Origin of the sequence: Saonia flava (assembly GCF_011927795.1) — a bacterium.
In the GTDB taxonomy this organism is placed as follows: domain Bacteria; phylum Bacteroidota; class Bacteroidia; order Flavobacteriales; family Flavobacteriaceae; genus Saonia; species Saonia flava.
Genome location: NZ_JAATJJ010000001.1, coordinates 946,009 through 1,003,679 on the forward strand (window position 1 = coordinate 946,009; position 57,671 = coordinate 1,003,679).

At 35.6% G+C, this 57,671-nt stretch carries 54 protein-coding genes and 2 tRNA genes (2 of these 56 only partly in view); 21 read left to right on the forward strand and 35 right to left on the reverse strand.

The window, feature by feature from the left end:
• The 11 genes from GGR42_RS04035 to GGR42_RS04085 all read right to left on the reverse strand — a co-directional run.
• Window positions 1–538: the start of an aminotransferase class V-fold PLP-dependent enzyme gene (locus GGR42_RS04035; RefSeq protein ID WP_167961108.1), read on the reverse strand. It extends 692 nt beyond the left edge of the window; 538 of the gene's 1,230 nt are visible here — the first part of the coding sequence; its start codon is at window positions 536–538; the stop codon falls past the left edge of the window.
• Window positions 539–555: 17 nt separating this feature from the next.
• Window positions 556–1,032 (reverse strand): RidA family protein, encoded by a 477-nt coding sequence (locus GGR42_RS04040; protein WP_167961110.1) that lies wholly within the window; start codon window positions 1,030–1,032, stop codon window positions 556–558.
• A gap of 71 nt (window positions 1,033–1,103) precedes the next feature.
• Window positions 1,104–2,072, reverse strand: a complete 969-nt coding sequence (locus GGR42_RS04045; RefSeq protein ID WP_167961112.1) for an RraA family protein — start codon at window positions 2,070–2,072, stop codon at window positions 1,104–1,106.
• 6 nt (window positions 2,073–2,078) lie between these two features.
• The gene (locus tag GGR42_RS04050; protein WP_167961114.1) at window positions 2,079–3,332 is read right to left on the reverse strand and encodes an amidohydrolase/deacetylase family metallohydrolase; all 1,254 of its coding nucleotides are present in this window, start codon (window positions 3,330–3,332) and stop codon (window positions 2,079–2,081) included.
• 30 nt (window positions 3,333–3,362) lie between these two features.
• Window positions 3,363–5,117 (reverse strand): PQQ-dependent sugar dehydrogenase, encoded by a 1,755-nt coding sequence (locus tag GGR42_RS04055; RefSeq protein WP_167961116.1) that lies wholly within the window; start codon window positions 5,115–5,117, stop codon window positions 3,363–3,365.
• A gap of 368 nt (window positions 5,118–5,485) precedes the next feature.
• Window positions 5,486–5,896, reverse strand: coding sequence for a response regulator (locus tag GGR42_RS04060; protein ID WP_167961118.1), 411 nt, complete (start codon window positions 5,894–5,896; stop codon window positions 5,486–5,488).
• A gap of 12 nt (window positions 5,897–5,908) precedes the next feature.
• A complete protein-coding gene (locus tag GGR42_RS04065; protein ID WP_167961120.1) occupies window positions 5,909–7,396 on the reverse strand; it encodes a PAS domain-containing sensor histidine kinase in 1,488 nt (495 codons plus the stop codon).
• Entirely contained in the window at window positions 7,393–7,794 is a 402-nt protein-coding gene (locus GGR42_RS04070; protein ID WP_167961122.1) for a DUF7793 family protein, read from the reverse strand. The genes GGR42_RS04065 and GGR42_RS04070 overlap by 4 nt, the downstream gene beginning before the upstream one ends.
• A 4-nt stretch (window positions 7,795–7,798) precedes the next feature.
• On the reverse strand, window positions 7,799–8,218 hold the full coding sequence (locus tag GGR42_RS04075; RefSeq protein WP_167961124.1) for a hypothetical protein: 420 nt from the start codon (window positions 8,216–8,218) through the stop codon (window positions 7,799–7,801).
• Between the two features lie 195 nt (window positions 8,219–8,413).
• Window positions 8,414–11,599, reverse strand: a complete 3,186-nt coding sequence (locus GGR42_RS04080) for a sigma 54-interacting transcriptional regulator (protein WP_167961126.1) — start codon at window positions 11,597–11,599, stop codon at window positions 8,414–8,416.
• Window positions 11,600–12,020: 421 nt separating this feature from the next.
• Window positions 12,021–12,653: a hypothetical protein gene (locus GGR42_RS04085; RefSeq protein WP_167961128.1), complete on the reverse strand. Its 633-nt coding sequence runs from the start codon at window positions 12,651–12,653 to the stop codon at window positions 12,021–12,023.
• Between the two features lie 196 nt (window positions 12,654–12,849).
• On the opposite strand from GGR42_RS04085, the gene GGR42_RS04090 reads away from it, so the two are divergent.
• Window positions 12,850–13,611: an SDR family NAD(P)-dependent oxidoreductase gene (locus GGR42_RS04090; protein ID WP_167961130.1), complete on the forward strand. Its 762-nt coding sequence runs from the start codon at window positions 12,850–12,852 to the stop codon at window positions 13,609–13,611.
• A 716-nt stretch (window positions 13,612–14,327) separates the two neighbouring features.
• On the opposite strand, the gene GGR42_RS04100 is transcribed toward GGR42_RS04090, so the two are convergent.
• The 3 genes from GGR42_RS04100 to GGR42_RS04110 are packed head-to-tail and all read right to left on the reverse strand — an operon-like array spanning window position 14,328 to window position 17,212.
• Window positions 14,328–16,031, reverse strand: coding sequence for an adenosylcobalamin-dependent ribonucleoside-diphosphate reductase (locus GGR42_RS04100; RefSeq protein WP_167961134.1), 1,704 nt, complete (start codon window positions 16,029–16,031; stop codon window positions 14,328–14,330).
• 3 nt (window positions 16,032–16,034) lie between these two features.
• Window positions 16,035–16,247: a hypothetical protein gene (locus tag GGR42_RS04105; RefSeq protein WP_167961136.1), complete on the reverse strand. Its 213-nt coding sequence runs from the start codon at window positions 16,245–16,247 to the stop codon at window positions 16,035–16,037.
• Between the two features lie 2 nt (window positions 16,248–16,249).
• Window positions 16,250–17,212, reverse strand: a complete 963-nt coding sequence (locus GGR42_RS04110) for a 1-phosphofructokinase family hexose kinase (RefSeq protein WP_167961138.1) — start codon at window positions 17,210–17,212, stop codon at window positions 16,250–16,252.
• Between the two features lie 138 nt (window positions 17,213–17,350).
• Between GGR42_RS04110 and upp the strand changes: the two genes are divergently transcribed.
• The 3 genes from upp (at window position 17,351) to GGR42_RS04125 (ending at window position 21,400) form a co-directional block, all read left to right on the forward strand.
• Window positions 17,351–18,004 carry a uracil phosphoribosyltransferase gene (upp, locus tag GGR42_RS04115; protein WP_167961140.1) on the forward strand — a complete coding sequence of 218 codons (654 nt, stop codon included), beginning with the start codon at window positions 17,351–17,353 and terminating at the stop codon, window positions 18,002–18,004.
• Between the two features lie 119 nt (window positions 18,005–18,123).
• The gene (locus tag GGR42_RS04120; protein ID WP_167961142.1) at window positions 18,124–18,588 is read left to right on the forward strand and encodes an Hsp20/alpha crystallin family protein; all 465 of its coding nucleotides are present in this window, start codon (window positions 18,124–18,126) and stop codon (window positions 18,586–18,588) included.
• 160 nt (window positions 18,589–18,748) lie between these two features.
• Window positions 18,749–21,400, forward strand: a complete 2,652-nt coding sequence (locus tag GGR42_RS04125; protein ID WP_167961144.1) for a cation-translocating P-type ATPase — start codon at window positions 18,749–18,751, stop codon at window positions 21,398–21,400.
• A gap of 26 nt (window positions 21,401–21,426) precedes the next feature.
• On the opposite strand, the gene GGR42_RS04130 is transcribed toward GGR42_RS04125, so the two are convergent.
• Window positions 21,427–22,212 carry a patatin-like phospholipase family protein gene (locus GGR42_RS04130; protein ID WP_167961146.1) on the reverse strand — a complete coding sequence of 262 codons (786 nt, stop codon included), beginning with the start codon at window positions 22,210–22,212 and terminating at the stop codon, window positions 21,427–21,429.
• A 266-nt stretch (window positions 22,213–22,478) separates the two neighbouring features.
• Here GGR42_RS04130 and GGR42_RS04135 point away from each other — a divergent pair, with 266 nt between their 5' ends.
• The 3 genes from GGR42_RS04135 to GGR42_RS04145 all read left to right on the forward strand — a co-directional run bounded on the left by GGR42_RS04135 (window position 22,479) and on the right by GGR42_RS04145 (window position 27,602).
• The gene (locus GGR42_RS04135) at window positions 22,479–25,679 is read left to right on the forward strand and encodes a PAS domain S-box protein (protein ID WP_167961148.1); all 3,201 of its coding nucleotides are present in this window, start codon (window positions 22,479–22,481) and stop codon (window positions 25,677–25,679) included.
• Window positions 25,657–26,727 carry a response regulator gene (locus tag GGR42_RS04140; RefSeq protein ID WP_167961150.1) on the forward strand — a complete coding sequence of 357 codons (1,071 nt, stop codon included), beginning with the start codon at window positions 25,657–25,659 and terminating at the stop codon, window positions 26,725–26,727. The genes GGR42_RS04135 and GGR42_RS04140 overlap by 23 nt, the downstream gene beginning before the upstream one ends.
• A gap of 107 nt (window positions 26,728–26,834) precedes the next feature.
• Window positions 26,835–27,602, forward strand: coding sequence for an RNA polymerase sigma factor (locus GGR42_RS04145; protein WP_167961152.1), 768 nt, complete (start codon window positions 26,835–26,837; stop codon window positions 27,600–27,602).
• Window positions 27,603–27,660: 58 nt separating this feature from the next.
• On the opposite strand, the gene GGR42_RS04150 is transcribed toward GGR42_RS04145, so the two are convergent.
• From GGR42_RS04150 to GGR42_RS04165, 4 genes are all read right to left on the reverse strand, one after another.
• A complete protein-coding gene (locus GGR42_RS04150; protein ID WP_167961154.1) occupies window positions 27,661–28,038 on the reverse strand; it encodes a response regulator in 378 nt (125 codons plus the stop codon).
• A 171-nt stretch (window positions 28,039–28,209) separates the two neighbouring features.
• Window positions 28,210–28,533 (reverse strand): hypothetical protein, encoded by a 324-nt coding sequence (locus GGR42_RS04155; protein ID WP_167961156.1) that lies wholly within the window; start codon window positions 28,531–28,533, stop codon window positions 28,210–28,212.
• A gap of 332 nt (window positions 28,534–28,865) precedes the next feature.
• Complete coding sequence (locus tag GGR42_RS04160; protein WP_167961158.1) at window positions 28,866–29,222, reverse strand: carboxymuconolactone decarboxylase family protein; 357 nt, start codon at window positions 29,220–29,222, stop codon at window positions 28,866–28,868.
• Window positions 29,223–29,400: 178 nt separating this feature from the next.
• Window positions 29,401–30,159, reverse strand: a complete 759-nt coding sequence (locus GGR42_RS04165) for an LOG family protein (protein WP_167961160.1) — start codon at window positions 30,157–30,159, stop codon at window positions 29,401–29,403.
• Between the two features lie 175 nt (window positions 30,160–30,334).
• Here GGR42_RS04165 and GGR42_RS04170 point away from each other — a divergent pair, with 175 nt between their 5' ends.
• Window positions 30,335–30,721, forward strand: coding sequence for a hypothetical protein (locus GGR42_RS04170; RefSeq protein ID WP_167961162.1), 387 nt, complete (start codon window positions 30,335–30,337; stop codon window positions 30,719–30,721).
• 34 nt (window positions 30,722–30,755) lie between these two features.
• Window positions 30,756–31,238, forward strand: coding sequence for a hypothetical protein (locus tag GGR42_RS04175; RefSeq protein ID WP_167959097.1), 483 nt, complete (start codon window positions 30,756–30,758; stop codon window positions 31,236–31,238).
• 63 nt (window positions 31,239–31,301) lie between these two features.
• On the opposite strand, the gene GGR42_RS04180 is transcribed toward GGR42_RS04175, so the two are convergent.
• Both GGR42_RS04180 and pta read right to left on the reverse strand, forming a co-directional pair.
• Window positions 31,302–32,486 (reverse strand): acetate/propionate family kinase, encoded by a 1,185-nt coding sequence (locus GGR42_RS04180; protein ID WP_167961164.1) that lies wholly within the window; start codon window positions 32,484–32,486, stop codon window positions 31,302–31,304.
• Window positions 32,487–32,501: 15 nt separating this feature from the next.
• On the reverse strand, window positions 32,502–34,592 hold the full coding sequence (gene pta, locus GGR42_RS04185; RefSeq protein ID WP_167961166.1) for a phosphate acetyltransferase: 2,091 nt from the start codon (window positions 34,590–34,592) through the stop codon (window positions 32,502–32,504).
• Window positions 34,593–34,769: 177 nt separating this feature from the next.
• Here pta and GGR42_RS04190 point away from each other — a divergent pair, with 177 nt between their 5' ends.
• Entirely contained in the window at window positions 34,770–35,645 is an 876-nt protein-coding gene (locus tag GGR42_RS04190) for a universal stress protein (protein ID WP_167961168.1), read from the forward strand.
• Window positions 35,646–35,655: 10 nt separating this feature from the next.
• Window positions 35,656–35,952 carry a hypothetical protein gene (locus GGR42_RS04195; protein WP_167961170.1) on the forward strand — a complete coding sequence of 99 codons (297 nt, stop codon included), beginning with the start codon at window positions 35,656–35,658 and terminating at the stop codon, window positions 35,950–35,952.
• Window positions 35,953–36,485: 533 nt separating this feature from the next.
• On the opposite strand, the gene GGR42_RS04200 is transcribed toward GGR42_RS04195, so the two are convergent.
• Genes GGR42_RS04200 through GGR42_RS04210 form a run of 3 tightly spaced genes read right to left on the reverse strand, consistent with a single transcriptional unit; the run spans window position 36,486 to window position 40,247 of the window.
• Window positions 36,486–37,412: a 1-phosphofructokinase family hexose kinase gene (locus GGR42_RS04200; RefSeq protein ID WP_167961172.1), complete on the reverse strand. Its 927-nt coding sequence runs from the start codon at window positions 37,410–37,412 to the stop codon at window positions 36,486–36,488.
• Between the two features lie 23 nt (window positions 37,413–37,435).
• Window positions 37,436–39,841: a phosphoenolpyruvate synthase gene (gene ppsA, locus GGR42_RS04205; protein WP_167961174.1), complete on the reverse strand. Its 2,406-nt coding sequence runs from the start codon at window positions 39,839–39,841 to the stop codon at window positions 37,436–37,438.
• Between the two features lie 19 nt (window positions 39,842–39,860).
• Window positions 39,861–40,247, reverse strand: coding sequence for a hypothetical protein (locus tag GGR42_RS04210; RefSeq protein WP_167961176.1), 387 nt, complete (start codon window positions 40,245–40,247; stop codon window positions 39,861–39,863).
• A 165-nt stretch (window positions 40,248–40,412) separates the two neighbouring features.
• On the opposite strand from GGR42_RS04210, the gene GGR42_RS04215 reads away from it, so the two are divergent.
• The 5 genes from GGR42_RS04215 to GGR42_RS04235 all read left to right on the forward strand — a co-directional run bounded on the left by GGR42_RS04215 (window position 40,413) and on the right by GGR42_RS04235 (window position 43,827).
• A complete protein-coding gene (locus GGR42_RS04215; RefSeq protein WP_167961178.1) occupies window positions 40,413–40,919 on the forward strand; it encodes a nicotinate-nucleotide adenylyltransferase in 507 nt (168 codons plus the stop codon).
• Between the two features lie 19 nt (window positions 40,920–40,938).
• Window positions 40,939–41,154 carry a dodecin family protein gene (locus GGR42_RS04220; RefSeq protein WP_167961180.1) on the forward strand — a complete coding sequence of 72 codons (216 nt, stop codon included), beginning with the start codon at window positions 40,939–40,941 and terminating at the stop codon, window positions 41,152–41,154.
• Window positions 41,155–41,324: 170 nt separating this feature from the next.
• Complete coding sequence (locus GGR42_RS04225) at window positions 41,325–41,963, forward strand: class I SAM-dependent methyltransferase (protein ID WP_167961182.1); 639 nt, start codon at window positions 41,325–41,327, stop codon at window positions 41,961–41,963.
• Entirely contained in the window at window positions 41,960–42,373 is a 414-nt protein-coding gene (locus GGR42_RS04230; protein ID WP_167961184.1) for an archease, read from the forward strand. The genes GGR42_RS04225 and GGR42_RS04230 overlap by 4 nt, the downstream gene beginning before the upstream one ends.
• A 2-nt stretch (window positions 42,374–42,375) precedes the next feature.
• Complete coding sequence (locus GGR42_RS04235; protein WP_167961186.1) at window positions 42,376–43,827, forward strand: RtcB family protein; 1,452 nt, start codon at window positions 42,376–42,378, stop codon at window positions 43,825–43,827.
• A gap of 52 nt (window positions 43,828–43,879) precedes the next feature.
• On the opposite strand, the gene GGR42_RS04240 is transcribed toward GGR42_RS04235, so the two are convergent.
• The 3 genes from GGR42_RS04240 to GGR42_RS04250 are packed head-to-tail and all read right to left on the reverse strand — an operon-like array spanning window position 43,880 to window position 46,347.
• Window positions 43,880–44,506 (reverse strand): phosphoribosyltransferase, encoded by a 627-nt coding sequence (locus GGR42_RS04240; protein ID WP_167961188.1) that lies wholly within the window; start codon window positions 44,504–44,506, stop codon window positions 43,880–43,882.
• Between the two features lie 6 nt (window positions 44,507–44,512).
• Window positions 44,513–45,169: a dienelactone hydrolase family protein gene (locus GGR42_RS04245; protein WP_245201390.1), complete on the reverse strand. Its 657-nt coding sequence runs from the start codon at window positions 45,167–45,169 to the stop codon at window positions 44,513–44,515.
• Window positions 45,166–46,347, reverse strand: a complete 1,182-nt coding sequence (locus GGR42_RS04250) for a polymer-forming cytoskeletal protein (RefSeq protein ID WP_167961189.1) — start codon at window positions 46,345–46,347, stop codon at window positions 45,166–45,168. The genes GGR42_RS04245 and GGR42_RS04250 overlap by 4 nt, the downstream gene beginning before the upstream one ends.
• Window positions 46,348–46,543: 196 nt before the next feature.
• On the opposite strand from GGR42_RS04250, the gene GGR42_RS04255 reads away from it, so the two are divergent.
• Window positions 46,544–46,774 carry a hypothetical protein gene (locus GGR42_RS04255; RefSeq protein WP_167961190.1) on the forward strand — a complete coding sequence of 77 codons (231 nt, stop codon included), beginning with the start codon at window positions 46,544–46,546 and terminating at the stop codon, window positions 46,772–46,774.
• 50 nt (window positions 46,775–46,824) lie between these two features.
• Here the strand turns inward: GGR42_RS04255 and GGR42_RS04260 are convergent, their stop codons facing one another.
• The 3 genes from GGR42_RS04260 to GGR42_RS04270 are packed head-to-tail and all read right to left on the reverse strand — an operon-like array spanning window position 46,825 to window position 49,397.
• Window positions 46,825–47,814 carry an MlaD family protein gene (locus GGR42_RS04260; protein ID WP_167961191.1) on the reverse strand — a complete coding sequence of 330 codons (990 nt, stop codon included), beginning with the start codon at window positions 47,812–47,814 and terminating at the stop codon, window positions 46,825–46,827.
• Between the two features lie 4 nt (window positions 47,815–47,818).
• Window positions 47,819–48,592, reverse strand: coding sequence for an ABC transporter ATP-binding protein (locus GGR42_RS04265; RefSeq protein ID WP_245201391.1), 774 nt, complete (start codon window positions 48,590–48,592; stop codon window positions 47,819–47,821).
• Between the two features lie 28 nt (window positions 48,593–48,620).
• On the reverse strand, window positions 48,621–49,397 hold the full coding sequence (locus GGR42_RS04270) for an MlaE family ABC transporter permease (protein WP_167961193.1): 777 nt from the start codon (window positions 49,395–49,397) through the stop codon (window positions 48,621–48,623).
• Window positions 49,398–49,549: 152 nt separating this feature from the next.
• Between GGR42_RS04270 and GGR42_RS04275 the strand changes: the two genes are divergently transcribed.
• Together GGR42_RS04275 and GGR42_RS04280 are read left to right on the forward strand one after the other, a co-directional pair.
• Entirely contained in the window at window positions 49,550–49,936 is a 387-nt protein-coding gene (locus GGR42_RS04275) for a hypothetical protein (protein ID WP_167961194.1), read from the forward strand.
• Window positions 49,937–49,955: 19 nt separating this feature from the next.
• Window positions 49,956–50,894 carry a L,D-transpeptidase gene (locus tag GGR42_RS04280; protein ID WP_167961195.1) on the forward strand — a complete coding sequence of 313 codons (939 nt, stop codon included), beginning with the start codon at window positions 49,956–49,958 and terminating at the stop codon, window positions 50,892–50,894.
• 246 nt (window positions 50,895–51,140) lie between these two features.
• Here the strand turns inward: GGR42_RS04280 and GGR42_RS04285 are convergent.
• From GGR42_RS04285 to GGR42_RS04295, 3 genes are all read right to left on the reverse strand, one after another.
• A tRNA-Pro gene (locus GGR42_RS04285) sits at window positions 51,141–51,215 on the reverse strand.
• A 27-nt stretch (window positions 51,216–51,242) separates the two neighbouring features.
• Window positions 51,243–51,326: transfer RNA gene (locus GGR42_RS04290), tRNA-Ser, on the reverse strand.
• Window positions 51,327–51,436: 110 nt separating this feature from the next.
• Entirely contained in the window at window positions 51,437–53,485 is a 2,049-nt protein-coding gene (locus GGR42_RS04295) for an HD family phosphohydrolase (RefSeq protein ID WP_167961196.1), read from the reverse strand.
• Between the two features lie 141 nt (window positions 53,486–53,626).
• On the opposite strand from GGR42_RS04295, the gene GGR42_RS04300 reads away from it, so the two are divergent.
• Both GGR42_RS04300 and GGR42_RS04305 read left to right on the forward strand, forming a co-directional pair.
• Window positions 53,627–54,802: an acetyl-CoA C-acyltransferase gene (locus GGR42_RS04300; RefSeq protein ID WP_167961197.1), complete on the forward strand. Its 1,176-nt coding sequence runs from the start codon at window positions 53,627–53,629 to the stop codon at window positions 54,800–54,802.
• Window positions 54,803–54,818: 16 nt separating this feature from the next.
• A complete protein-coding gene (locus GGR42_RS04305) occupies window positions 54,819–55,571 on the forward strand; it encodes a C40 family peptidase (RefSeq protein WP_167961198.1) in 753 nt (250 codons plus the stop codon).
• A gap of 50 nt (window positions 55,572–55,621) precedes the next feature.
• On the opposite strand, the gene GGR42_RS04310 is transcribed toward GGR42_RS04305, so the two are convergent.
• Window positions 55,622–56,890, reverse strand: a complete 1,269-nt coding sequence (locus GGR42_RS04310; RefSeq protein WP_167961199.1) for a tetratricopeptide repeat protein — start codon at window positions 56,888–56,890, stop codon at window positions 55,622–55,624.
• Between the two features lie 36 nt (window positions 56,891–56,926).
• On the reverse strand, window positions 56,927–57,671 hold the 3' end of the coding sequence (gene gyrA, locus GGR42_RS04315; RefSeq protein ID WP_167961200.1) for a DNA gyrase subunit A. The gene runs 1,787 nt beyond the window's last position; the window shows 745 of its 2,532 coding nt (coding positions 1,788–2,532); the start codon falls outside the window, past its right edge — the gene reads right to left on this strand; its stop codon occupies window positions 56,927–56,929.

Consider the following 57,671-nt stretch of genomic DNA (forward strand, 5'->3'; position numbering starts at 1 on the left):
CATTTATGGCCTGCTGCATTTCTGCCGGGCCGTCCACTTCCACTATTTTGGCGCCGGTTGTTGTAATGGCCTGATCGAACACATAGCGATGGCTTTTTTGCATAATTACCTCTGGACGGGCACCGGGTAGATAGGGCAGCTCCCTTCTTTTCTTTTCATCAGTCCCAGTGATGGTGGCCGCCGTTCCCAGTACCATTGCACAAGCAGCTCCCGAGGTCACCATAGCTGCCTCACAATGCAACATTTCAGCAATTTTTTCTCCGATCCTATCCTGTAGTTCGTGCATATTGGCAAAATCGTGCGCAGTTGAATTGATTGCCTCCAATACCTCTGGCAGCATAAGGGAACCGGACAGAAAGGTCATAGTGACCCCTGCATTGATAACAGGTGTGACACCAAGCTCCTCAAAAAGGTTTCGTGCCACGGGCTTTTCTGTGGTCTTGTCCATTTCACAGGCATATAAAATGCCAGTTCCCATTAAACCGCCCACTACGGGAAGTGCGGATAAATCCTTCAATAACTTTCTTCTTGTGACCATATATTATCCTCTATGTTTTAATCTAATGCAGCGATACAATCCATTTCTACCAGAGAATCTCCTGGTACCCCTCCGTAGGTGGCCACTGTAGTCCTTACCGGTGGATTTTTTCCGAAACGCCCTCTAAACACCTCGTTCATCCCCTTATAATCCGCTAAGTCCGATAGGTAAACATTTACCTTGAGCACTTTTTTCATTGAAGAACCGTTGCGCTTTAGTTCCTTCTCTATTTCTTGTAGGACTATTTCTGTATGCGCCTTTATTTCAAAGGGGGCAACATGTGCTCCTTTACCTGCAATATATAATGTGTTCCCGTGCTTTACCGCTCCAGAGAACAATGGGATATCTTGGTCTTTGACTATTTCTCCAACCACTTCTTTTTCCTCTTTAGTGGTGGCTCCCATTACCTTTACCGTACCAACACCCAAAATGGCGGCAAGGCCCATTCCTATTTTTTTAAATGAGTTTCTTCTTGTTGTCGTTTTGTTTTCCATGTTTTAGATATTTATGTTAATGTTTGCTTTAATTTATTTTCAATGAATTGGATACCTTGTATAAAACGCTGTCACCACATCCTATTTTTGAGCAATTCTTGTATCTGTTCCTTTGGCACCGGTAGTTCATCCATATGGTCCTTAAGCCATTTTGAAAAGTCCTTTTCAATCCCATCGGACCATTTATTGTCTATTTGCCCCGGGGTATAGCGGCCCTGTTTCAACCTGGTAATCCCAAAAAGATCCCTTAACCTTACTACCTCTGATGTTACGACCACCTTTTCCGCCAGATGTGCCGGGACAAAGACAACCCCCTCTTTCTTGGCCAAAACAATATCTCCCGGCAGTACCGTTACCGCTCCCATTCTAACAGGGGAGTTTATGCTCAACAGCATAACCTCATTAAGAAAAGAAGGGTGCCAATCCCTAACAAACGCATTGAACCCCTCTATTTCGGACAAGCCCTCCATATCCCTACTTGAAGAATTAAAGACCACCCCGGTTTTGGACTTGGAATAAATGGCATTTCCAAGGTTGTCCCCAATTAAAGTACCATTTACAATCTTTCCGAACGCATCAGCTACGTACACATCCCCTTCCTGTAACATGTCTATCGGCCAGGAATTGGTATTTCCTATACGCCCATTGTTTTCCCCTTCCTTTTTGATATTGTCGGAAACATCCGGACGATTGGGGGTGTACAATGCGGTAAGGGCCCGTCCCACGATCGGCACATCATCATGCAGGGGCTTCCATCCCCCTTCAAATTGATTGTGATAGCCCTCATTCCTTAAAACACCCCATGCCTCTTCTATTGTCACGGATTTAAAACGTTCTAAAATATCGTCAGAGACCTTTGGCCTGCCATCGGCAAACCTTTCCCCTTTCCATTCCGAGGTAAGGAAAAGGATGTCCTTTTTGGACATCATCTGGGCATTTGCCCCTAAATGGACAAAAAGGGATAGCCCCAATGAAATCCAGATAATTGATTTTTTTAAATTTTTAATAACTGTATTTTGATTCAATAATTTATTTGCCATAATGCGCTATTCATTCCATTTTTCACTGGAAAGGCCATTGAGATCATAGACAACGTTGCCCTCTCTAATGGTTACTTCACATTCCAGTTTTTGGTTGCCCATCATTTTTTTTCCCTTGGTGTCAATGAAGCCAAAATCACCCGTTCTAAGCTTTAGTATTGCAATATCTGCAACGGCGCCTTCCGATAAATGCCCAAGATCCGTTCGCTTTATGTACTTGGCCGGGCTCCATGTGGCACTGCCGATGACCTCGTCCATGGGCATGTCCATGTTAAGAAACTTGGACATGATGTTCAACATGTCCTTCATCCCCCCATTCATACTTCCAATATGCAGGTCGGTGCTTATGGAATTTGGCTTAAACCCCTGCTTCATTGCGGGAATGGCCTGCTCAAATGCAAAGCTTCCACCGCCATGGCCCACATCGAACACTATGCCCTTTTCTTGTGCCTTGAACACAAAGGGCTCCACCTTTCCCAGGTTATTTACAACACGTCCCCTACTTCCCAATGAAGCATACGCATGCGTGAATATATCCCCAGGCCTTAATTTTTCCATGAAAAGGGTCTCCAAGGAAAGTATCGGGTCACTGCCACCAAAATCGATCATAACAGGCATATCGGCTTGTTTACCGGCAGCAACTGCCCTTCCAACAGGCACCCATTCATATCCTGAAAAATGGGCCAATTTTATGCCAACAATATAGTCCGAATGCTGTCTTGCCATCATTGCGGTAAGCTTGGAATCCATATCGTTTACGTTCTGCTCCACAACGCCACCTTTCATGCCAGAGCCAACAATGTTTAAAAAGGCCAATACCCGGGTTTTTGAACGATCGATGGTTTGCTCCTTGAATTCCAAAAAATTTCTCCATCCGGAACTGCCCGCATCTACAATAGTGGTCACCCCGCTCCGAAAAGTAAAACCATCCGGCGGGACACTGAGCATTCCGTTACTATAGGCTCCATGCCTGTCGGTGCCTGAAAAAATATGTCCATGTATGTCAATAAGCCCAGGGGTCACGATCAACCCCTCTGCGTTTATTACCTTTTTGGCCTTTCTTTCAGAAATGTTCTTCTTGATCTTGGCGATCTTTCCGTCCATAATCGCTATGTCCATCACAACCTGGTCCACTCCGTTTTTAATATCCGTGAGTGCCCCTCCCTTTATCAACAGGTCATAATCTTGTGCCATGGCAGAACCTGAAAACAGCAGTCCTATTATTAGGCTGTGGTACCATTTTGTTCTCATTGTTTTCATTTCAATTTGGTTTTGGTTATTTCTTTTCAACTAGATACTTTTTCTTACCCTCCCAACCTCTTTGGCCTCTATGGGACCAGCGCTGTTCCCAAAATTGGATCGGATATACGTTAAAACCTCAGCAATTTCCTGGTCGCTCAAGAAACTGTGCTGGGGCATCATACTATTATAGGTGTTGCCATTTACTTCCACGGGACCGTCCAGGCCCTTTAGCAAAACCTCTATGAGCCTTTCCTTGTTTCCAAGGACCCAGTCTGTTCCGGCCAAAGGTGGGAACCTGGTTCCAGCCCCACGGCCATTGTCCTGGTGGCACACACTGCAATAGGTGTAGTAGGTTTTTTTTCCACCCTCCCATTGTTCCATGGGCTTAAGGTTGTCCTTGATCTCATCTGGGGTCCTTATGTTTGAAGCTTGCTTCCTCTCCTCCATCATAGCCAATTGTTCTTCTCCAAAACTATCTTTGTCCCCTTTATACATAACCCTCCATATTTTACCTTTTTCGGTATCACCCAAGTACAAAGAACCATCTGGTCCAACAGAGATGCCCATAGGCCTATAAATTGCATCACCTACACTTACTATTGGATCTACAGATGCAAAACCATCTGCAAATACTTCCCATTCACCAGAAGGGACTCCATCTTTAAAAGGGACAAATGCAACAATGTATCCAGATTGTGGATATGGTGCACGATTAGTTGATCCATGAAATGCAATAAAAGCACCATTTTTATATCTGTCAGGAAATTGCTCTCCATCATAGAAGACCAAATCATTTGGAGCCCAATGACCCGGAAATCCCATAACAGGGTCATCATATTGATCACACCTTCCAATTATAGTCCCGTCTCCACCATACTCTGGGGCCAAAACCTTTTTTTCCATTATCTGATTATAGTAGCAGTATGGCCATCCAAAATTTGAACCTTCTTTAACCCTCATAAACTCTTCTGATGGAAGCAAAGCACTTTCCAAAGGCGTATATTTATTAGGAAAGAGTCTCAATAAATCATCTCTTCCATGCATTACAACATATAGATTATTATCCTGCGAGTTCCATGACATTGCCACCACGCTTCTTATACCAGAGGCATACTTATAACCGTCTTTCTGAGTTTGTCCAATTTTGTTGGCATCAAATCTCCATATACCCCCATGATCTTCCAATTGAGGGCACGGATCCAATCCTGGTGCCCCAGGGGTTCTCTTTGGGTCTTGGCATGCATTGGATGGCGCACCAAAAGGAACATACATATGTCCATCATTATCAAAAGCCAAAGGTTTACCAATATGTTCATGACCTCCATGAGGATGGTCATCAGTTAAAACAATTTCGGCCTCACCCTCTGGAACAAGGGTGTTGGGGTTTAGTTTATATCTATAAACAACTAACTCTGTACTAAAATAAATATACCCATTATACACTCTCATTTCAGTGGCGTAATTGCCTCCTGGCTGGTTTCCAAACCTTTCAATAAAATCAACTCTACCATCACCATTAGTATCTTTTAAAGCTGCAATGGACATATTGTCTTTAGACCTTTTTAATTTGGCATAAATTGTACCATTATTAGTAACAGCTATGTGACGTGCCTTGCCTTTTATACTATCTACTACTACAAGAGCCTCAAAATCATTTGGTAGATAAAGCCCTCCATTATCCGAATCGGCAATTGGCAAATTAACCTCATTCCCACATTGAACGAGTGAGATTGAAACCATTAATACAAATAGAGATAATTTTAAATTATAGCTTTTAGAAACAAATTGTATTCTTTTTTTCATATTACTAATAGACCGAATGGCACAAACACGCAAAGGTTTTTTTCTGTTTGATAATTCGAAAATTAATTGGTTAATCCTTTTTAAGCAGTTAAAAAAACTTTCTGAAAACTATCTTTTTAGATTTCAAAAAAAAAAAGATTTAGACGAAGGACATTCCTACACTACCTTTTCGACCATATTCGAGTAAGGTTTTACATTCTTTTAAAAGTATACCTAGCAGAGAATACCAAGACCTATGGTCAAAATTGAACTGGTCCAAAATTTAGGACCAAGTTGCAAGACGTATTTAAAAAAAGGGGAATGGATAACAAAAAACAAGGAGACCTTTTAAGCTATTTTGGCACCTTGGGGAGTAAAATATATTAGATTTATTGCATTAGTTCATTCACTATTTTCTCTAATTTTACTTTTGTTATTGGTTTGTTAATAAAGCCATTACAGGTGGTATGCTCATCAGCATCTCTCATATCACTCAAATTAGTTGTTGATGATAACATATAAATTTTTGTTCTCTCTAATTTTTCATTTGCAAGCTCACTGAATTTGTTTAAAAATTCAAAACCATTCATTTCCGGCATATTTATATCCAATAAAATTATGTCCGGCACAAACATTGGCTCCAAGCTTAATTGGTCCTCCAGTGAACCTAAGTATTCAACAGCCATTTTTGCCCTTGTATAAGATTTAATACATGAGTCTATTTCTAGTTTCTCTATGTTCTTTTGATTAACAAACAAATCTATTTCACTATCGTCAATCAACATAAAATTTATTTTCATCTGGCCTATATTTTAATTGGTTTTTGGCAAATGAATTGTAAAACAAGTACTGTTTTGGATCTTGCTTTCAACTCTTATTTCTCCTTTTAAGCTTTCCACTATACTTTTAACTATATATAAACCTAAACCGTTAGATTCTGGGTTTTGGTCCGCTTCCGCTCTATAGTATAATTCGAATATTTTATTCAGGTCTTTTTTATTTATGCCTTTACCATTGTCACATATTATTATTAGGATTCCGTCCCTTAATGATTTTACTTTAATGTCAATCCAAGGCTGATGGTTCTTTGTTAGTGGTAAGGAAAATTTTATCCCATTTTTTATTAAATTCTGAAATATTGCAAAAATCAAATCCGGGCTAGAAATAAAATCATTGGGGTTTTCAATGTCAATGTTGAATTTTAAATTTTCAAAATTATTATAGCCTTTCAATATTTTTAAAACATTGTCTACTATTTGAGAAAAATCAACAACCGTTATTTCATGGACTTTTGAGGAAATTAAGGAAGCACTGGTAAGGCTATTAGATAATGCCTTGGCATTATTAATAGTCTTTTCTAGCATGTTTATTAGAATTTGCATCTTATCAATAGATTGCTCCTCCTTTATTAGGTTAATTAAACCTTGTGCCGATGAAAATGGTGCGTTTAAATCATGTGCGGAACGATATAAAAACAATTCCAATTCTTTTGTTTTACGTTTTAGCATATTTTGAAAGGCAATACGCTTGGTAATGTCCAACATTTTAAAGGCATAATAATCCTCGTTATTAATAGTCCATTTGCTTACAACAAGTTCAACAGGAAATTCCGAGCCTTCTTTATTCAAACAATAAAATTCCAGCCCTTCTTGATTTTTAATGGTTCTGTACCTGTTGGTCAATTCTAAAAAATCAGAAATATTCGATTTTTTATATTTTTTTGCCATTAAAACAGAGTGTTGTTTTCCCATTATCTCATGCTCAGAATAACCAAAAGCATTTTCTGCTCCTTTATTCCATTTAATAATAGAACCTTTATAGTCTGTGACAACAACTATCCCAATTTTTATCGACTTATATATTAATTGGTATATGGACTCATCATTTTTTAGTACTTCACACTCCAACTTTATTTTGGTTATATCCTCATGGATACAAATGAATTTGCAATCCGGTAAAGCCCCAACTTTTATAGGTAAAATTTTAGTATCTAACCAAATTGGACTCCCATTGCTCAATACATCTTTTAGGACTCCTTCCCATTTTTCTCCTTGCATAATGGTCCTCCATAAATCATTATGTTTTTCTAAGGAGAAAAATTCTGTTTTTAACAAATGATTGGGCTCTCCCACTATTGGACCAGTACTGCTCCTGTAAATTTTGCAAAAATTCTCATTGGCATATTCTATTCTGCCCGAAGAATCCATAATAGTATATATAGAGTTTGCTTTAAAAACATTCTTAATACCATCTTCAACACTATTGGTACTCTCTGACCAAAAATTTTTAAAAGCTCTCATTCTTTAATTTTATTTTTTAAAGAATACTCCTTTGCCATGGACATACTACTAAAAATTTCATAGGGTATACTTGTATTATATATTCTTTTATATGACCGTATTAATAACTTTATAGCCAATGAGTTTACAACGTATGCTTCTGATATTATTAAGGGACTGTCGTTAAATTTTTTGGATAATAATTGTGCGGCTTCAATTGAAAAAGTGCCTTTAACATCCCTTAAGTCTATAAGAAGGGGAATGGGAACTCCATGAGACAATGTGGCTATTGTCCGTAAGTATAGTCCGGCCATTTTATAATCCAGTTTATGATAAATATTTTTGGTTATTTTACAGAATAGAATCCCATTATTTTTAGTCCAAAAAGTCGTGTGGTTTAGATTAATTTTCTCTTCCATGATCCTAAATTTCATTTATCATATTAAGTTCCTTGATTTTTTCATTACAAAAACCCGTTGCCTCCTCGACACGCACATATATATGATTCCAAAATGCATTGCCATCTACAATACTGGATAGAACAAGAAACATCTTTATAATAAAGGACTTAACTACAAACGACCTGGAAAGAACAGTAATACCGATTAGGGAACAAGGAGAAAATAAATTAAATGATTTTAGTGCTTCTAAATTGTCCAGTCCTTTTAAGTTAATGAGCATGGGGAGAAATTTTCCGTTGGAAAGACGTTTAATTATATTGGCAATAGTTTCTATATCCTTCCCATTAAAAGATTGAAAAACAAATCCCCTCTTTATTGTGCAGTAAATAATATTTTGGTCTACCCAAAATGCTGCACCTTCAAATTGAATTATGTTTTCCAAACTATATTATTTAAAAAACAAGATTCAATTGATATGCCAAAAAAAATATTAAATCACCCTAAGCCACATAACTATCTTTTTATCAACTATTTAAGTTATAAAACTATAATGCAGAGCAGGAAATTACTCTTTCAGAAACAACGGTATACCGTTTTTGTTATGGGAGACAGAATAGATTCCGCGGAATACCGTGGATTATTGATTTTGTTTTTTAATGCCCAATTTCAGCATTTTATCGCGAAGGGTACTTGGTTTAACTTCGAGTAAGGAAGAAGCGCTATTGGAGCCTGATATTTTCCAATTGCATTGCTCTAACACACTTATTATATGGTTACGTTGAATAGTTTCCAGGGACAAATATTGCCCTTTAATTGATACTTTTGGTTGTTGTACATCAGACTCAAACCCTGGGATAATTAAAGTTTCCTCATTGGACAAAATAGAAGCTCTTTCAATTAAATTTTCCAATTCCCTAATGTTTCCGGGCCAGTCGTAAGACTTAAGCTTTTCCATGGCTGCATCGGATATGTATTTAATATTTTTAGAATAGGCTTTATTAAATTTATCTACAAAGTGCTCTACCAATAAAGGTATATCATCCCTCCTTTTTCTTAACGGTGGTACTTTAATTGGGAAAACATTTAATCTAAAAAATAAATCTTCCCTAAACAGTTTTTTCTCAATCTCCTCTTTTAAATCTCTATTTGTTGCGGCAATAACCCTAACATCCAACTTTTTTATTCCAGTCCCGCCCACTACTTCAATTTCACCTTCTTGCAAGAACCTTAATATTTTTGGCTGCATATCCAAAGGTAATTCCCCTATTTCGTCCAAAAACAAAGTGCCACCATCCGCTAACTCAAATTTCCCGATTTTATCCCTAAATGCACCTGTAAACGAGCCCTTTTTATGTCCAAACAATTCACTCTCAATTAGCTCCCTTGGTATTGCAGAGCAATTAACCTTAATTAAAGGTTTTGCATTTCTTATGCTAATGTTATGAACCGCCCTTGCCAACAGTTCTTTTCCAGTACCAGATTCTCCCAACAACAATACAGTTGCATTCGTTGCCGCCACTTTTTCAACTTCCGAAAGTACATTGCTAAACTCCGAGCTTCCATATACCATTTCTTCAAAATTAAACACCAACTCCAGCTCATTTCTAAGATAAATGTTTTCCTGTTCCAGCTTATTCCGTAAAACATTCAATTCGGAATTAGCTTTTGAAAGTTCTTGGTTTGCCAGATTCATTTTCTGCTCGGCTATTTTCCGTTCTTTACTTTCAACCATTAGCGACACTATACTAGCAATTGAAGTGGCAAATTCTTGTTCATCGGCAGACCAATTCCTAAGGGTTTCCCCTATATGCTCAAAGCAAATAATACCATAATAGCCTTTTGTGCTATGAATAAACACATCCATTAAGGATTTTATATTATTAGGTATTAAATAATCTTTGGCGAACTGTTCCGTAAGACTGTTTTTTTGGGCATCTTTTATAAGAATTGTTTGTTTCCTTTCTAAAGCATTAAAGTATTTTGGATTATCTGTTTTTTTGAGAACTACCCCATTGGAAAATTGGCTATCACTTAGAGTATATAACTTTTCGCAAAAAATTTCGCTTTTTTCAGAATCAAAACTCCACACACTGACTCTTTCCACATTCAAAGTTTCAGATGCAAGTTTTGTAATATGGTTTAGAGAGAGCTTAAAATCCTCACCAACAAGACTAGCCAATTTCAATATAACTTCCTTCTTTTTTGAAGATTTTAAGGCACTTTCTTCAAGTGTATTTTTCACCTTGATCTCCTTAGAAATGTCTTTCATAGTCCCAAACAAAGCAATAACTTCATTTTTGTCATTTTTAATATTTCCAGTTAAAAATGAAGCTAGAAACTTCTCGCCATTTTTTCTAATAAATTCAAACTGAAATGATGGCGCCTCACCTACTGCAACTTTTTGCATAGTTTTCCCCATTTCAAAATAATCATCTGGTTTAGCAAAAGGATATGGTAGGTTAAGCCCAACAAGCTCTTTGTTTGTATAACCAAGAATGTTACATGTAGATTCATTTACCATAATAATTTCACCTTCCAGATTAACAATTATCAATCCTTCTTGCATGGACATAACTAGCTTATCTGTAAACTCTTTTGTCAATCTTAAATCCAATTCTGCTTTTTTACGCTCAGTAATATCAATTACTGTTCCTTGCATTTTTATTGTTTTTCCGGAAGCATCCTCAATAATTTCCATTTGGACCAAAACGTATTTTATTGTTTCATCATCCCATAAAACTCGGTATTCAAAAGGCTCATTCTTTTTATTCTTAATTCTTTCTTCAACAAGTTTATTATGGAAATCCCTGTCATCTGGGTGTATTTTTTTTAGTACCGAATTGTAACTTAATTCAATGTTCTTCTCTACATTATAGATTTCATACATCCGTTCCGACCAAAACACCCTGTCATTTTCAATTTCCCAGCTCCAATATCCAATTTTTCCAATACGTATGGCAGATTCCAACTTATGTTGAATTTCCTTAATCTCCTTTTCCTTTTCTTTACGCTCACTTATATCAGAAAAATAAATGGTCAATCCTTTCATGGATGGATAAAACCTGTTTTCAAACCATTTTCCATAAGGTTCATAAAATTCTGTAGATTCCTGTTTTTGTTGGGTTTCAACAGCCTTAAGACACTTATCATAAAAAGACAGTCGCATAACATCAGGGAACTCTGTCCAAATATGTTTTCCTATTAAACTACTCGGTGTTCTTCCTAAAATTGCCGCTGCATTTTTGTTTGCATACGTATAGTTCCAATTCTCATCCAGTGAGATAATACCGTCAGTAATATTGTTTAAAGTGAAATCCAATTGTGCTATTAGCTCTTTTTCGGCTAAAAGACCCCCATATTTTTTCTTGTAGTTCAACACCGAAAAAATATCTTGATTCTTTGATTCCTTCTTGGCAACATTATTCTCTACTTCACTAACATTTTGAAATAGAGCCAAATGAGCAATAACTTTTCCCTCTATACTTTTAATAGGTGCCACAAATATTAATACAGGAAAACGAGTACCGCCTTTATGTAAATGAATAGACTCAAATTCTCCTTTTAATTCTTCACTTAACATGGTCTTAAAACCAGTTTCAAACTCTTCATGCAATTCTGGTGGCCAAAAAGGAAAAGGCGTTGTGGTGCCTAATAATTCATGTTTATCATAACCGGTTAGTGAGCCAAAAGCGGAATTAACCAGTACTATTTTTCCTTCGGTATTGGTAATGAGCAAACCATCCTCAATGGATTCCATAAAAACATCTGAAAACCCAAGCTTAAATTTTAATTCTTGAAGTAATGTTAGATTGGTATTGCTCATGCACAGGTAAAAAACTTAGCTCTTAAATTAATTTAGATAAATTAAGGTTTTATTTAGTTAAAAACAATTTTGCTCAAAAGATATGAGAATTGGCATAGTGTCCAATTTAATTAAAAAACCTGTTTTTTATACATATTTATTAGAGCATAAATATACATTTAAGATATTGATCAATACTAAGTTCCATGCTTAAGAAATTAGAATAAAAATCATTGGGAAAGTTTAATGAACATTCTTCAAAGGCGGACAAATTATTGTCCTATGTGCATACCTAAAATTCTTTTAAAATATTGCTTCTGGCTGTTGAAAACTTATATACATATTGTATTAAAAATAAAAAGTCTCACTGAAAATTCAGTGAGACTTTTTATCAAAGAGATTTTCCTAATTTTTTAATCATTAAAAATGACAAATAAGTCATCTACAATGACTTAATAAGCCCTTCGATTTCCAATTGTAGAACTATTTTCTTTACATAATCATCAATGGTAGTACCCATTGCTTGGGGGTTGGTAATATCAAAAGAACCAACCCAAATCAAAGATTTATTTTCATCTACATCGAAACCATAAATTGATGTTTCTACATGATAAATTTTATAATCATCATAATATCCAGGGTTGTAGTATATATCCTGGTATCTATAGTAATAACGTCCAAACCTAACATAATGGTTTCCATAACTATAGTATCCTCTATTATATGCCCTATTTTCATCTATTCCCTTTACAGCAGTTATCATGACCGCATCAAAACCTTCCATTCCAAGTTGATCGATCATCTGTTGAATTTCTTCTTCACTTTTTTTGGACTCCGTAAAGGCTACCCCAAGGACCTCACTACTTTCAACACTGTTCAAACTTCGTTGAACAAGGGCATTTTTTAAATTTTCTTCAAAAATTTTCTTGGCAGTTAGATTGTTTGTCATCCCTACTACCAACAACTTATTAGGATTAAATGTTCTTATTTCCGGATTTTTCCAGCTTTCCACAAAACGAGTGGAAGAGCAAGACATCATAAATAGGATTACTGTGAACCATACTATTTTTTTCATAGTGTAACTATTAATTAAAACATAAAACTATAAAAGAGGAGAAATGCAAACTATGATTTATATCATTCTAGGCCTGTAGTTCATTTTTATTAAATGCTACCATGATTTTTGTCATTTTGTAGTCCATCCCAACAAAATATCTTTATGAAAGTTGAATTTCGTTAAAAACGAAAGCTAACATTGGAAAACAAACAAAATGGAACGATTAGAAAACAAAGTAGCTATTATTACTGGAGGCGGGGGTGGCATAGGTAAGACTACTGCCAAATTATTTATTCAACAAGGAGGACGTGTAATGTTGGTAGGGCACAGAGAGGAATCTTTAAAAAAAGCAGTTAAAGAATTGAAAAGTCCCAACGTATCTTATTGTATTGCCGATGTTTCCAAAAAAAATGATACGCAAAAATATGTAGAAAAAACTCTAGAAGTTTTTGGGAAAATAGATATTTTCTTTAATAATGCGGGTGTTGAAGGCATAACAAAACCAATTTCTGAATACCCAGAGGAAATTTTTGATAAAGTAATCGCTATAAATCTTAAAGGAGTATGGTTGGGTTGTAAATATGTACTTCCGAAAATGTCCGATGGGGGAAGTGTAATTATTACCTCCTCTATTGCTGGTTTAAAGGGTTTTACGGGCATGGTTGCTTATGCAGCCAGTAAACATGGTGTTATAGGCATTATGAGAGTTGCTGCTCTAGAATCTGCCGATAGAAACATTCGTGTAAATACCATTCATCCAGGTCCGGTAAACACACAAATGATGAGAAGGATAGAAACGGACATTTCTCCTGACAATGCCAAAGAAGTTCAAAAAGGTTTTGAGAATTCTGTACCACTGGGAAGATATGCAGAGGCAAATGAAATTGCCGAATTGACTTTATTCCTAGCTTCAGATGAAAGCAAATATATTACTGGTAGCACATATGTAATAGATGGTGGTATGGCAGCATCTTAACAACCTATCATGTTAATAAGCTCATAGAAGCTTTCTTATATTTTTTTATAAAGTAAAAGGTTTAAAAGTACGAACCAACCAATAAATAATAGAAATGTGATTTTTTGAATAACGGGAAGTATCCCAATAAATATTTCTGTCTCATAGACATAATAATTTATTAAAAAAACCAAAAAACAAAGCACACCAAAAGACAAAAGTCTATAATGGCCAATTTTATAAAGCTCCAAAAAACAAGAAATCAACGCCGGCACTGCAAATAACCCTGCAACATGGACAAAAAAATCATGATGCCCATAGGGCAAAAATAAAGTAGTTGTCAATGATACTATACCGGTAACTGACATAATCTGCCTATTTATACTTTTTGTTGAAAAAATAATCGGCAAAAAAGACCACAACAATATAATACTGGAACACAAAATTATTAGAGCCAATATGGCTATACTACGAGAAGAATTATGTTGGCCATTTATGGTATAAATGTCCAATAAATCACACAAATAATTATTCCATAAACTAAATTTTAAAGATGTTTGGGATTCATTAAATACATTAGGATAGTTAACTGCCGCAATTATATACAAAAACACAAATAACAGAATACCGGAAATTGGTGTAAGAATAAAAAGTTTATCCATGTTATTTGGAAGGAGTTTAACTTTCATATATAGTCTTTTAAATGTTGATTCCGGTTCACTGCTATAATGAGAAAATCAACAATAATTGCCGCTGTTTAAACCACAATGTTGTAATATTTGATGGGCTCTACTATTATTGCGATATATTGTAATACCCTTTAACTGTCTTTCCCATGCCGCCCAATAAATATCGGCTACATCTTTAACCATAGTTGTTTCTGGCAAGTTTATAGTTTTGGATACAGCATTGTCCGTATATTTTTGAAAAGCCTGTTGATGAAGCAAATGGTACTCCCATGAGATTTCCATACTAGTCTCAAATAATTTCTTAATTTCCTTTGGAATAGATTTTAAACCTTTTATACTTCCTGTATGCATCACTTCTATTTCTACTTGCTTATTCCAAAGTCCCAATTGTTTCATTTTTTCAATAAAAAAGATATTTACTTCTATTTGGGTTTTATTTTCCAAAATCCCTACACGTTTATAGTGTAGAGCATACAAAGGTTCAATGGAATAAGAAGTATTGGCGATTACAGAAATACTGCCCGTAGGCGCAATACTATTACAAGTGGCATTTCGCAATGGTTCAGCAGGTTCATGCAAACTTTCTTTCCAAGTTAAGAATGTTCCTCGTTCTTTGCCCAGTGTTATAGAAGCATCGTAACTCTTGGTTTTAATAAAACCCATTAACTTTTCACCCAATTCCACCGCTTCTTGGGAAGCATATGGAATTCCCAAAATAATCAACAGCTCCGCCCAGCCCATAACGCCCAACCCAATTTTTCGATTGGCCTTGCTAATTCTTTCCACTTCTGGTATTAAGTAGTGATTTACCGAAATTACATTGTCCAAAAATCGTATAGCAACATTAATATGGGTATCTAGCTTTGCCCAGTCAATGTATACTTTTCCTTCTTCCTGTTTCACTATTTTTGTTAGGTTCAAAGAGCCAAGGTTACAGCTTTCATAATCCAGAAGAGGTACCTCTCCACAAGGATTTGTACTTCCTATTCTTCCCTGTTCGGGTATTGGATTGTTTTTATTTATAGTATCCAAAAAAATGAGTCCGGGGTCTCCCGTTTTCCATGCTTCTCGAGTAATTGAATTCCATAGCTTGGATGCCCTAACTACTTTCTGAATTTTTTGTGTTCTAGGGTTAACCAATTTCCAATCTTTATCTTTGGATACAGCCTTCATAAAGCTATCTGTTATGCCTATGGAAATATTGAAATTTTGCAAACTGGTCCCATCAGACTTTGAAACTATAAATTCTTCTATGTCTGGATGACTTATATTTAATATGCCCATATTGGCCCCTCTTCGTTTACCCCCTTGCTTTACATATTCAGTTGCAGAATCATATATTTTCATAAAGGCTATTGGCCCTGAGGAAGTACCTCCAGAGGAGCTTACCAAATCATCTTTTGGTCGGAGTTTGGAAAAATTATATCCTGTTCCCCCTCCACTTTGATGAATCAGTGCGGCATTTTTAAGTGTTGTAAAAATAGCTTCAAGACTATCTTCGACAGGCAATACAAAACAAGCGCTCAACTGTCCATTTTCTAGACCCGCATTCATTAAAGTAGGAGAATTGGGAAGAAATGCTAAGTTGGACATTATTTCATAGAATTTCTGCTCCCAAATATCTTTATTGGTTTCTTCTGCGTTGGCCACATACTTGGCGACCCTTCTAAAAAGTTCATCAGGAGTTTCTTTTGGGTTCCTGTTTAAGAGATAGCGATCGTTGAGAATCTGAAGAGCATTATCCGTCAACATATATCAATTATAGTGAAAACCCTTATTAGAAAATAACAATTGTTTAAATTCATTAGTAGTGATAGCATCCATTAAATTTGAAGTTTTGGATGTTATACCCGTTTCTACTAGCACTTTTTCCAACATTATTTCCAATGCCCTTATATCGCTCAACAAATGTCTCACAAATTCTGCCCTTGTCTCCCTATCTATTTTATTTACTTGGTGCGTTCCCATTTTTAAGATACTTGGATTTTTTCAAGATTATTAGAATTGGAACTTATCCATTCATAGAGTTCATCTACATCTTCCTTTTTACAAAGTTCCGAGCCTGGGGTCATTGTGGCCGCAGTACCGCATGCCACTCCATACTTTACCATTTCACTATAAGATTTTCCTTCCGCTAGAGCACGTACCATGCCTGCCAACATACTATCACCTGCACCTATTGTGCTTATAGGCAATACAGTAGGTGCAGAAATATATTCAGTAGTATCCTTGGTTACCAACAATGCTCCCTTTGCACCCAAAGAGACGACCATAATTTCACACGAATTTTCTTTTATAAATTTCTTAGCCAAGGATTCAAGATTGTTAGAAGTAATAACATCAACACCACAAAGTACACTCAACTCCCCTAAATTGGGTTTCAATAGAAATACACCTTCACCAACACCATTACTTAAAGCTTTTCCAGATGTATCCAAAATAAACCTTACTTTTTTCCCTTTGGCTATGGATGCCACATTAGCATAAAAATTTTGGGGCATTCCCGGTGATAAGCTTCCACTTGCAACCAAGTAGTCCCCTTCCCTCAAAATATTTTCTAAATGTGCTAATGCTTGCTTCCATTCCTGTTCTTTTATTTCTGGCCCAGGCATTCCAAACCTATATTGTAAATTGGTATTTGTATCTGTAACTGCCAGATTTTCCCTGGTCCAATTTATAATGGGGACTATTTGCTGTAATATATTGGCATTTGTAAGCATTTGTTTTAAATGCTCCCCGGTAGGACCTCCTGCTAAATACATACATAGTGATACGCCACCAAGTTCCTTTATTACTTTTGAAATATTTACTCCACCCCCGCCCGCTTCAAAAACAGGTTCGGCACAACGCAACTTCTTATTGGGTTCAATTCCTGCAACTGTAGTGCTTTTATCTATTGCCGGGTTTACAGTAAGAGTAATTATTTTTTTCATTTTTCTTCCAATTGTTCAAATATAATTTTCTCTCTTATAGACTCATATGACAAATATCATTGTCCAAAAATGCATTCATAAATACTTTCGTTTTAAATCATAGGAAAAAATGTACTTTTAATATAAACACAACAAACTATGACCATTCATTATTTTGGCCAAGAAAATTCACTCCTTAATCAATTTGTCTCTGAAATAAGAAATATTAAAGTACAGAAAGATCCTATGCGTTTTAGAAGAAACATCGAACGCATAGGGGAAATATTAAGTTATGAGATGAGTAAAACCCTAAATTATCAGAATATAACGGTACAAACCCCATTTGGAACTAAAGAAATGTCATTGCCCAAAGATGAACTTGTACTATGCTCCGTTTTAAGGGCGGGACTCCCTCTACACCAAGGGCTTTTAAATTATTTTGACCGTGCCGAAAATGCATTTATTTCGGCATATAGACATCATCCCAAAGGCGATGATAATTTTGAGGTCATTGTAAAATATTTTGCTGCTCCTTCATTGGGTGGTAAAACGTTGGTTTTAACAGACCCTATGCTTGCCACTGGAAAAACTTTGGAAAATGTTTTTAGGACACTACAATCACATGGTAAACCAAAACAAATACATATTATTTCTGTAATTGGCTCACAAGATGGTATAGAATATGTAAAAAAAGTCTTCCCAGAAAATACCCATTTATGGATTGCCGCAATTGATGATGAGCTAACAAGTAAAGGTTATATAATACCTGGACTTGGGGATGCAGGGGATTTATCATTTGGGATGAAATTATAAATGCTATTTTTTATCCATTCCAATAGTTTTTTCATAATCCTGACCTAGGTCATTTCATGGGCTTTGCATTGATTCTACTTTAGTGATATAAAATTGTTTAACCCTTAAATATAAAAATTATGTCACTAGTAAAATTTAGAAGAAGACCATTTGGAAAACTTATTTCTCAAGATTTTTTCGATATGGATGATTTTTTTGATAACAGATCTTGGAGCAGGGATTTATTACCTGATCGCTTTTGGAATGGTAAAACTGCAGAGCCTGCACTAAATATTAAGGAAACAGACGACAAGTTTGAAATTGAATTAGCAGCGCCAGGTTTTTCCAAGAAGGATTTTAATGTCACCATTGATGATGGGTGTCTAAATATTTCGGCAGAAAAATCTAGCTCGGAAGAGGAAAAAGATGAGAACTACACTCGAAGAGAATTTAGTTATAATTCCTTTGAAAGGTCTTTGCAGCTACCAGACAGTGTAAAGGAAGAAGAAATTAAAGCAAGATACAATGATGGGATTCTAAGCTTTAACCTTGCAAAAAAAGAAGAAGCCAAAAAACGGCCACCAAAAGTTATAGAAATAGCTTAGGTATATTTTTCGATCCCTAACTTTTAAAAGCTATCCATTTAATGCCCTCTCAATAAGCCTAACTTTCCACATCCATCTATAAAATGTTAGCTAAGAGGGCATTAAACATAATAAAAATACATCTAAATTTATTTTTTTGTTATAAGAATCCATTCTTAATATGATTCCAAATCCATATGCACTTGCTATCAAGGATCTTCTACTAAACCTAAATAGTGATTTGGATTATGGTCTTTCCAAACAAGAGGCATCAAAACGTATAACTACTTTCAATAAAAACGAAATACCTCAAAAAGGGCCAAAAAAGAAATGGAAAATTCTCACTAATCAATTTACAGATCCTATAATCTATATTTTAGTTTTCGCTACTTTGATAGCATTTTTTTTTAATGATATACCCGAGGGCGTAGCCATACTAATTGTGATTTTAATTACAATTGGTATTGGTTATTTCATGGAATTACAAGCAGTTCGTTCATTGGAATCGCTTCGTAAACTGGGTCAAACTGCAACCCTAGTTTTGCGTTCTGGAAAAATATCCAAAATAAAAGCCTCTCTTTTGGTTCCCGGTGATATTATATTATTGAATGTAGGAGATATTGTTCCCGCAGATGCACGCTTAATTAGACATGACAACCTAATGGTAAGAGAAAGTAGTCTAACCGGAGAAAGTATTTCCATAGAAAAAAACACAGCAATCTTGCCTGATAAAACACCGTTAACCGAACAGTATAATATGGTTTTTAAGGGAACACTGGTAGATGGGGGTTCGGGCAAGGCAATTATAACAGCAACCGGTGTCCATACCCAATTGGGGAAAATTCAACAAATGGGTATGGGAGTAAAAGAAGAAAAAACTCCTCTTGAGAAAAAATTGAGTCATTTAAGCAAATGGCTTATTAAACTAACCCTAATTTTTACCGTTCTTATTATTATTGTAGGCATATTAAAAGGTAAAGATTGGTTTTTAATGCTAGAAACTGGAGTGGCCCTTGCTGTAGCCACCATACCCGAAGGACTACCAATTGTTGCTACCATTGCCCTTGCAAGGGGTATGCTTCGCTTGTCAAAAAAAAATGTAATCATCAAGAATCTGGAAGCTGTAGAAACATTGGGAGCTACCAACATTATTTGTACAGATAAGACCGGAACACTTACCGAAGATTCATTAAAAGTTCACACCCTACTCTTTGAAACTAATTCTGTTACAAATGTTTACAATAAAAAGAATAGTGTTTTTGAAAAACTAAAAGAAGAAAAGGCATTTCAAAAAATGATGATGGTATGTATTCTTTGTAACGATGCACAATTCTTGGGCAAAACTTTATATGGGGACCCCTTGGATATATCCCTAAAGGATTTTGCAAAATATGTTGGATACAACGCAACAACCATCCGAAATCATTATCCAGAAATAAATCAACTTCCCTTCGACAACAAGCATAAATTAATGGCTACCGTCAATAAAAGTGATAAGGGCTTCCATATATATGTTAAAGGTGCCTTTGAAAGTGTCGTAGCGCATTGCGATACTATTCTTAAAGGCAATAAACCTATTCTCTTCAATGATAAAAAAAAATGGTCCTTGTTGGTAGATGAGTTGGCATTAAAAGGATTAAGAACATTAGCTTTTGCATATAAAACGACCCTAAAAGAACCCGAAACAAAACTATTGTTACAACAACTTACTTTCATTGGCGTCATAGGCTTTTTAGATCCCGCTCGTGAAGATGTAAAAGCTACCATTGACATATATAAAAAAGCAGGTATTAGGGTGGTTATGATGACGGGGGATCATTTGGGCACAGCAAAGAAAATAGCGGAAGAAGTGGGCTTACTGCCTTTGAATGCACCTATTGAAAAAGTTCAGCATGGTAAAAATCTAGAAAATTTAAATAATATAGATGATGAAAAAGTAAAACAGATACTCAATGTCTCTGTTTTTGCCAGAGTGATTCCCGAACAGAAATTAAACTTAGTGGGGTTTTACCAAAAAAATAAAAATATTGTAGGAATGATAGGTGATGGTATTAACGATATTCCTGCATTAATAAAAGCAGATATCGGTATTACAATGGGAATTCGTGGAACAGAAGCGGCAAGGGAAGCCGCGGACATGATTTTGAGCAATGATAAATTCACAGCTATAGAACTGGCAATCCGTCAAGGTAGGGTTATCTACCAAAATATTCGTCAATTTGTGGTATATCTGTTATCCAGTAATCTAGCTGAAATAATTTCTGTAGGACTTGCTGCACTCCTTAATCTACCTTCGCCATTATTGCCATTGCAAATTTTATTCTTAAATCTTATTACCGATATTTTTCCCGCATTGGCCTTGGGTCTTGGAAAAGGAGAGGAGAATATTATGCAATTACCTCCCAGGAAATTTAACGAACCTATTATGACTACTAAGCTTTGGAAGGCAACTTTGCTATATGGGTTATCTATTAGTACAGCAGTGCTGGGAATAACAATTTACTCTCATTCTATTCTTGCATTGCCTCCTGTAACGATAAACAATATGGCATTCTTTACTTTAATTCTTGCCCAACTGCTCAACGTTTTTAACATTCCAAGTGAAAAAATTTCTTTTTTAAAAAATGAAGTGACCACTAATTTCTGGGTGTGGATGGCTCTAATTTTATGTGTTGTACTTACCATTGCAGCAATTTCCATTCCTCCAGTAGCAAAAGCACTTTCAATAGTACCTATCTCAAATGAACAGCTTGTTCTGGTTATTTTATTTGCCTTCGGCTCTCTTATTTTAGCACAATTTATAAAACGTTTTGTTTCAATTTTTCTAAAATAAAAACAATGTTTCACCCTACTCTATTTCTATATTGGCATAGAACTTTGTGAACTCTTGTGAACTGGTAATCCATTTATAGCTTCCAATGCCGCTTCGTACCCTAAACGGAATATGGGGTCTATGTTTTTTAAGGATAATGTACTATAATCACTCATATTCTTGGGGCGAATCAACAAATTACAGTCATTAAATTTTGACATTGATTCACTGGCAATTTTTATTTGATATGCACGCTCCATGATATTATAAGAATGCTTAAGGTCCTCTATCTTTACTTTCTCGAGTGGGTTTACATAAATACCAACAATATGCTCACAGTACATTTTAATTAAATCTACAGGAAACACATTTAATGTTCCCCCATCCACATAGTAACCAGCTTCAATTTTCACTGGAGCAAATATTCCAGGAATAGCTGCAGAGGCCAAAATAGGCTTTATCAACTCTCCTTTATTAAACACCTTCAGCGTACCATCAAGTAGATTGGTTGCCGTTATGTATAAAGGCTTTTTAAGCGTTTCAAAACTGTCTTCAGGTAAATACTCTTTCAAAAGGTCATAAAACTTTAATGTATCCAAAAAACCTGGTTTTTTTCTAGCATATTTCTTAATTGTAAATAGTTGCACTCTCCTAAAAAAATCCATCATTTCTTCCCAATTACACCCCCCTGCATATAGGGCTCCTACCACGGCACCTGCACTTGTACCTGCAATATGTGTGGGATGAATACCATATTCTTCCAAGGCCTTTATTGCCCCAATGTGGGCAACACCCCTTACTCCTCCTCCAGAAAGCACCAATCCAGTATTCATTTTATTGATATTTAAAAGATTAACAAAAGTATTTTGTACCCAACAACCATAACATGATATGCATCATAAATCCCCTTTTGATTTCAAAAATCATAATGACCAATATCATTTCTTAGAAAAAATAGCATCAATAGCTTTGACATAACTAGTGATTGCCTCTGCAGGACTTTTTTTAAATAGAGAAATTCAAAAAGGCATAATCATCTAAAAATCAAAGAAATGCAATATATTAAATTATCATCATTTGAATAATAGAAAATAAGTCAATGGATATTACTTTTTATCAAAACATTTTTGAACTTTCCTTTGAAGGGGTGCTTATAATGGATGACCATAGTACTATTCTTATGACAAATCCGTCATGCGATAAATTGTTCGGGTATGGTCCAGAAGAGCTAATAAATAAAAAAATGGAAACCTTGGTTCCTAACATTGATCCTGAATCAAAAAATAACAATTCCAAACTACTTGGATTTAAAAAAAATGGCTCCCAAGTTCCAATAAAAATTAAAAAAAGTTCTATAAAAATTCAAAATGAAAAAGCGACACTAGTTTTTATAACAGACCACATTGTTCACATGCCAGCACAATTGGTATTGGAAACCGACAAACAAAAAATGAATGAAGCACAAAGGATTGCAAATTTGGGAAGCTGGTCCTGGAATTTAAAGACAGATGAACGCCATTGGTCAGATGAGTTCTATAGAATACTAGGGTTATCTCCTGGTAGTCCAAAACTAAATGCTGAGAGTGCTGTAGAATTTATACATCCAGATGACCGTGAGGCAGCCATCCAAGCAGTAAATAATGCCATTGAAAATCATATCCCCTATTCCTATCAAAAAAGAATTGTAAGAGAAGATGGTACCATAAGATATGTAGCGGCCAATGGTACGGTAGAATACAGCCCCAAAGGAAAACCAATTGTTATGATTGGAACTATGCAGGATGTTACAAACCAGAAATTGCTGGAGAAAAAACTTAAGGCAAGTGAACAAAAAAACAAAGCCATTTTGGAGGCCTTACCAGATGTACTAACAATTCATGATAAAAATGGAACAATACTAGAAATACACGTACCCGACCCTTCCTATTTAATTGTGCCCAAAGAACAGCTAATAGGGAAAAACATTAAAGATTTACCCGTAGTTATGGGGGAGGCAATGGTAAAAGCATTTTCCGAAGTAGTGGACAGCCAAAAAATGAAACTCTTGGAAGTATCTGCTCCCATATCGGACAGAATGGTAGACTATGAATGCAGGTTAGTTCCTTTAATGCAAGACAAAATATTAACAATTTCCAGGAATATCACACAAAACAAAACATTACAAAACATATTACATCTTAGAAACAGGGCCCTGGAGGCGGCAGGGAACGGGATTATTCTTGTGGATGCCCAAGACACCAACCTACCAATAACCTATTGCAACAAGGCCTTTGTTGCTATAACCGGTTATAGCAGAGAAGAATTAATTGGCCTCAACTGCCGCATTTTACAAAAAAATGATCGTGATCAAAAAGAAATTGCAATTATGGCAAAGGCCATTCAAAAAGGAAAGCCATCAAGGGTAACAATTCGTAATTACCGTAAGGATGGTACACTTTTTTGGAACGATGTTTACATAACCCCACTACATAACCAAAAAGGAGAACTTACCCACTTTATTGGTGTGCATAACGACGCTACAAAACGTGTTAAGGAGAATTTATTGAAAGAAGAAGTAAGAAGTCTTCTGGAGATGATAGCCTTGCAAATGCCATTAAAAGAAATATGTGATAAAATAGTATTAACAATGGAAAAGGAAATGGAAGATGTTCTGGGGTCAATTTTTCTTGTTAATAAAGAAAAAGGTTCCTTGGAAAATTTATCTGCTCCAAGCCTTCCCAAGTCATTTACAAAAAATATAGAACTAGAAGCTATTGATAGTAATATTGCATGCTGCATATCTGCATTTTCTAAAAAGAAGGTGGTCGTAAAAGATATTGCCAATAGTGATTTAGAAAAAGGGTATATAGACCTAGCTATATCCCATGGAATACAATCTTGTCATTGCTACCCTATTATTTCTAACAATAACGAAGTGTTAGGTATTCTTTCCCTCTATAGCGGCAAGTCAAAAAGAATAAGGAAAGACAATGTGAAAGATTTCATAAACCTAGTTTATTTGGCACTGGAACGATACAGATTTGTGTTAGATCTTAAAGAGAGTAGATTCCAATTAGAAAAATACTCAGAATTATTAGAAGAAAAGGTGAATGTCCGCACGAAACAGTTAAAAGCTACTTTATTGGAAGTAGAAGAAACCAACTTAAGCCTAGAAAACCAAATTTCAAAAACAAAAATATCAGAGAGCAAGGCACAAACAAACTATACCATGTTTTCTACCATAGCCCAAAACTTCCCTAGAGGTATTATAATGGTTTTTAATTCCAATTTTGACCTTATCTACCTGGAAGGAGAGGAATTACACCTCATGGCCCTTAAAAAAACAGACTTTATAGGCTTGAATGTTTCTGATATTCCAATTTTTTCAAAAAATGAAATAAAGCAGATAAAAAATCATATTGAAAAAACATTACAGGGCAAAAATCTTGCTTTTGAAATGGAATACAATAAGAACAGTTACTCTGTAAATTCTTCACCATTATATATAAGTAACACTGACAATGTAAGAGCACTATTTGTATACACTAATATATCCGATCAAAAGAGGGTACAACTAGAATTGACGAAGGCCCTTAAATTGGAACAAGAGGTAAATGAACTAAAATCCCGTTTTATATCCATGGCCTCACATGAATTTAGAACTCCCCTAAGTGCTATTTTATCCTCTGCCATTCTTATAGGAAAGCAGAACGCCCCGGGCATGGAGGAAAAAAGAGAAAGACATGTTAACAGAATAAGAACGAACATAAAGAATCTTGTGGTCATATTAAATGATTTTCTCTCATTGAGCAAGTTGGAAGAAGGGAAAGTGAGTGTACAACCGCAATATTTTGAATTGATACAGTTTTCAAAAATTTTAATAGAGGAAGTAGAACCAACCAAAAAGGAGGGGCAGCTCCTTATTCTAAAACATGTGGATAAGGCAATAAATGTGTACTTGGACCCAAAATTATTGAGTCATATTCTTATCAATATTTTATCCAATGCCATTAAATATTCGGATGAACTTAAAAAAATAATTTTCAAAATAGAACATGAAGAAAAATATTTAACATTGAAAATTACGGATCAAGGTATTGGAATCCCCGAAAATGAACAAAAAAGACTTTTCGAACGTTTTTTTAGAGCTAATAATGTTACCAATATTCAAGGCACTGGACTTGGATTACATATTGTAAAACAATATACAGAACTTATGGGAGGGACTGTGCAATTTACAAGTGAAGTCGGAAAAGGATCCTCCTTTACAATACAATTACCCTTAAACCTAGAACAAAATGAAAAAAATACTACTGATTGAGGATAATGAAGATGTCCGTGAAAATACTGCCGATATCATTGAATTGGCAAACTATGAGGTAGCCACTGCAGAAAACGGTAAAATTGGAGTGGAAAAGGCCATAAAAATGGTCCCAGATCTAATCATATGTGATATTATGATGCCAGAGATGGATGGCTATGAAGTTATAACAAGTTTGGGCAAAAACAGTAAAACCGCTAGTATTCCCTTTATTTTTTTAACTGCAAAGACAGGAAAGACAGATATGCGAATGGGTATGAATATGGGTGCAGATGACTACTTGACCAAACCCTATGAAGAGAAGGAATTATTGGATGCCATTTCAAGTCGATTAAAGAAACATGATTTCCTAAAAAAAGAAATTGCCAAAAGCATGGAGGGCATCAATGTCCTTTTAAAGGAGGCTTCCCAATACATGGATTTGGAAAGTTTATCCAAAGATCAGAGCTTAAAAAGTTTTAAAAAAAAGGATATTGTATTTTGGGAAGGTGATGGCGCACATTCGCTCTATTTCATTGAAAGTGGCACTGTAAAAACCTTCAAGAGCACAGAAGCTGGAAAAGAATTTGTGACCGGCATTCATAATGCAGGAGATTTTTTAGGGCAATTGTCCCTGGTAAACAATAAAGGGGCCTATTGTGAAACAGCAACCATTTTGGAAGATGCTGAAATATTTGAAATTCCAAAAAACGATTTCACCAAATTATTGTATGAGAATCATATGGTTTCCCAAAAATTTATTGAAATGATTTCCAACAATTTAATTCACCTTCAAGAACAATTGGTGGATATGGCATTTGTTTCTGTGAGACAGCGCGCTGCTAAAACACTATTAAAATTATTTGATAAGGGTATTGTAAATGATAGTGCCCATAGTGGTATTGGGATTCCAAGAGAAGATTTTGCCGGCATGATAGGAACGGCTACTGAAACAGCTATACGAACGCTGTCTGATTTTAAAGATGAAGGTTTAATTACCACAGATCATGGCCGAAAAATTATTGTCTTGAACAGGGATGCCCTAAACCAGATTGCAAATTTTGGATAAATACATCAATGATTATTAAATAAAACAACATACATGATAAATATCATTACAATACCTGATACAAGTTTGCATTTTTATGGTGTATAAAAATGATAAATTAAAACGTTATGGAAAGCACATTAAATTACAATAAAAAAGAGTTTCATGTCTTTGTAGCCAACATATTTCCTAATCTAGTGAAGTTCAGAGAAGAGAAAGATAAAACTTCCTTCAATGAATTATTGATTAAAGTCCTTCCAGAAGTTAAGCGGTATGTAACCAAAAGGCTTAATACTGCAATATCCAAAGGCAATATTCCAAGAGGTAAATATAAAACGGATGATTTTGTTGACCAGCTTTTTATTGAAGTTTATGAACATTTGGAAGAGGTTGAAAATAAAAAAGACTTTCATTCTTGGCTGTTTAAAAAAGCAGATGAATTGTTGGAAGAGCGTATGGTAGAAGAGGAATTTGATTCGCTTTTTTTTGAAAACATTGATGACTATTCCAAAGCCGAGTGGGATGATATGGCCGAAAAATATACCATGGATGGCGATGGAGATTTAATAATGGTGGATGAATTGGATGATATTTCCTATAGAAAACATGATTATATCTCCAAAAACATTTTTTTGGATGATGCCAATAAAAATCTAATGGCTAAATTGGACAAGGATTTGGGTAAAGAAAATATCCTAAAGCATACGGAAATGGTACTACATCATTTATCTCCTTCCACTCGTGCAGTTTTCGACTTATTTACAGAACAGCATTTTGATTTGAAAGAAATTGCCACAATAAGAAACCATACTGTTCAAGAAGTTGAAGCCTTATTGGAAGAAGCCCGAAAAAGCCTTGAAAGTAGTTTTTATAATAGGTATATTAAAAATATGTAAGATTTTTTCAATACTATGGACTGCCCATTCACAGTATTGAATTTTATAAAATTTCCTATTAAAATTCCTTTCTACTTAGCAGACATCGTTGAATGGATGATATAAGATCCTCCAAATCCGAAGGCTTTACTATATAGTCATAGGCCCCATTATCAAGGGCATTTTTAATTTCTTTTTTTTCGCTTTTAGCACTAAAAAATATTAATGGTATTGTTTTAAGATGAGGGCTATTGCCCATATGGGCAAGCAATTGTAAACCATCCATTTCTGGCATTAGCATATCACACACCACAAGATCCGGAAGGGAATTTTCCATTTTCTCCAAGCCATCTTTCCCATTTTTGGCGACAATTATTTCATATCCCTCCAATTCCAATAGCTCTGCCGTATTCTCTCTAACAACTTTATTATCTTCAATGATTAAAATGATTGCCATTTATAGAAACATTAAGAATTAAAGAATACCTAGGGGAATTACCTAAAGTAAGGATTTTCTTCCAATTAACCAGTATATTTTATGTAATTATGTAGTAGTAGTAGTAGTAGTAGTAGTAGTAGTAGTAGTAGTAGTAGTAGTAGTGGTAGTAGTGGTAGTAGTGGAGGCCTCTTAGGATCTAACAAAAACCACTATGTTAAAGTCTATCATTTGAGCTTTTTTCCGTTTAATAAATTTGCTGTTTTTAAAGGTTCCTTCTTTTCCAAAATCACCATATTGTCCAAAATATCTACGTATTTCAACCTTCATATTTCCAGGGTCCAACTTCATTGCTTCTACAACAAGTCTTAAATGGCTTGTTAAACAAAATGCTGTTCCCAATGTTAGATAATCCAAGGGACAGGGTGCTTGGTCCCCTGCTCCAATACTTCCCACGAACTGTACCTGGAACAGTAATGGAAACCGTTCCCTGTTTAAGGTATTTTGAATTCTCATTGGGGACTTCCTCTACAATTACGCTAACCTCGGCAACCATTTTGTCAGGATACTTTCTATTCATAGGAATACTATCCGGTAGTTTTAATATTTTGGTCAATGTGTAGGTTTCTGGCTTCTTGGGAGCTTCTATCCAAGTAACAATTTAATTACCTCCGTGTTCTGTATAACCATAGTCAAATTATGGAAAATATCCCTGCGAAATATAAAAAAGGATTCCTCCCCCAATACATAGAGAGAATAATATTCCTAAAGCAACTATTAATTTTTTCGTTTTACCTAAAATCAAAAAAAGGTTAATTGCGCACAGTTTTTATTGAAGGAATCTAATCCTATTCATTTTTTTCCAAAACTATAAATTGATCCAGCGCTTCCATTGCCTCACAACCATATACCACAGATGGACCACCACCCATTAAAATAGCTACCCCAATAGTTTCCATAATCTCCTCTGAAGATGCCCCAGATTGCAATGCATCATTTACATGAAAAGCAATACAGCCATCACACCTAACGGTAATGGCAATTCCCAATGCTATAAGCTCCTTAGTTTTGGAGGTTAGTGCTCCTTGGGCAATACCTGCTTCATGAAGTTCAGAGAAACCACTCATTACTGTGGGAATTCTTTCTCCCAACTTTTGCATATTCTTCGATAGGTCGTTATAGTTTTTTGAATAGTCTTTGCTCATTTTTTTAATGTTTTTGTATTTTAAAATAACTTTATATCATAAGCGCAATTGGCGTTATATTTCAAAATTATTTTATATGGGTAACCTATGGAATGACTTATATCATGCCACAGTATTAAATTCAATAAAAGCTTCTTCTAAAACTGTTTTGGAGACAAACAAGTGGGTAATAAGGGGTTCAACGTAATCTTCGTTCTCCAAACCACCACTTGGGCTTATATTCCCTTTTAATAAGACCGAACCTTTTAACAGAATGTACTTTAAGATGTGCCATCATTTCTTCAACTGAATCCGTTAAGAAAAATAGGTCCATATCCTCGGCGGCTATACTTTCATTTTCTGCCATCACCTTAATATGGTGGTACAGCTCCTTGTGATATTCCTTGCCAAACAATATTACCGGGAAATTGCTTATCATTTTTGTTTGAATCAAAGTTAGCGATTCAAACAATTCATCCAAGGTACCTATCCCCCCAGGCATTACAATAAAGGCAAAGGAGTATTTCATGAGCATAAACTTTCTAAGAAAAAAATAGGGAATATCTATCCATTTATCCAAATACGGATTTGGTTCCTGTTCAAAGGGCAAAATAATATTGCACCCCACCGAATGCCCCCCATTTTCATAAGCTCCCTTATTGGCAGCTTCCATAATTCCAGGGCCACCGCCCGTCATTACTGTAAATCCCATGCCAGCCATAGCCTTTCCAATTGCCTCGGCGTCTTTGTAATACTGATTTTCCGGTCCAAAACGGGCCGAACCAAAAACAGTGACACAAGGTCCTATAAAGTGAAATTTTCTAAAGGCGCGGATAAAATGGTACTGTACCTTAATAGCAAACTTCAACTCTTTAAATCGGCTTCTAGGCCCACTTAAAAAAGATTTTTCCTCACTTAAATAAAAAGAATTGGTATTGTCACTAGTAGTATCCTTCATAGCTATAATTAATACTATATCAAGATATCATTTTCTCCGATATCTAAGGCCAATCTCATTGTATTTTCCTGTATTCCGTTATTTAAGAAGACACATACTAAAACTAATTCAATGATTTAAGTCATTTTTCAATCCTTGGTAAACCCTTTACTTTATGGTATTAAATTCATGGAATATGAAAAAGACTAAATTTTATATTATAATCATTTCCATCATGGGCCTTCTAACTTTTGAAAGTTGTGGCCCTGTTGTTATTTCTTCGAGACCAAGCCATCCTCCCCCACCATGGTTCTATCCAAATAGATTGGAAGTAGTACGGTATGTCTATTTTCCCGAATACAATTTCTATTTTGATTTAACATTAAGAAATTATCTCTATTTGGATAGGGGTACTTGGATACGGGTCAATACATTGCCTCCAAGATATAATGGTATTGATTTAAGAAGATCTAGATATGAAAGGGTGAGAGCATATAATGGGGACAATATAAAACGCTACCATGATGAGAATAATTTAAATAGAGGTAGAAGCAATAGAAATACTCAAAGAAGAATTAATTAATGAAAAAATAATTCAAAATCTTAATTTTTTTAAAATGAAAAAGGCAATAGCGTTCTTATTACTATTACTCGTTGCCGGATGCAACGGACAAGAAAAAGAAAAACCAGAAATCAAAAAAGAGGAAAAGAAAGAAACCGCCGAAAAACCCAAAGGACAGTGGGAAGTAAAAAAAGAGTATGATGAGTTTGGAAATCTTATTAAATATGATTCTATCTACTCCTATTCTTATTCCAATATCGAAGGTGACTCACTAAAAGTAAATCTGGATAGTATTATGGATTCCTTTAGAGATTTTTTTGATGAAAGGGTTCCTTTTTCTTGGAAAGATAGATTCTCTTACTTTCCCGAAACTGATTCCCTTTTTATGAAAGATTTCTTTACTGAGGACTATTTTTTTAAAAATTGGGAAAAACAACATTCAGAATTACAAGAAATGATGAAGAAAATGGATTCTACCCGAAACGCTTTTTTAAAGAAATATCACCCTGGATTATTGGAATCCAAAGAAAACAATTAAGGCAATTAGTGACATCCGTTTTTAAAACAAAGTATTACCTATATTTTAAAAACGGATGTTCATTTAACGTACCAATTGGAATACCTGTTTTGCTATCTCCAATTCTTCATTGGTCGGGATGACAAAGATTTTAACCTTGGAAGAAGAGATACTGATATCCCTCAAAGAATTTGATTTAAGTTTATTTTTTTCTTGATCCAGATTTATCCCCAAATAATCCATATCTGAACATACCAGCTCTCTTAACACACTGGAATTTTCTCCAATTCCTGCTGTAAATAGTATTGCATCCAAACCATTCATAATGGCCGCATAAGCCCCAATATACTTTTTAATACGATATGCATTCATTTCCAAAGCTAATATACAATCTGTATTTCCTTGTTCTGCACCGCTTTGTACATCTCTTAAATCACTATATCCGGTAAGACCCAGCATACCGCTTTTCTTAAGCAATATTTTTTCAACTTTGTCTAAATCATAACCTAGGGTCTTAACAAAATGAAAAATAATGGAATGGTCTATATCTCCACTTCTGGACCCCATAATGAGCCCGTTGGAAGGGGTAAATCCCAAGCTATGATCCACACTTTTTCCATTTTTCACCGCTGTTATACTACATCCATTTCCTAAATGAATTGAAATTATTTTTGCCTCTGGGTTTTGTAAATAATCAATAGCTTTTTCGGAAACATATTTATGACTTGTTCCATGAAAACCATATACTTGAATTCCATGGTTTGTATACAGTTCATTGGGAATGGCATACTTTTTAGCTTTAGTTGGTATTGTTTGGTGAAAAGCGGTATCAAAAACCGCTACTTGATGAGCAGTATTAAAAATTTGCTCAGCTAGGACAATTCCTTCTAAATTGTGAGGATTGTGCAAAGGAGCCAATATGGAATATTCATTTATTTTCTCCTTTACTCCTTGATTTACTATTGTTGTTTTAGAATAGACATTTCCCCCATGAACAACTCTATGGCCCACGGCATCAATTTCTTTTACATCAGTAATAACACCTTTTTTCGAATCCAATAAAAAGGCCGCTATTTTTTTTAGTCCAATTGTGTGGGTCAATATTTCTTCCTCTTCCTCAATGGAAATGTTCCCTCTCTTATACTTTAAAACAGCTTTCTTGGATCCAATTCTTTCAATAATACCTTCACAAATTACTTTTTCAGAGGGCATTTCCATCAACTGATATTTTATAGAGGAACTTCCCGAATTAATAACCAATACTTTCATAGCAATAACTATTTTTTAAATTCCTTGTGCTTGAATTGCGGTGATTATAACTGTATTGAAAATGTCCTCCACTGTACAGCCACGACTTAAATCGTTCACTGGCTTCTTTAGTCCTTGTAACATTGGCCCTATGGCCAAAGCTCCTGTTTCTCTTTGGACCGCTTTGTAGGTATTGTTCCCTGTATTTAAATCGGGAAAAATAAATACACTTGCCCTGCCAGCAACTTTGGAATCTGGCATTTTGTTTTTGGCTACTCCTATATCTACGGCGGCATCATACTGTATGGGCCCCTCTACCTTTAAATCAGGCCGCATTTTCTTTACCAATTCTGTGGCTTTGCGAACTCTATCCACATCTTCCCCTGTACCAGAGCTTCCGGAGGAATAAGACAACATGGCTATACGAGGTTCTATTCCAAATGCCAAACTAGTGGTTGCTGAAGAAATTGCAATTTCAGCCAATTGCTCCGCAGTCGGGTTTGGATTAATGGCGCAATCACCAAAAATGGTCACTCTATTGTCCAAACACATAAAGAATACCGAGGAGACCACAGAAACACCTGGTACTGTTTTTACAAACTGAAGAGCAGGGCGTATGGTATGCTGTGTAGTATGTACGGCTCCAGAAACCATACCATCTGCATGACCTTTATAGACCATCATGGTTCCAAAATAGGATACATCTCCCATAAGGTCACGGGCCATTGCCAAGTTCATGTTTTTGTGCTTCCGTAATTCATATAGAGTATTGGCATAATCTTCAAAATTTGTGGATTCAGTTGGATTTATGATTGCGATTTCATTCAAATTAAGAGAAATATCCAGTTGCAAGATTTTGGCTTCAATTTCCTTAGGGTCTCCCAATAACGTAATTTTCACCGCATTGGAATCTACCAACTGTTTTGTTGCAATAAGAATACGTTCATCTGTTCCTTCTGGAAGCACTATATGTTTCTTTTTTGATTTTGCCCTCTTCAATAGGTTGTACTGGAACATTCTCGGTGTTATTCCCTCAGGTTCAAATGTTATTAGGCGCTCTGCCAAATCATCAACAGGTACATATTTTTCAAAATCTTGAATGGAAGTAGCTATTTTCTGTGAATTCTCTGCATATATTTTTGATTTAATGGCACCAATCCTATTGGTAATCGAAAAAGTTCCTCCTTTTACAGAAACTATGGGAACCACATCCGTTAAACCTTCTATTAGTTTTATAATGGAATCTTCGGGTATCAATCCCCCAGTAAGAACAATACCCGAAATAGTGGGATAATTACTGGAAATATTGGCTTGTAATGCCCCTAGAATTATATCCGCCCTATCACCAGGGGTAATTACTAAACTTTCTTTTTTTAAGTGGGTGAGATAATTACGCAATTGCATGGCCCCTACACTATAAGCCCCAGCTTGATTATTTATATATGATTCCCCAAATAGAACTTTCCCATCAAGGTTTTCCACAATTTCCTTTACCGTGGGTTTAGCTAAAACAGGATTTATAGGTATAACTCCCGCCAGCACATTTTTGGGAAGTTTCTTTTGCAATTCGGTTATTACCAGGGATACATTCTTTGCCTGTACTTTATTGGCCACCGCCATTAAAACTTCTACTCCCTTTTCTTTAAAAGAGTCACAAGCCATATATAAATTACCGACAAGCTCTTCCAAGGTCTTGCCAATACCACTGGCCAGAATAATTGTTGGTATACCTAGGTTTTTAGCTATCAACACATTAATGTCCCATTCTATGATGGCCCCTTCACCAGAAAAATCGGTACCCTCTACCAAGATAAAATCAAATCGGTCTTCGATAGCCTTATATTTTCCAATAATGGTACTTATAATTTCATCATCTTTATCTTGATTCTTTTTTTGTATAATCTCACTACGGGTATATGCGTAAGCATCTTCATACTTTAAATTCAAATCAAAATAAGAAATCATGGTATTGATGTGGTTATCCAAACCGCCCTCTTTATCATCAATAATCGGTCTAAAATAACCCACTTTGGCAGTTTTGCCCAAGAGTGTTTCCATAAGGCCCAAAGAGATAATGGATTTTCCACTATTAGATTCTGTAGTGGCAATATAAATTGCTTTGCTCATTCTTACGATGCTTCTATAATTTCAAATTTAATGGATTCCTTTTTGTTCTAGATCCATTAATACAAATTAAGTCGTTGCAAAATTATACCTAACAAAAAGCCTTAATCATGATATTGGTCATGTGCCTAGCGGATTAAGATCAATAAATTTGACTTCTAACCTAGATAAATTATTAAAGTGAAAACAATACTATATGCCACAGATTACTCCGAGAATTCGGTTGCTGCCTTAAAATATGCTCATGAAATGAGTTTACAACTGGGGACCCGTTTGGTCATTACCCATGTTTTTGAGTATCCTACTATATTGAATACAGAAGGACTTAATGAACCTTTTCTCCATTTGGAAAAAAATGCTTTTAAAATGCATCGTTCTAAATTGGAGGAATTTTGTGCAGAACATTTAGGCAGCAAATGGGATACACCCAACATACAGTTGGAGGCCGTAGAAAATAATTCGGTCACTCAGGGCATTATCTCAAAAGCGGTTGATTGGCATGCGTATCTCATTGTTACTGGAATAAAAGGAGGAAGTGTTTTGAAAGAAGTAATTATGGGAAGTACTACAAAACGCCTTATTGAAATAGCCCCCTGCCCCATTATGGCAATTCCTGCTGATACAAGCTACATGCCACTTAAGACTATTGTCTATGCAACGGATTTTGAAGAAGAGGATGTCTATGCAATTCGAAAGCTTGCTGAAATTGCCGAACAATTTGATTCTGAAATAAAGGTTGTCCATATTAGTACCGATAAAGAATATGCAGGAGAAACACAAATGGAATGGTTCAAAGACATGCTTAATGAAAAAGTCACCTACGACCGTATAGAATTTAAGCTATTGTTCTCAGATGATATTTATGATACTCTTAGAACTTATTTAGGGGATACCAACGCAGATATAGTGGTTATGCTAGAAAGGGAGAAAAAAGGCTTTCTTCGAAAATGGTTCCATCGAGATTTGGTCAAAAAAATTGAATCTTATGGCCGGGTACCACTTTTAAGCTTTAGGGGAGCAAACCATCAACTATTTTATTTTAAAACAGCACTATAAATTTATTGAAATGGCTAGAAGATTGTACACTATATTGATTGTAATTTCCTTGGGATTGGGATATTATTTATATTCTATTAGAGAAACACATTCAAAAATATTCCTCATAGTACTATCCGGAATCATATTCACATTTTTGAGTATGGGTATCCATGGATTAATAGCACATTCTCTAAATCCCAAAACTAAAGAAGGAAGTATTCTTCTTTATCCTTTGTTAATGGGTGCTCTTTGGGCGTTTCTATTCTTTTTGTTTGTATTCTTTATTCTTCCTATTTTTTGCCCAGATTTTTTAATTCAGATGTAAACGAAGTTTAACCCGAAAATTCAAGTTTAACATTTGACTTTAGTAAAAACAAAAACAGGAGACCTAGGCCTCCTGTTTTCTATGAAAAGATAAAATTTGTCAATACTTCCAATTTAGCCTTTAGACCATTTTATTTCTAAAACGACATAAAGATTAATTTTTTCATAAAAACTACATCTATCCCTTCACTATGATTCCAATTCTTTACAGAAGCAAGAACCATGTCTTGATGTTTTAAAGAAACCAGAGTACGCAGGCACTCTGGTTTCAATGAAGGTATTAAATTTACTGGATGACCACTTACATTAACTTATGCACTAATTTATTTCTAAATCCATGTAAAATTAAAGGGTTTAAGAAGTATTTCTGATACCTTCATAAGGGCTGAATTATATCTCTACTCTCCAACACCTATATTTTTATTTTTTCAAAGAACTGTTTTATTTTTAATTATACAGCTAATTTACATGGTCTTTGTCTTAGAGAAAATGACCTAGGTCAGTTTATTGATTTTTTTTTCTGTTGTTCCATATTTAATTTAATTGCTCTATTAACATATCCACATCTTCCTTTTTACATAATTGGGTTCCAGGGTGCATAGTGGCAGCTGTGCCACAAGCTACTCCATATTCCACCATTTCCTTAAATGACTTGCCCTCCAATACACTAAGAACCATGCCCGCGACCATACTATCCCCAGCTCCTATCATGCTTTTTTGTTGAACAATTGGCGCTGGAATGTATTCCAATAAATCTTTGGTGACCAATAAAGCCCCCTTCTCCCCAAGGGAAACCACCATGACTGTACAAGGATGCTTCTCTAAAAATCCTTTGGCCAACGTTTCCAATTCTGCAAAAGAAATAAAAGGAATACCGCACAAAGCACTTAATTCGGCTAAATTCGGTTTAAAAAGAAATATATTGGACGTCACGGCCTGTTTTAATGCCTCTCCCTTTGTATCTAGAATTAGTTTTGCTTTTTTTTTCTTTACAATAGTTGCCACTTTTACAAAAAAATCCTCTGGTATTCCAGGAGATAATTTTCCGCTCGCCACCAAATAATCCCCTTCTTGTAAAAAATTTTCCAAACGTATTAAACTCTCTTGCCATTCTTTTTCCAATACGTAAGGTCCTGGCACTCCAAAACGATACTCCAAATCTGTGATAGAATTCCTAACCGCTAAATTTTCTCGTGTACAGCCTTGAATACCTATAACTTCTTGCGGCACACCCTCATTCTTTAGTAAGCTTTCTAAATGGGTGCCTGTTGGTCCTCCTGCCAAATAAATGGCGAGAGAAGTACCTCCAAGATTCCCAATGGCCCTGGAAACATTAATACCGCCTCCACCCGCAAAATAAATTGGTGATGTACATTGTAGCTTAACATTGGGTATTAGATCATTTACAACTGTATTTTTATCCACAACAGGATTTACAGTTAGGGTAATTATATTGCTCATTTTTAATAGTAATCTTGGGGAGATTAATTACTGCTAGAAGCCATTCCAAAAGTTACAAAACTTTTCTCTGCTTTATTAATGTTTTCTATTCCCTGTAGTAATGCATCTGGATTAAAAGAAATACTATCTATCCCTTCTTTTACCAAAAACTTGGCAAACTCGGGAAAATCGCTTGGTGCCTGGCCGCATAGGCCTATTTTTGTGCCCGTTTTCTTTGCTGACCTTATGGCCATTGATATCATACGTTTTGCAGCAGCATCATTTTCATCAAAAAGTTGGCCCATAATCTCAGAGTCCCTATCAATTCCCAAAGTAAGTTGGGTAAGGTCATTGGATCCAATAGAAAAACCATCAAAAATTTCGGCAAATTCTTTTGCCAAAATTACATTGCTTGGAATCTCCACCATTGTATATACTTCAAGACCATTTGCCCCTCGTTTTAACCCATTACTTTCCATGATATCAATGACTTTTTTACCTTCTCCAAGTGTCCTACAAAAAGGAACCATTACTTTAAGATTTGTGAGTCCAATAACATCTCTAACCTTTTTAATTGCAGCACATTCCAATGCAAATCCGCCCTTATATAAATCACTATAATATCTTGATGCTCCCCTAAATCCCAACATAGGATTTTCCTCTGCTGGTTCAAATTCCTTTCCTCCCAATAAATTTGCATATTCATTGGTCTTAAAATCACTTAACCTTACTATTACCTCCTTAGGATAAAATGCTGCAGCAATTATAGCTATCCCCTCTGCCAGCTTATCAACAAAATAGGCTGTCTTATCCTTATAGTTTTTTGTAAGCAGTTCTATTTCCTTTTGGACAGATGCCTCTTTAATTTTGTGATACTCAACAAGTGCCATAGGGTGTATTTGCGCCATATGTGTTATTATAAATTCCATTCTCAATAGACCCACTCCATTATTAGGGTAAAATGAAAGTTGAAAAGCTTTTTCGGGATCTGCTAAAATCATTTTTGCTTCTACTTTTGGCATTTTTATGTTGGAAAAATCTATTTCCTGTTCTTCATAGGAAAGTTGACCTTCATACACATACCCTGTTTTGCCTTCTGCACAAGACATTGTAATAACATCTCCATTGTTTATCATTGAAGTAGCATTTCCACATCCCACAATAGCGGGAACTCCAAGTTCTCTGGCAACAATTGCTGCATGGCTTGTCCTTCCGCCTTTATTGGTAACTATTCCTCCCACCTGTTTAAGCAAGGGGTCCCAATCCGGAGTAATGGTGTCCGTTACAATAATGGAATCCATTGTTAATTCTTTTACATCCTTAGGGGACTTTAGCAAAATTGCCTTTCCCACTTTTATTTTGGAACCAACGGCATTGCCATTAACCATTTTTTTTCCTTTTTCCAATAGCCTATACTCTATATGAACATTTTTATTTCTAGTCTGATGCACAGTTTCTGGACGGGCCTGAATTATAAATAATTCATTTGTAATTCCATCTTTGGCCCATTCTATATCCATTGGTTGCTTATAATGTTCTTCAATAAGCATTGCCCATTGTGCCAATGCTATGATTTCATCATCCGAAAGCACATATCGTTCTTGTAGGTGGGATGGAGTACTAATATTTAGAATTGGGCTACTATCCGTATCCGTACCATAGACCATAGTCAGTTTTTTATCCCCAAGTTTTTTTTGAAGAATAGGATACTTTCCAAGTTTTAAGCTTGGCTTAAAAACATAAAATTCATCCGGGTTTATTGTCCCCTGTACAATGTTCTCCCCAAGGCCCCAAACTCCAGATAACAATATGGCATTTTCAAATCCAGATTCTGGTTCAATGGTAAAACCTACCCCAGAACATCCTTTATCTGCACGTACCATTTTCTGAACCCCAACGGAAAGAGCAACATCTCCATGTTTAAATCCCTTATCATCACGATACTTAATAGCCCGATCGGTATATAAAGATGCAAAACATTTTTTAACGGCATCCAAGACCTCATCTTTACCTTTTATATTTAAAAAAGTATCGTGTTGTCCTGCAAAACTGGCATCAGGAAGGTCTTCAGCAGTGGCACTACTCCTTACAGCCACTGCACAGCTATCATTATTGTTACATAAACTTAGATAGGCTTCTATAATTTCGTTTGATATTTTAACAGACAACTTTGCTTCCAATATTAGTTTGCGGGCCTTTTTACCTATTATATTCAAATTGGAATAATTATCCGTATCCAATTCCAGTAATACTTGTTGCAATGGCCCTCTAATTGAATTTTCATTCAAAAAATTCCAAAATGCCTTAGAAGTAGTCGCAAACCCATTCGGAATTTGTATTCCCTTTGATGTTAATTGATTATGCATTTCACCCAGAGAAGCATTTTTACCTCCCACAAGGGCAATATCGTTTATTCCTATTTCACTAAATTTTATTATCCCCTTTTCCATTTTATTCTATATGCTTTCATTAATAAGGTAGAATTCCATATCCCATATTTAAAAGAAATACTCCAACAAGAAACAACACTAAATAAAGGACCTGTATCAGCTTAACATTAACAACTTGTAAAGCTGCAGAAGATCGAATAGGAAACATGAAGAGTACAATCCCAATAATTATCGAAATCCACCCTAGAAAGGTAATAATAATGGGCCATTCGCCCGTCCATACATTATGGAATAAAATATTGAGAAGTCCAACAATGATTGCAATAAATGCTGTTATTAGTAAAAACTTAGGGTCTTTTAAATATTCAAAAATATCACGAATACGTTGCGGGTTAAAACTAAGTACCAAGAAAAAAATAATGAGGTAAAACCCCCAAAACTTTGCCAAAAAAAAGGAAATATCCATATCATTTTAAGTGTTGATTATTATATGATTAAATGTATATCTAAGTTTTTGTTTGATAAATGATTTAAGTCATTGTCCAAAAGTTGAAAGGGAAATAATTTTGAAGCAATGAACAGATATTAAAAGTTCATTTATTCACCGAAATATTAATTAAATAATAAAATCATGAAAAAAATTCTATTTGGTTTATTAGTTGTTGGACTTACCACCCAAGCATTTTCACAGGTTATTAAAACTGAAGAGCTTTCTGAAGTTGTAGTTATGGCCACAAACTACAAATACCTTAGCGACGTGGATTCCAAAGAAGCTCCGGTCGACGCAAAATTATTGGAACGAATGGTGGCTTCTTTTGATGTTAAAGACTCAGAATTCTACCAAGACGAATACGACCTCTATAATGTTACTTTCTTTATTCCTGACGGAAAAATCCTTGCTGCATATGATAAAGATGGCAAGGTTTTGAGAACTGTAGAAAAGTTCAAGGACATTAATGTTCCTGAAGTTGTAAGAAACTCTGTCTACAAAAGGTTTCCCGGGTGGATGATTTCCAAGGATGTGTATCTAGTGAATTACCACCAAGAGAAAGGAGCTAATAGAAGGTATAAGCTTAAATTGGTAAATGGTGATAAAACACTTAGGGTAAAAACAGATGAGGATGGGAATTTTCTTTAATTCTTAAAAACATAAAATTATGTCAGTATTAAAAGTAGTAGAAATCTTAGGGAATTCTTCCCAAAGTTTTGAAGATGCGATACAAAATATCATTAATGAAGCCTCTAAAACTGTTAAGAATATTAAATCAGTTTATGTTAAGGATATGCAAGTTACGGTGGACAACAATCAAATTGCTGAATACCGTGTGAATGCACAAGTCTGCTTTGGAATTTTGGATGAAGTAGTACAATAGGGCCTTAAGGCATTCCAAAAAAATGTAAAGATTGCCATTACATTGCTCTTTGCCCATTTTGGAATGCCTTATTCATTTGGTTACAAAAACCGCACGAAAACAAACACCATTCTACATTTCTTAAATGAAGTGAACGGACTCAAGTTTATAAACATTAAGTAAAAATTGTTATGATACAGTCAGAAATATTCAACCAAAATGTAGAAGAATATGAAGCTTGGTACCAAGATTACCATGAAGTCTATATGTCAGAAATAACCGCTTTAAAAGAACAGTTTCAAAAATTACCAGAAAATATCCAAGGTATTGAGGTAGGTTTGGGCACTGGACGGTTTTCTGTGCCCTTGGGAATTAAGGAAGGTATTGAACCTTCGGAAGAAATGGCCATAAAAGCAAGAGAGCGAGGTATTGAAATCATGAAAGGTTTTGCTGAGAGGCTACCATATGCAGATTTACAATTCCACTTTGTCCTCTATGTTACTATTTGTCATTTAAATGACATCAAGGCAGCATTCGATGAAGCTTTTAGGGTCTTAAAACCTAAAGGGGCAATTATCATAGGTTTTTTGGACAAGGATAGAGCTATAGCAAAACAATATGAAGAAAAGCGCAATCGAAGTACCTTCTTTAAAAATGCACATTTTTATTCTGTTGATAACATTCAAAAATTGCTAACGGAAGTAGGGTTCAAAGATTTGGAATTTAACCAAACCCTCTTTGGAGGTTTAGATGAAATCAAAGAAGTCCAAATACCAAAACAAGGTTACGGAGAAGGCTCTTTTGTAGTTGTCAAGGCAACCAAAAAATGATTATCAAATATTTGCCCCATACGGCTGATATTAGGATGGCAATAGAAAGCAAAACCATAAAAGGATTATTTGCCACGGCAGTCAAAGGTATGGGCAATATTCTCAAAGAAGGTTACTGCGATCAAAGAAATGTTTTCTCTAAGAGTATACGTATAACTACCCATTCACTAGATTATACAAGTTTATTGATTGACTTTCTATCTGATGTACTATCACTAGGATATATAGAAAATTCCGTCTATTGCAAACTTGAAATTGAGAAGCTTTCAAAAAAAACAATTGTTGCCAAAGCCTTTGGTTTCCATGTTGATCAATTTGATGAAGAGATAAAAGCCGTTACCCACCATGAAGCCAATATTCTAAAAAACAAAAGAAAAAAATGGGAAACATGTATTGTGTTTGATATATAAATATGCGAAAAGTTCAAAAAGAACATATAAATAAGATTACAGACTACTTATGGGAAATTCCGCAATCCTTTAGACAAGATATGAAGGTGCCTGCCAGAATCTTGGCGTTTGAAACACTTCTTGACGACATCATCGAAGATAGATCACTCAATCAACTTGTCAATGTGGCCACTTTGCCGGGCATTAAAAAGGCTTCTTTTGTTATGCCAGACGTTCATGAAGGATATGGTTTTCCTATTGGAGGTGTGGCAGCTACGTCATATCCACACGGAGCAATTTCACCAGGAGGGATTGGTTATGATATTAATTGCGGCGTTCGCCTGCTCGTATCCCAAATACAAATTGAAGACATTAAACCTCAACTAGAAAATCTTTCCAAAGAACTATATAAACAAATCCCTTCTGGAATGGGAAAGGGAGGGCAAATAAGGCTTACACCATCTGACATGGAAGAGGTTCTGGTCAAGGGCGCTGAGTGGGCCATCGAGAATGGTTATGGAATAAAAGAAGATTTATACAATATAGAAAGTAATGGAAAATTGGATAGTGCGGACCCATCTCTTGTGTCTGATATGGCAAAGAAAAGAGGGGCCAATCAATTGGGGACCATTGGGTCCGGCAATCATTTTGTAGAAGTAGACTTTGTAGAAGAGATTTATGATAAACATATAGCAGAAGTATATGGCCTAAAAAAAAATCAGGTAGTTGTTTTGATTCATACGGGCTCCCGTGGTTTGGGTCATCAGGTTGCCACAGACCACATCCGAATTATAATGTCTGCCATGTCCAAATATAATATAAAGGTTCCCGACAGAGAATTGGCCTGTGTACCTTTTGACTCCCGAGAGGGGCAAAATTATTTTAAAGCTATGTGCGCAGCCGCAAATTATGCTTGGTGCAATAGGGAAGTAATTTCATGGGAAGTAAGAAACGCCTGGGAAAATATTTTTGGCAATAAAGGAGGGGCATTGAATGTCTTGTATGATGTAGCCCACAACATCGCAAAAATTGAAACCCATACTATTGAAAATACAGACCAAATGGTCATTGTACATAGAAAGGGAGCAACTAGGGCTTTTGGCCCTAAATCAAAAGAATTACCTAAAAAATACAATGAGGTTGGCCAACCAATAATAATACCGGGAAGCATGGGAACTTGCTCTTATGTACTTGCTGGAACATCCAAAAGCCATGAAACAGCTTTTGGTTCATGCTGTCACGGTGCTGGAAGACGCTTGTCCAGACGAGCGGCCAAGAAGAAAGTAAATGCACCAGCGTTAAAAGAACAACTAAGGGAGAAAGGTATTTATGTGGAAGCTGGTTCCTTTAAGGGAATTGCAGAGGAAGCTCCAATAGCTTATAAAGATGTTAATATGGTAGTGGAGACGGTAAGTAACTCTGGGATTGCAAAAAAGATTGCAAAACTCATTCCTGTGGCCGTAATAAAAGGTTGACAACTAAACTTAGTGGAATACAATATTTAAAAGCAATTACACATTTAAAAAATTAATCTACAACACTTTGCCTTAGGATTTGTATTGCTTCTTTATCTGTAACTTGATCAAACTCCTCATAAAACTGTCCAACCGCCCTAAAATTAGGTGGTATTAGTAAGCATATTACCTGATCTATATGAGAAGATTTGTTTAATTTCTTGATTGCCGATTTAGGCGCTACGGGAACAGCTACTATAACTTTCTTGGGGTTTTGATTCCGTATTAATTCTGCTGTGACCATTATGGTATTCCCCGTTGCAATTCCGTCATCAACAATGATTACAATTTTACCGTTTAAATTTTGGGGGGATTTCGTCCTATAATACTCGTCCTGGCGACTTTTTAACTTCTCCCTTATTCTGGCCGTTTCTTCTTCTATATACTTTTCTGAAACACTGGTGGAATCACTTATTAGCACATTCTCTAAACTTACAGCCCCTATCGCATATTCTTTGTTGGAGGGGTGGCCTATTTTTTTGGAAAGAACAACGTCCAAAGGGGCCTCCAACTCCCTTGCTATAATTTCCCCTAAGGGCAACCCACCTCTTGGAATTGCCATAACAACCGTATTTTTATTTTTAAATTGCTGCAATTTCTTACCCAATTTTATAGCGGCATCCAGTCGGTTTCTAAACATAGCTTTCTATTTATTTAACCATTTTGTGAACCATTCTGCAGAAATATTAGCAACAATCTCTAACTTTCCCTCTTCCTCAAACAAGTGGGTTGCCCTTGGAACAATTTCAAGTTTCTTTGTGCAATTCAAATTTTGGTATGCCTTTTCATTCAATTGTATTACTACATCATCCCTGCCACCTACAATTAAAAGTGTCGGGGCCGTAACTTTTTTTAAATGCCCCAAAGCAAGGTCCGGCCTACCTCCCCTTGAGACCACCGCATCTATATCCTTATCAAAAAAAGCGGCTGCCCTCAAAGCAGAGGCTGCTCCTGTACTTGCCCCAAAATATCCAATTAACAGATCTGAGGTAATATCATTATGTTGTATCCATTGCGTTACATCTATCAACCTCATTGTTAGTAAATCTATATCAAACCTATTGTCATAGATTCTATCTTCGTTTTCCGTTAGCAAATCAAACAATAAAGTGGCCAATCCATTCTTTTGCAGTATTTCTGCAACAAATTTGTTTCTGGGGCTAAATCTACTACTCCCGCTACCATGTGAAAAAATTACAATTCCCTTTGTATTTTGAGGTATGCAAAGGTTTCCTTTTAGGACAATACCATCCAATCTAATTTCTACATTACTGTTATATACTTCTTTTAATGACATAGTCATACGGCCATTTTTAAACTCTTTCTTTTCTTAAATATGAAAAGTAAAAGAAGCCCATAACCTATAATTATGGTTACCATTGATACTAGAGCTCCAATAAAAGGAATAAAAGTCAACAACCTAATAACTGCCGCTATTCCAATAGCCACAAAAACTATGGTCCAAAAATCCCAAGATTTGTTTTTAGACTTGTTCAAATAATGGCTTGTCAGCAATGCCGTTATTAAATGTCCAAACAATAGACTAAATAAATAAAAGAAGAATAAAAATAGCCCAAGAGGGATGCCTATGACAACCAAGACACATATAACAATAAGAATAGGAAGTCCCACAAGGTATAATGCTCCGTAACCCAAGCTGCGCCACACATTGTTATCCAAATAATCCACTGATTTTGAAAAAAAGCCTTTGAAGAAATAATTTAGTATTACAATGATCAGAAAGGCAGAGAACAGATAAAAAATCCAAAAACCTATTGCGGCAATACCAAAGCCTTTCATGAAAAAACCTTCACCATCTCTTTGTAAATCTTCATTAAATAATGCTTTTGATGCTATTAGTGAATTTTTAAAATCTACCTCCTTAGACTCTGACCAATACTCAACATCATCATAGAACTTGGCATTATCGCCAATATAAATGGATTCCGCAACTATTTCCGATTTCCCCTCAATTGTTCCATTAATCTTTACATCTGCAGCGTATAGTTTAATATCTTGGCCCACCTTTCCATTAACTTCAATATCACCGGCATAAGATTTAATGTTTCCCTTAATCTCTCCTTTAACATCTATGTCACCAGAAAAATTGATCAGGTTACCATAAACAACAGAATTCTCTGTGATGACCACTTCACCTCCTGCCACGATAACATCATCCCCAACATCAGAATCTATGATGAGTTTACCTCCTGCCGCTCTAATATCATCGGCAACATGCCCATTAACAGTGATTTCCCCTCCGGCAACCACCAGATCTTGGCCTATGGAGTCGTTTATGATAATTGTCCCCCCTGCAAGGACAGCATCTCCTCTTACCTTGGCATTTATGTTTATGGTCTCTGCAGCTCGATAAATATCATCTTTCTGCTCTTCTGAAACTGTTATTTCTTCATTAGCTTCAAATTGTGACAACATCAACATGGGACATAATAAAATAAAAAATAGAATTGTTCTTTTCATGACTTCTTTATGGATTGGTTTATTACCAAAGTAAAAGATGTACAATGAACCGTACAATGACTCAGGTCATTATACCAATTAATACCAAAACTGATTCAGGTCATTTTTTTTTGTGCCCACATCAAATACATTTGTGTCATAGAATAAAGAAATCATACTTGCTAAAACATGGTGTGAGTACTAAAAATAATGTGCCATGAACGGGTTGCAATCCATACTGAGCGAAATAATTCTTCTCACCAATACTATTGAAACAGATTACCCAGAACTCTATAAGTTTTTGGATGAAACACCAATTACCATCCCTTCCAAAAACCATCCGGAAATAGATAAGAATGCCATGAAAGACTACTTGGAAAGCCTAAAGCAATTACTGGAGCATCATGTGGAAACACACCAGATGGGCAATGGGTCAATAAGAAACTAAAGGTCTATGACCCAAGTAGAAAAGGCATCTTTTCCAAGGCTTCTAAATGGTTAATTCTGATTTTTTTCAGCTTCTTTTTTCTGCCGTCTTTCCAGCTTTCTAAAATATCCCCTAGTCAAAAAATTGTGCTTTAAGGCCTCCATGTTTTCATTAAAACTCTGTGCCCCTTGCTCAATGTTCCTTATGGTAGTATCAAGATTATTTACAAAAGTGCTATCAGTGGTTAAATAGTTTACCGCCCCTTTGCCATTCTTTATTTCCTTCATTACTGAATTAATATCTTTGGTAACTTCCTCAATTTCTTTGCTCGCGGTTTCAAAATTACTAAGGATGCTCTTAATGTTATTTCCAGATATGGTATCGGCCAATAATATTCCCATTGCACTTTCTTCAAAATTTACTCTTCCCATTTCTTTATTTAGCTTGGTCATCATACTATTAGTTCTTTTACTCGCATGTTCAAGGTTGGATATGGTTTGTTCCAAACTAGTGGCCATAACAGTATCATTTAGCAATTTTCCCAATATACCTTTGCCCTGAGCCAAAGATTGGGTGACCTTTAACAAATCGGCCGTAAGCAATGCGGCATTCTCATTGGTTATATTAAGGGTGCTCAACATGTCCTGTGTCACCAATCTGCTTTGGGTTTTAAGTTCATCTCCAGGGACCACTAGGGATTCACTTCCAAGACCAGGGGTAATACTAATTAGCATACTACCAACAAGGCCATCAGAACCAATGGTTGCTATAGCGTCCCTTCTAATATGTTTCAACATTTTTTCTTCAATAATCATGTTTACCCTAATGGTACTATCGTTGATCATCTCAATATTTTCAACGGTACCCACGTTTATGCCCGAAAAACGGACATTGTTTCCACTCTGTAGGCCATTTACATTATTAAAGACAGCACTAATGGAAAAGGTATTGCCAAACATATTTTGCCTATTTCCAATGAGATATGCTGCAAGTACAATCAATGTGGTGCCAATGATCACAAAGACGCCTAATCTTAAATTTTCTAAAGTTGTTTTTGCCATACTACTATTTTTTAAAAAATGCCTCCACTTTTGGGTCTTGGGATTTTAATAATTCTTCGTAAGTGCCTTCTGCATAATTTATTCCATCCACTAGTAATATCATTCGTTCTGAGATTACCCTAGCACAATCTACATCATGGGTTATGATCAAAGAAGATGTATTATATTTTTTCTGTATACTTCGCATCAAACCAATAATTTCTTTCGCGGTGATGGGATCCAACCCACTGGTTGGTTCATCATATAATATTACTTTTGGCTTTAAGATAAGTGTACGTGCCAAGGCCACCCGCCTTTTCATTCCGCCCGATAGTTCTGAAGGCATTAAATCAATGGCATGGGCCAATCCAACATTTTCCAAAGCTTCCATAACCATGGGTGTGGTATCCACTATATTTCCCAATTTATTTTTGTGTCTTCGCAAGGGAAATTCCAAATTCTCACGTACGGTCATGGAATCATATAGTGCGCTTCCCTGAAAGAGAAATCCTATGTCTGCCCTCAATATATCCAAAGTTTCTTGGCTCAAAGTGGATACCTCTTTCCCCATAACTTCTATATAACCGCTATCTGCCTCCATAAGTCCTACCAGACATTTAATCATAACTGATTTGCCTGAGCCAGATTTACCCATGACCACCAAGTTCTCCCCTCTGGTTAGTTTCATGTTAAAACCACTGAGCACATGGTTATCGCCAAAGCTTTTATGCAAATCCTTAATATATATGACCACGTTCTCCTGTGGCATTGAATCCTGAAAACCCGTTGATTGCTTCATTTGCAATATATGGTTATCATTCATTTCGTTAGAGTTCATAAAATATATCTGACACAAAAACCGCAACAAAGTCTACAAAGAACAAAAGCATGGATGCAAAAACCACGGCCGTATTTGCGGCTACCCCTACTCCAGCAGTACCTTTTTTACAATAATAACCTTTGTAACAACCTACAAGGCCAATGGTAAATCCAAAAAAGAAAGATTTTGTGGTAGCAGGTATTAAATCGCCATATTCCAAAGCATCAAAAACTTTATTGAAATAGAGTTGAAAAGACACATCACCCTTTAAATTTTCAACAAGGGCAGAACCATATAAGGCAATTGCATCACCAATAATCACCAACAAGGGTAACATTAAGGTAGTTGCAAGAATGCGGGTAACCACTAAATATTTAAATGGATTGGTCCCAGAGACTTCCATAGCGTCTATCTGCTCGGTCACACGCATAGAGCCCAACTCAGCTCCAATTCCAGATGCTATACGTCCTGCACAAATCAAGGCGGTTATAACTGGACCAAGCTCCCTCACAATGGAAATACCAACCATGTTGGGCATCCAGGAAACAGCTCCAAACTCAATAAGTGTAGGCCTAGATTGTAGCGTAAGTACCAAACCAATAATAAAACCTGTAACACTTACCAACACAAGGGAACGGTTTCCCATATGGTAACACTGCCTAAGCAGTTCTTTGAACTCAAAAGGAGGTTTAAGTACTTCTTTGAAAAATCTACCCGCAAAATAGGATAGGTCCCCAATTTCTATAAAAAAGTTTTTGGTCTTATCTACTAAGGATAGTGACATTATATTGGTTTAGTTGAACTGTCACCAAAGATATAGTACCCCAGTTCTTTAAATAATGACCAATATCAGTCTTCGGCATATGACTTTGGTCATTGTTCTTTTTGTCAAGAGCCAATAGTTTTACGTTTATATAGTAGATAAAACCTTTAATTATGAAAGATACAGTTGTATACAATTCGGATTTACATTTTGAACACAAACAATGGGAAAAGGAATTACTATTTTGGGAAGATGAGCTACTTTCTTTTCAAAATAGATTAAATGAATTGGTCAATAGATGGACAGATTCAAAAGTTTTGGGGGAACTGGACCAATACCAAAATCAATTTCATATCCACAACAACATAATAGATGAACTAAAAGAAGAAATAGAAGCCCATGAATCAAACATTGCAAAACATTATAAAGCCAATGAAATTGTGATTGATCGGGAGCATTATGCAAACCATGTTAGATTTAGGGAGAAAATGGAAACACAGCGGCATATATATAATGAACTAAAGAAAAAATTCTTTCAATTTCTTTCCAAATATATGTAGTGAAAAGCTAAAATAAACCATGACCACTAACAAACTTATTTATACATTTCTTATTTCTGGGGTTCTATTTTCCGCAATACTTTTTTGGACTTGGCCAAGAGATGTATACAATTCGGTGAAAAATACTAACAACATTAAGGTTCATGTAGCGGAATCTATATCCAAAAAAATCTTTGTAAAGAATAATATTACGATAGAAAAGTATTTCAACTATATGGATTCATTGGTAGTTGAATATGATTCTTTAGTACCATATCCTTTATCGGAACATCTCTTGGTAAGAGCAAATCCATGGATTATGGATACTTTGGCAAATACAGATTATTATAATATGATGGAACAGGATTCTTTTGTGTACAATCAAAAGAAAATGGTAGTACTACGAAATAGTGATTCACTTATTGTTCCCGATTCTATTACTGCTACCAAGATTATAAAATCCATGAAAAACACTTTGATTGATGTTAATGTTCCAGAATTTAAACTTCGTATTTATCAAGATAATTTGTTGTTACATACTTTTCCAATAAGGGTTGGAAGAAATACAGAAAAGTACTTGGAAATGGGCAATCGAATTACGGATTTAAGAACTATACAGGGTTATGGTCAAATCATAGAGCATCATAAAAATCCTGACTTCTATAATCCTGTTGATGGCAAACAGTTTTTTTTCACAAAAAGAGACGATGAAAAAACAACGTATATGCCCCAAATACCTTGGATTGAAACTGAAATAAATGGTGTTAGAAATGGGCAAATGATTCATCCTACCACCAATCCAGAAACATTGGAAAAGGCATATTCCAATGGATGTATTGGCACAAAAGAAGGGGATGCATGGATTATATACTATTATAGTCCACTCGGCACCCCAATACAAATACGTTATGATTTGAAAATAAAAGACATAAATGGGGAGGAATTGGAATTAAAGGATATATATGGCTATAAGAAATAACAACTTATAACAAATACACCGTACCTATGCATTGGGATATGCTTTTAGAAATAGATATCAAGCATCTATTATTAGAGTCTTTGCATTACTACTAACTTAGGGTAAAGTAGGACCCATAATCCCTATTTTATCAATGTTTTTTCTAGCAAAATCCATCAATAAAAAAAGTAGAAGACTTTTTAAAAACAAAAAACACTGTTAGCAAATTAGCTAACAGTGTTTTAATAATCACTTCACAGTGAATCGTCGGGGTGGCAGGATTCGAACCTGCGACCTCCGCGTCCCAAACGCGGCGCGATAACCGGGCTACGCTACACCCCGAAGGTTATCAATATTAAAAGAAAATTGCGGAGAGAATGGGACTCGAACCCATGCGACAGTTACCCGTCGACAGATTAGCAATCTGCTCCGTTACCACTCCGGCACCTCTCCAATATTTTCTATAGAACACGCATACAAAATGCGGATGCAAATGTACCTCTTCAAATCTTAGAACACAAAATTTTTTTTAGTTTTTTATATAAAAAAAGAAATGGAGAATATTACTCCGGATATTCTACTCTGAGGTGGTAAATATTTGTAAGTTTTTGTTTTAACACTTTCTTTACCTGTTCTATTTCTTTGAAGGTAATATTGGCATTTAAAAACTGATTGGCCTGCATTTGTCCTCCAATGATCTTATCCACGAACTCATTAATAATTTGATAGGTAGGATTCTTTAAACTTTTGGATGCTGCCTCTACTGAATCTGCCATCATCAATATTGCTGTTTCCTTAGAAAAGGGAATAGGTCCTGGATAACTAAAATCAACTATATTAACACCTTCTTCCTTCTCTTGTTGTTTCTTAAAAAAATAATAGACCACATTGGTACCATGATGGGTTCTAATAAAATCAATAATTCTATCTGGAAGATTATTTTTTCTAGCAATTTCAATTCCTTCTATAACATGATTTATAATAATTTTTGCACTATTTAAGGGCTCAAGTTCATTATGGGGGTTAACATTTGTAATTTGGTTTTCCGTGAAATAAGTGGGGTTATTCATTTTGCCAATATCATGGTACAAAGCTCCTACCCTTACCATCATAGCATTTGCTCCAATTTCATTGGCAGCAGCTTCTGCTAAATTAGCTACTTGTAAAGAATGATGGAACGTACCCGGTGCCTTGTTCGAAAGTTCCTTTAACAACCTTGAATTGGTATCCGAAAGTTCCAAAAGAGACACATCGGAAACCAAGCCAAAAAGTTTTTCATAGATATATATAAGGGGCTGTGCAAATGCCAAAGTTATGACTCCGTTCAATAAAAAAACTACCATAGTAAGCCACTCAATGTTGTCCAAAGTACCTTCATGAATAATATGAAATGCCAAATATCCCAGTATGTATATTAATGTTATCTGCCCTACAGAAATAAAGAGATTGGTTCTTTTGTGCATTTCTGATACAGTTAATATGGTCACAATTCCTGCAATGGTCTGTAAAAAAATATACTCAAAACTGTTTGGGACAACAAAGCCTAAAATAAGTACCGTTAGCACATGGGCAAAAAGCCCCAATCTAGCATCAAAAAACGTTTTTAAAATAATAGGGAGAATACAAAGTGGAACTAGAAAAACATAGGATTCTTTATACTTTACCACTAATGTGGTAATAAAAACCATAAGTAGAATATTAAAAAAAATGAAAGTGACCTTGGTATTGTTTCTAAAAATTTCATTTCTATATTTTTTTAAAAAAAGAAACAGCATTATAAGCACCAAGGCTACCAAAATGGTATATCCAAAAAGAATAAAATAATAGTTCTTGGAATTCCATAATTCAGATTCATATTCTCCTTTCAAGGAGTTCAAAACCTTGAAATTGTCTGCCTCTACAACTTCTCCTTTTGCAATAATCAGTTTTCCCTCATCAACATTTCCTCGAGTATGGGATATTTTGGAAAGCTCCTCTTCATGGAACTTTTGGGATAAGTTTTCATCGTACGTGAGGTTAGGTTCAACCAGGCTAGAAAACAATTTGACAAACTGAGATTGATATTCTTTCAATCCTTTTTCTTGTACCATACGACTTACTACTTCATCAACATTTTTATACTGATAGATATTATCAAACGTAGTCCTTATTGCCTCACGGTCCTTAACAATAAAAAGGTTGCCTTCTCCTTTTATTTCATCTCTATCCAATACCCCATTCTTGTACAATTCGTCAAGAATGTCCATTCCTACACTCTTTAAAACTTGTCGCTGAGATTCATTTAACCTTAATTCACTAAACAAAGATCTAAATTCACTTTCATAGATACTTTTCACCTTTTCAACAACTTGCCTATCGAAAGTATAGTAGTCAATCCGACTATCGATAATGGCCAGTCTCTCCTCCTCAATTTCTTCAGTGTTTTTTTTGATAGAAAAATCAAAAGGAGCATACAGATTCTCGTATTGCCACGGTTTACCCTTTTGGAACTCATACTTAAATTTTCCTCCTTTTGGAAAAAAGAAAACAATAAAAAATATAGATACTAAATAAAGTAAGTACTTATATATGTTAGACTGGTTCTTATATAAATTATCTAATGATTGCCCCATGCATAAAATATCTATTTCAAAAATAGAAAATATTAGTTGAATACAGGTTTACACATTAAAAGCGGCAATATTGATAATTTGTAGTTCGTTAATCCATTGCGCTTTTTATTTATTAATTTCGCAACATAATTTTTAGAAAAAATGAAAAAAGTAGTCATTGTTTCTGCTGTACGCACACCTATAGGGAGTTTTTTGGGCTCCTTGTCCACAATTCCAGCACCCAGACTGGGCGCTATTGCTATAAAAGGCGCACTAGATAAAATTAATCTAAAACCGAATCTTGTTGATGAAGTTTTAATGGGCAATGTGGTACAGGCGGGTACGGGGCAGGCCCCAGCCAGACAAGCCGCAATTTTTGCTGGAATTCCCAGTACCGTCCCTTGTACAACCATTAACAAAGTATGTGCATCTGGAATGAAAACCGTAATGCAGGCAGCTCAATCTATTGCTTTGGGTGACAACTCCATTGTTGTTGCAGGAGGAATGGAAAACATGAGCTTAATCCCCCATTATGTACATATGAGAAATGGAGTAAAGTTTGGGCCAGCATCTTTAATAGATGGTTTACAAAAAGATGGATTAGTAGATGTTTATGATCAAAATGCCATGGGTGTTTGTGCAGATGCATGCGCCAATAAATATGGTTTTAGCAGGGAAGACCAAGATGCATATGCCGTGCAATCTTACGAACGCTCTGCCAAGGCATGGAAAGAGGGAAAATTTAATAATGAAGTGGTCCCGGTTGAAGTTCCACAAAGAAGAGGTGAGCCAATTTTGGTAAATGAAGATGAGGAATATAAAAATGTAAAATTGGAAAAAATACCTACTCTTAGACCTGCGTTTAGTAAGGAAGGCACTGTGACCGCCGCAAATGCCTCCACAATCAATGATGGTGCAGCTGCATTGGTTCTAATGAGTGAGGAAAAGGCAATAGAATTAAATTTAAAACCCATAGCAACTATTTTATCTTATGCCGATGCAGCTCAGGAACCAGAATGGTTTACTATAGCTCCAGCAAAAGCACTTCCAAAAGCCGTAGACAAGGCCGGAATTTCCATGGACACCGTAGATTACTTTGAATTTAATGAAGCTTTCTCTGTAGTGGGTCTTGCCAATATGAAACTTCTGGGCCTCACGGACAAGAATGTAAATGTAAATGGTGGCGCTGTTTCTTTAGGACACCCCTTAGGGTGCTCCGGTGCAAGAATATTGGTTACCCTACTAAACGTTTTGGAACAAAACAATGGAAAAATTGGTGCAGCGGCCATTTGCAATGGTGGTGGTGGTGCTTCCGCAATAGTTTTGGAAAAGCATTAAGAATTAAAGACTAAATATGCAATACGGTATTTGCCACCTTAGTGCTATTCCTGTAAGATGTAGTGCCGAAGATTCTGGAGAAATGACCACCCAACTGCTTTATGGGGATTGTTTTAAGGTTTTGGAACATCGTAAAAATTGGAGCAAAATAAGAATATCTTTTGATGGTTTTGAAGGATGGATATCCAATAGACAGTTTACATTTATTTCTGAAGAAAGTTACCTAGAGTTTGAAACATCTAAAGCAATCAAAAATTCATCGGATTTGGTTTCTTTTATTCAAACAAAAAATAAAGTGCTTGTACCCATTCTTTTGGGATCATCCGTACTACACACGGATATATTGTCAGATCAATTTGAAGGTGGTTGTATTAACACTATAATGCCAAAATCCAATCTTGTAAACACCGCATTACTTTATTTAAACACACCTTATTTATGGGGCGGGAAAACTCCTTTTGGAATTGACTCTGCAGGACTTACCCAAATGGTATATAAAATGAACGGGTATAAATTGTTGAGAAGTGCCAATCAACAGGCAACCCAAGGAGATGCTCTAAGCTTTATTGAAGAAAGTGAGGAAGGAGATTTGGCTTTTTTTGACAACAAGGAGGGCATTATAGACCATGTAGGAATAATTATGAAAAACAATTATATTATTCATTCCTATGGAAAAGTAAGGATTGACAGGATTGACCACACAGGTGTTTTTAACAACGAGATTAAAACCTACACACATAAATTAAGGGTCATAAAAAAGATTATATAAAAAAAGCCTCTGTTAAAACAGAGGCTTTTTCCTTTAATGGTCTTGCTTTTTTACTCTTCTAACAAACCTTTTATTCTCATAAAATTATCATTGTCACCTAAAGCTCCATAGATATTTTTTAATTGATTTAATATGGCTTGGTTATCTGCACTTACTTTTAGAGCATCTTCCAATACTGAAGCAGCCACTAAAAACAAATCATCTTTCTTTTGTTTAAGCTCATCGTACTTATCTAAATCTGCTCGTTTTCTAGATGTAGAAAGTTCATTCATTTCATCAATTAGACCATTTCCCTCATTCACATAGGTAGTTGAAAGGTTTAATTGTGCGTTTACATAATCTGGCTTAATTTCTAAGGCTTTTTTGTAAGAAGCTCTTGCTTCCTCTATAAGCCCCTGTTCCATATTGATTACACCTATATTATAATGTAAATCTGCATTCTCTGGGGCAAGATCTGCTGCTTCTGCCATTAAGACCTTAAATTTATCCTTATCTCCAAGCTTATAATGTAAGTTAGCCTCATTTAAAATCAGGTTAACATCACCAGGATTATCGGCTCTAGCAATTTTATAAGCTTCCATTGCCTTATCATCCTGACCTAATTGCGAGTAAATAAGGGCCATATTCTTAACTATTTCCGCTTTTTTTGAAGGAATTTTTTCGTCCAAAGGATCAGAGTGTGTTCCTGCTTTTACATATAAGTCTCTCTGGTTTTGATCCATTTCTTCTCTTTCACCAGATGCAACATTCAAAGCTGTATATTTTACACCACCTCCATCGTAGCCTATTTCTTTAAGCTCATCATAATATTTTAGAGCATCTTCATAATGTCCCCCATTTACTGCACTACTAGAAGCATAGTATAAATAAGATGTGTCTTTAGGGCTTAATTTATATCCCATATACAATTTCTCACCTGCTTCTTTGTATTTATTATTGTTGTTATCTTCTACTGCAGCATTTACCAAGTCGGCCACTAAAGATGCAACATGTTGGTTAGCTTCATCTGTATATTTAGCTTTTCCAGTGGTAGCTTCCAAATCAATAAGTTTGTTAAAAGAAGTGGCAGCATCACTAAAGGCAGTGGCATCTCCTTTTTTAGCTAAATCTGCATATGTTTTACCTCTTAAAAAATAGTATAACCCTTTTGTCTTATCATCAGCTGCTTCTATCAAAGAAGCTGCACTTTCCAAAGAAGATTTTGCAGCCATGGCATCCCCCCCTTTAAGAGCTTTATCGGCAGCTTTTATTTCTGCCTTTTGCGAAAATCCGGCTAGTGTGAATGTCATAGCCGCCAATAGTAAAATTTTAGTTTTCATATTTAAAATCAATTTATTTGTATTAGTGTTTAATATTTATTCTTCAGTTTCTGCCTTGTCATTATCAAGAGCCGTGCCATCTTCTTCGTTCACCTCCATATCCAGGATATCAGTTTCATTAATATCTTCCTCATCCTTCATGACTTTTGCTACAGCAGCAATGGAATCATCCCCTTTAATATTGATAAGTTTAACCCCCTGGGTAGCTCTCCCCATAACTCTTAAATCCTCAACACTCATACGTATTGCAATACCAGATTTATTAATAATCATAAGATCATCAGAATCCGTAACGTTCTTAATGGCAACAAGACCACCAGTTTTGTCGGTTATAGAAATTGTTTTTACACCTTTTCCACCTCTATTGGTAATTCTATAGTCATCTATACTGGAGCGTTTTCCAAATCCATTTTCAGATACCACTAGGATTTCTTCGTCAAAATCATGAACTGAAACCATTCCTATTACCTCATCATTATCGTTTGCCAAGGTAACACCTCTCACACCTGAGGCATTTCTACCCATTGGTCTTGTTTTGCTTTCCTCAAATCTAATTGCCTTACCAGATTTAAGTCCCAAAAATATTTGACTTGTACCTGTAGTCAATTTAGCTTCTAACAATTCATCCCCTTCCCTAATACCAATGGCATTAATACCATTTTGTCTTGGTCTGGAATATTGCTCCAAAGATGTTTTCTTAACGGTTCCTTTTTTTGTGGCCATAATAACATAATGGCTATTTACATACTCTTCATCTTTTAAATCTTGGGTGCAGATGAAT

Bases quoted from the DNA above. Each gene is read 5' to 3' on its own strand.
- GGR42_RS04040 (WP_167961110.1), bottom strand. From the start codon at position 1,032: ATGGAAAACAAAACGACAACAAGAAGAAACTCATTTAAAAAAATAGGA.
- GGR42_RS04045 (WP_167961112.1), bottom strand. From the start codon at position 2,072: ATGGCAAATAAATTATTGAATCAAAATACAGTTATTAAAAATTTAAAA.
- GGR42_RS04050 (WP_167961114.1), bottom strand. From the start codon at position 3,332: ATGAAAACAATGAGAACAAAATGGTACCACAGCCTAATAATAGGACTG.
- GGR42_RS04055 (WP_167961116.1), bottom strand. From the start codon at position 5,117: ATGAAAAAAAGAATACAATTTGTTTCTAAAAGCTATAATTTAAAATTA.
- GGR42_RS04060 (WP_167961118.1), bottom strand. From the start codon at position 5,896: ATGAAAATAAATTTTATGTTGATTGACGATAGTGAAATAGATTTGTTT.
- GGR42_RS04065 (WP_167961120.1), bottom strand. From the start codon at position 7,396: ATGAGAGCTTTTAAAAATTTTTGGTCAGAGAGTACCAATAGTGTTGAA.
- GGR42_RS04070 (WP_167961122.1), bottom strand. From the start codon at position 7,794: ATGGAAGAGAAAATTAATCTAAACCACACGACTTTTTGGACTAAAAAT.
- GGR42_RS04080 (WP_167961126.1), bottom strand. From the start codon at position 11,599: ATGAGCAATACCAATCTAACATTACTTCAAGAATTAAAATTTAAGCTT.
- GGR42_RS04085 (WP_167961128.1), bottom strand. From the start codon at position 12,653: ATGAAAAAAATAGTATGGTTCACAGTAATCCTATTTATGATGTCTTGC.
- GGR42_RS04090 (WP_167961130.1), top strand. From the start codon at position 12,850: ATGGAACGATTAGAAAACAAAGTAGCTATTATTACTGGAGGCGGGGGT.
- GGR42_RS04100 (WP_167961134.1), bottom strand. From the start codon at position 16,031: ATGTTGACGGATAATGCTCTTCAGATTCTCAACGATCGCTATCTCTTA.
- GGR42_RS04105 (WP_167961136.1), bottom strand. From the start codon at position 16,247: ATGGGAACGCACCAAGTAAATAAAATAGATAGGGAGACAAGGGCAGAA.
- GGR42_RS04110 (WP_167961138.1), bottom strand. From the start codon at position 17,212: ATGAAAAAAATAATTACTCTTACTGTAAACCCGGCAATAGATAAAAGC.
- upp (WP_167961140.1), top strand. From the start codon at position 17,351: ATGACCATTCATTATTTTGGCCAAGAAAATTCACTCCTTAATCAATTT.
- GGR42_RS04120 (WP_167961142.1), top strand. From the start codon at position 18,124: ATGTCACTAGTAAAATTTAGAAGAAGACCATTTGGAAAACTTATTTCT.
- GGR42_RS04125 (WP_167961144.1), top strand. From the start codon at position 18,749: ATGATTCCAAATCCATATGCACTTGCTATCAAGGATCTTCTACTAAAC.
- GGR42_RS04130 (WP_167961146.1), bottom strand. From the start codon at position 22,212: ATGAATACTGGATTGGTGCTTTCTGGAGGAGGAGTAAGGGGTGTTGCC.
- GGR42_RS04135 (WP_167961148.1), top strand. From the start codon at position 22,479: ATGGATATTACTTTTTATCAAAACATTTTTGAACTTTCCTTTGAAGGG.
- GGR42_RS04140 (WP_167961150.1), top strand. From the start codon at position 25,657: ATGAAAAAAATACTACTGATTGAGGATAATGAAGATGTCCGTGAAAAT.
- GGR42_RS04145 (WP_167961152.1), top strand. From the start codon at position 26,835: ATGGAAAGCACATTAAATTACAATAAAAAAGAGTTTCATGTCTTTGTA.
- GGR42_RS04150 (WP_167961154.1), bottom strand. From the start codon at position 28,038: ATGGCAATCATTTTAATCATTGAAGATAATAAAGTTGTTAGAGAGAAT.
- GGR42_RS04155 (WP_167961156.1), bottom strand. From the start codon at position 28,533: ATGAGAATTCAAAATACCTTAAACAGGGAACGGTTTCCATTACTGTTC.
- GGR42_RS04160 (WP_167961158.1), bottom strand. From the start codon at position 29,222: ATGAGCAAAGACTATTCAAAAAACTATAACGACCTATCGAAGAATATG.
- GGR42_RS04165 (WP_167961160.1), bottom strand. From the start codon at position 30,159: ATGAAGGATACTACTAGTGACAATACCAATTCTTTTTATTTAAGTGAG.
- GGR42_RS04170 (WP_167961162.1), top strand. From the start codon at position 30,335: ATGAAAAAGACTAAATTTTATATTATAATCATTTCCATCATGGGCCTT.
- GGR42_RS04175 (WP_167959097.1), top strand. From the start codon at position 30,756: ATGAAAAAGGCAATAGCGTTCTTATTACTATTACTCGTTGCCGGATGC.
- GGR42_RS04180 (WP_167961164.1), bottom strand. From the start codon at position 32,486: ATGAAAGTATTGGTTATTAATTCGGGAAGTTCCTCTATAAAATATCAG.
- pta (WP_167961166.1), bottom strand. From the start codon at position 34,592: ATGAGCAAAGCAATTTATATTGCCACTACAGAATCTAATAGTGGAAAA.
- GGR42_RS04195 (WP_167961170.1), top strand. From the start codon at position 35,656: ATGGCTAGAAGATTGTACACTATATTGATTGTAATTTCCTTGGGATTG.
- GGR42_RS04200 (WP_167961172.1), bottom strand. From the start codon at position 37,412: ATGAGCAATATAATTACCCTAACTGTAAATCCTGTTGTGGATAAAAAT.
- ppsA (WP_167961174.1), bottom strand. From the start codon at position 39,841: ATGGAAAAGGGGATAATAAAATTTAGTGAAATAGGAATAAACGATATT.
- GGR42_RS04210 (WP_167961176.1), bottom strand. From the start codon at position 40,247: ATGGATATTTCCTTTTTTTTGGCAAAGTTTTGGGGGTTTTACCTCATT.
- GGR42_RS04215 (WP_167961178.1), top strand. From the start codon at position 40,413: ATGAAAAAAATTCTATTTGGTTTATTAGTTGTTGGACTTACCACCCAA.
- GGR42_RS04220 (WP_167961180.1), top strand. From the start codon at position 40,939: ATGTCAGTATTAAAAGTAGTAGAAATCTTAGGGAATTCTTCCCAAAGT.
- GGR42_RS04225 (WP_167961182.1), top strand. From the start codon at position 41,325: ATGATACAGTCAGAAATATTCAACCAAAATGTAGAAGAATATGAAGCT.
- GGR42_RS04230 (WP_167961184.1), top strand. From the start codon at position 41,960: ATGATTATCAAATATTTGCCCCATACGGCTGATATTAGGATGGCAATA.
- GGR42_RS04235 (WP_167961186.1), top strand. From the start codon at position 42,376: ATGCGAAAAGTTCAAAAAGAACATATAAATAAGATTACAGACTACTTA.
- GGR42_RS04240 (WP_167961188.1), bottom strand. From the start codon at position 44,506: ATGTTTAGAAACCGACTGGATGCCGCTATAAAATTGGGTAAGAAATTG.
- GGR42_RS04245 (WP_245201390.1), bottom strand. From the start codon at position 45,169: ATGACTATGTCATTAAAAGAAGTATATAACAGTAATGTAGAAATTAGA.
- GGR42_RS04250 (WP_167961189.1), bottom strand. From the start codon at position 46,347: ATGAAAAGAACAATTCTATTTTTTATTTTATTATGTCCCATGTTGATG.
- GGR42_RS04255 (WP_167961190.1), top strand. From the start codon at position 46,544: ATGAACGGGTTGCAATCCATACTGAGCGAAATAATTCTTCTCACCAAT.
- GGR42_RS04260 (WP_167961191.1), bottom strand. From the start codon at position 47,814: ATGGCAAAAACAACTTTAGAAAATTTAAGATTAGGCGTCTTTGTGATC.
- GGR42_RS04265 (WP_245201391.1), bottom strand. From the start codon at position 48,592: ATGAAGCAATCAACGGGTTTTCAGGATTCAATGCCACAGGAGAACGTG.
- GGR42_RS04270 (WP_167961193.1), bottom strand. From the start codon at position 49,397: ATGTCACTATCCTTAGTAGATAAGACCAAAAACTTTTTTATAGAAATT.
- GGR42_RS04275 (WP_167961194.1), top strand. From the start codon at position 49,550: ATGAAAGATACAGTTGTATACAATTCGGATTTACATTTTGAACACAAA.
- GGR42_RS04280 (WP_167961195.1), top strand. From the start codon at position 49,956: ATGACCACTAACAAACTTATTTATACATTTCTTATTTCTGGGGTTCTA.
- GGR42_RS04295 (WP_167961196.1), bottom strand. From the start codon at position 53,485: ATGGGGCAATCATTAGATAATTTATATAAGAACCAGTCTAACATATAT.
- GGR42_RS04300 (WP_167961197.1), top strand. From the start codon at position 53,627: ATGAAAAAAGTAGTCATTGTTTCTGCTGTACGCACACCTATAGGGAGT.
- GGR42_RS04305 (WP_167961198.1), top strand. From the start codon at position 54,819: ATGCAATACGGTATTTGCCACCTTAGTGCTATTCCTGTAAGATGTAGT.
- GGR42_RS04310 (WP_167961199.1), bottom strand. From the start codon at position 56,890: ATGAAAACTAAAATTTTACTATTGGCGGCTATGACATTCACACTAGCC.